Source organism: Halpernia sp. GG3 (assembly GCF_052976925.2).
This window is the reverse complement of the sequence record NZ_JBRIIR020000017.1, coordinates 461,372-519,042: the sequence shown is the minus strand read 5'-3', so window position 1 is coordinate 519,042 and position 57,671 is coordinate 461,372. Positions and strand designations below refer to the sequence as shown.

The following is a 57,671-nucleotide window of genomic DNA, read 5'->3' as shown; positions in this document are numbered from 1 at the left end:
AAATCCCAAAGGAGTCCCTATCAGTTTTAAAAATTTAATTTATTTTGTAGAATCTTACGAAAATACATTCGGAAAGATTTTTCCGTCAGACAAAGTCCTGCAGATGTTTGAACTAACTTTTGATGTTTCTGTAGTAAGTTATTTAGTACCATGGTTGAGTGGTGCAACGGTGGTAGGATTAAATAAAAAAGAAGCAAAGTTTTTACAAATTTTAGATTTATTAGAAGCGAATAAAATTACAGTTGCCCAAATGGTGCCCAGCATTCTTACGCTCACCGTTCCTTATTTAGATCCTAATATTGTTAATAAAAGTTTAAGAACCATGTTTTTTGCTGGTGAAGCATTGTTAGAAATACAAATGGCAACCTGGCGAAAATTCGTACCCAATTCGAAGATTTATAATGCTTACGGTCCTACTGAAAATACGATCGTGTGCATTGCCTATGAACTGGAAAATGAGCCGAAAGTGAGAAACGGCATCATCAGTATCGGTAAGCCCATGCTTCATAACGAGGTGCGATTTTTAGACAATACAATTAACGAAGGTGAAATGCTGCTTTCTGGCCAACTTTTAACTGCTCATTACTGGAAAAATACGGAAAAAGACAGTAAAACATTCATTAACGTAGATGGAAAGAGATTTTATAAAACTGGAGATTGGTGCGAGCGTGATGCAGAAGGAAATATTTTCTATAAAAGCAGAGTAGATTACCAGGTAAAAATAAACGGTTTCCGTGTAGAATTGGCTGAGGTGGAATATTTTGCCAATAAAATTCTTAAAAATGGTTTAAGTGTTGCAATTTCTTATCAGGATAAAAATACGAACGATCAACTTGTTCTTTTTACTAATGATATGAGCACTAATAACTTACATATCATTAATTATTTGAAAAATAATCTTCCAGAATATATGGTTCCTTCAAAAATTTTTAAAATAGAAAAATTCCCCGTGAATCTTTCTGGTAAGATAGACCGAAAAGAACTAAAAACTATTTGCAGTGAAAATTAGAAAAGCTTTTAAAAGTGACATTCCATTTATTGTGAATGCTATTTTAGAAATTGAAAAAACTGAGAATTTGAACACGTATAGTAATTTATTTAGTGTTGATAATGAAACTGCTTTCAATTATTTAGAACAGATTTTTCTAGATGATGAAAATCTACATACAGAACTCTCACTAAATACTTTTTCAGTTGCTGAAATCGACGGCATTCTTGCCGGTTGTTGCTCGCACATATTTACAAATCAAACATATTATCTAAATAAATCGGAAATTTTTCCTGTTCATTTAAATAATTTCGATCTCCAAAATTTTATAAAAACCGCTTTAAAACTACCAAATCAAAAATCCGCATCGGAAAAAAAAAATTTTGTAGAATATATTTTTGTCAGTGAAAAATACCGCAGAATGGGTATCGCGGAAAAAATGATAAATTATCAAATGGAAAACATTTCGGCAAAAATCATTTATATTAATGTAATGTTAAACAATGATGCCGCTGTCAAGTATTATAAAAAATTAGGTTTTAAGGAGGATTGTAAAGTGACTATTGACACATTAGAAAATAAAATTTTTCCTTGTATAGAAAAGATGATTCTTTGTAAAACTATTTAGCTTAATTTATCACTACCAACAGATTCTGCTATATCGTTAACCGTCTTTAAACTTCGAAAGCTTCTTGGATTAAGTTTTATGTCAAATTGATTTTCTATAAGTTGTAAAACCAAAACTGCGGATAAAGAACCGTAAGACTCAAGATTTTTAAAATCAGTTTCCGGGGATATGGACGAAATTTCCCCTAATTCTTCTTTTAATTTTTCACAAAATTGCTCTTTAGTCATCAGATATTATTTATTTAACAGGCAAAATTAATAATTTTTTTTTATTTTGCGGTATGATTATTTTGTACAAAGTCCTCAATAAATTCGTAGATCTATGGGAAAACTATAAGCATGAAACTTATATCAAGATCTGCAGATATAATGGATTAAAATTAGGTACGAACGCTATTATCCGTAGAAATGTGAATTTCGGCTCAGAGCCTTTTCTTATAGAAATTGGTGATGATAGTAGAATTGCTTCAGGTACTACTTTTGTAAATCATTCTGGAGCGGTGGTAAATTTACGAAAATTAGAAGGTTACAGTGAAGTTCGAAATTTTGGCAAAATTAAAATAGGTGAAAACTGCGCGGTAGGCGTTAACTGTGTTATTTTAAGTGATGTAAAAATAGGAAATAACTGCATTTTAGGAGCAAATTCTGTTTTATCTGAATCTATGCCGGACAATACAGTCTACGCAGGTAATCCCGCAAAATATGTGTGTGAAATAGAAGATTACGGGGATATAATGCTAAAAACTACCATTCATTATCCCATAGAATTAGAAAAAAACAGAAAAGAGCTGAATAATTGGTTAAAAATTAATTTACCTGAAAAATATAAAGTTTCAAAATAGTGGTCAAAAGGAAAATTCTTATCCGAATTGGTTCTTTGCGTCACGGTGGCGCAGAAAAAGTTCTAGTGACTTTTCTTAAAAATATACCTCGGGATAAATATGAAATTGATTTGCTTTTAAATCTTTATTCCGGGAAATATTTAGCCGAAGTTCCAGATTGGATTAATGTTTTATATTTAAATAAAGGCGAAATGATCACAACCAATCGCCCAAAAGATATTCCAAGGAAAGTAAGTCGTGTAGTCTTTCAATCTATTTTAAAAAAATATCCTAAAATTTTGTATCGCAGTATATTAAAAAATAAAAAATACGATATTGAATTTGCTGCAATTCACGGATTTCGGGATGAAATTTTAAATTCACCGCAGAAATCTTCAAAAAAAATAATCTGGATCCACAATGATCTCTCAGAAGTAAAAGGTTATTCAAACGAAGAAATAAGTAAGTTTTTCGGTTATGATAAAATAATGGTCATCTCAGAAAAGATTGAAAAGTTATTTAAAAGTTTAGCTAAAAATGATCAAGATTTAGCTAAAATTCAACGGATCTATAATCCATCAGATACAACTGAAATTTTAGAAAAATCTGAATTTCCTATTCTTAATTATAATTTTAAAAAAGGTTTAAAAACCTTCATCTGCGTCGGTACCGTTTTTCCACAGAAAGGTTTTGACCGGCTTTTAAATGTGCATAAGCAACTTTTAGAGGAAGGTTTACAGCACCAGATTTTAATTATTGGTGACGGTTTAGATTTTATTAAAATTAATCAATTGAAAAATGACTTAAATTTATCTGAAAGTGTGACTCTGTTTGGTTTTACAGATAATCCATATCCTTATTTCAAAGCAGCAGATTTTTATATTTTAAGTTCAAGATATGAAGGTTTTCCAACGGTTCTATTTGAAGCGATTACTTTAAAAAAGAAAATTATTGCAACCGATGTTTCTGGCGTTCGTGAAATGTTAAAAGACGGAAAATTGGGTTTAATTACAGAAAACTCTGAAGAGGGAATCTATTTTGGGATGAAGAAAGCATTAATAGAAGAATATAGCTTTGACAACTATTCTCAAAACTTGGAACACTACAAAATACCATTTAACTTAAAAGATTCTGTCAATTCTATTATTAAAATTTTAGACGAATTATAAATAATTATCTTTGTCCTAATGTCTGAAAAAACTGTTATTCAAAAAGATTTTTATCGTGAAAGCGGCTTTTATCTTTCCACTTTTGAGATCTGGAAAAAATGCTTAAATCCCAATTTGCATTTTATTTTTATTTTGAGGAAGGCTCAGAAATATTCAAAAAAATCTTTTCGCGGAATATTCTGGCGAATAATTTTAAGACATTTTCAAATCAAATATGGTTTCCAGATTTACCCTGAAACGCAAATTGGTGAAGGTTTATATCTTGGACATTGGGGTTTACTGGCAATTAATCCTAATGTAATTATTGGGAAAAACTGCAACATTGCGCAAGGCGTGAGTATTACTCAGGCGAACCGGGGAAAATTTAAAGGCAGTCCAAAAATTGGAGATGAAGTTTGGATCGGACCAAATGCTGTAATTGTCGGCGGAATTACAATCGGAAATAATGTGTTAATCGCGCCAAACACTTATTTGGCAGAGAACGTTCCAGATAATTCTCTGGTTATGGGCAATCCGTGTCGGATTTTTAATCTTCACAACGCGACGGAAGGCTATATCAATAATAAAGTTTGAGAACTTCTCTTTTGCTTAATTGTAAAAATCCGCGCCATTATTAGTCCGTCAGATTTTCGAAATAAAGTGCTGCACAATTTAACTTTGTTATCCGATAAATTTTCTACAGAATTTAAAATGTATTTAATTTTATCCCGTGAATCGCAGTTCGCATAATACATCACATCTCTGAAAAGTGTGCAATAATTTTCTTCCCATTTCTCTTCATTTTCAATTGATTTAAAATATTGAAATTCGCAAAAATCATTAATTATGGGATAAGCAGCAAAATACAAAAGACCCACGCCATTTAAGTCGTAGTATGGATTTATAGAATATTCAAAGGAAAATAATTCCTTCTCCGTGATAGTAAAAATATAATCTTTGAAAAAAAAAGTTTTTAAATCACCTTTTTTAATCAGACGATATTCATTGCCAAAAACTGGAAATTCTGACACTTGCGGAATATTACAAGATTCCATCGTGGGTTGGCTTTTCGCCAAACTTTTATTGTCGCTTGTAGATTTCCTTACCGAAAAACTGGTCATCATATCAATTTTAATATTATTTTTTTCTGATTTAAAATCGATATTACTGAAGAACATTCCCATTCCAAAACGTGATAATTTTGCATCAAATTGATAAGGATTATTTTCCTGAAAATCGCTCAAATTTCCGCTTCCATCAATTCTGATTCTTACGAAAGTAGCGTAAAGACGGTTTCCAAGATCATCTTTTAACTCGGATGAAGTAGTATTTAAACCTTCACAAAGTAGATCCCAATGCTCGCTTCCACACTCTTTAAACAGCCAATTTTCTGAAAGTGCCTCTAAACACATCTGAGGCATATTAATAAAATTTTGCTTACGGATAGTTTTTTCAGAATTTTTTAAAACTGCGTTTTCAGAATTCTGGTGATCCGTTTTTTCAACATAATTTAAAATATCGTTTAAACTTTTAAAGGAAAGCCATTCTACGTTTGGAATCATTTTCCCCAATTTATTTTCAATATCAACGCGCATCGAAACTAAATCTATGCTGTCAATATTTAAATTTTGAAAATCCTCCTGGTAATTTTCAGAAGTTAAGTTTGGCAAAAGTCTGTTGATAATCGTTCTCATTAAAAATAAATTTTTACAAAAATATTAATCTTTCTAATAAGTCTATTATTTTAAACAAAAAACTTAATTTTGTCAGACATTTTTGAAACGAATTTTTAATTTTAATTAGAAAAAAATGAAAGAATCTTACAATCGCATTTTTGAGAATAATAAAAAATGGCTGGAATCTAAATTAGCTGTCAATCAAGATTTTTTTAAAACTTTAGCAGCCTCACAAACTCCGGAATTTTTATATATCGGATGCTCTGACAGTCGCGTTTCCGCAGAAGAAATGATGGGCATGAAACCTGGCGAGTTGTTCGTACACAGGAATATTGCAAATGTTGTAAATACGCTCGATATGAGTTCTACAGCCGTAATTCAATATGCTGTGGAATTTTTAAAAGTAAAACATATTGTAGTTTGCGGCCATTACGGTTGCGGTGGTGTAAAAGCGGCGATGTCTGCGGAAGATATGGGTTTATTAAATCCTTGGTTACGGACAATTCGAGATGTATATAGACTTCACCAAGCAGAATTAGATTCAATTTTAGATGAAAATAAACGTTACGACAGATTAGTTGAACTCAATGTGCAGGAACAGTGCATTAATGTGATAAAAATGGCGGTCGTTCAGGAACAATATTTGTTGGATGAATATCCGATTGTTCATGGCTGGGTTTTTGATATGCAAACTGGGAAAATTATAGATCTAGAAATTGACTTTGAAAAAATTCTTAAAGACATTCAAAAAATCTATAATCTCACGAACTCAAATTGGGTGATGAGTCATAAAAAATAATTTTACTATTTTTGCAGCCGCATGATGAAACTGGCAAGCCTAATTTCTTTATTTGTTTTCTTAAATTTTATGGCGTTACCAAGTATCGCCACACTTTGCGGGTGGGATTTACCTACAACAAACGTAGTGCTTTCTGAGGAAGAATCTTCACATGCGCCTTTAGTGATCAATGAAAAATCACTTCCAAAAATTCTAAATATTCTTGATTTTCTAAAATTTTCTAATTTTGTAGAAGATCGTACCGCAATTTCACAGAAGGACAATTCTATACATTTGTCTATTTTCCTCTCTATTTTTTCTCCGCCGCCGGATAATTTAATTTAATTTCTAACCAAAATTACGTCTTTACCACGCTTCAAAATGACGCGCTGCAAGACCGTGATTTTAAATTAAATTATTATCCACAGTGTTCCGTCTATGTAATTAAAAAACGGACGGTTACATATTATATTTTTAGAAGAGATGAGAAAAGTAAAAACTTTATATTCAAGTTTTCAAGAGAACATACCGTCTGGTGTAGTTGTCTTTTTAGTAGCATTACCGCTTTGTTTAGGGATTTCCCTAGCTTCAGGCGCACCACCTTTATCGGGGATAATTGCCGGGATAATTGGTGGAATCGTGATCGGGTTTATTTCAAACTCACAGCTGTCAGTTTCTGGACCAGCGGCTGGTTTAGCGGCAATTGTTTTAGGCGCAATTACAGATTTAGGAAGTTTTCAACTTTTATTAACCGCCGGTTTTATCGCTGGCCTTATACAACTAATTTTAGGTTTTATACGCGCTGGAAGTCTTTCCAATTATTTTCCTAATAACGTCATAGAAGGAATGCTCGCGGGAATCGGTTTAATTATTATTTTAAAACAAATTCCGCATGCTTTGGGTTATGATAAAGATTTTGAGGGAAACCAAAGTCTTTTTGGTGAAACTTTTAATGTCATAGATTATACTTCATCACTATTAAATTCTATAAGTCTTGGTGCTGTAATCATTACCGCAATTTCTTTGGTAATTTTAGTTGGCTGGGACAAAATCCCTCAATTAAAAAAATTAAAATTACTGCCTTCTGCTTTAGTTGCAGTTTTTTTTGGCATTGCTATCAATCAGATTTTCATTTCAACAGGAAGTAATTTGGCTATTTCTGCAGAACATTTAGTAAATCTACCTGTCCCTAAAAGTGCAGAAGATTTTAAAAATTTAATTATTTTTCCAGATTTAGCGGGATTCACAAATCCTAAAGTTTACATAATTGGGGCAACAATTGCAGTTGTGGCGTCCATAGAAACTCTTTTGTGTATTGAAGCCTCTGATCAATTAGACAGTCAGCGCAGGATTACTGACACTAATTTAGAATTAAAAGCACAGGGAATTGGGAATCTTATCAGTTCATTAATTGGCGGTTTACCTATCACATCAGTAGTGGTGAGAACTTCTGCAAACGCAAATGCAGGCGCAACTTCTAAAACATCCGCCATTATTCATGGTTTGCTTTTATTGATCTGTGTTTTATCAATTCCTTTTATTATTAATTTAATTCCGCTAGCAACTTTGGCAGCAGTCCTTTTGGTGGTTGGCTATAAATTAGCAAGTCCGGAAAAATTGAAAAAGTTCTGGAACAAAGGTAAATACCAGTTTATTCCTTTTATCGCAACCATAGTTGCAGTTGTCGCTTTAGACTTATTAAAAGGTGTTGCAATAGGGTTGGCAATCTCTGTTTTTTACATCCTTCAAGGAAATATGAAACGGGCTTATTACTTCAGCAAAAAAGAACTTGAAGATGCCGATGAAATTACTATCAAACTTTCAGAGGAAGTTTCCTTTTTAAACAAAGCAGCCATTAAGAAAACTTTGAAAAACATTAAGCCAAATTCTAAAGTAAAATTTGATGCAAAAGGAACGTCTTATATCACAACAGATGTTCTCGAAATGATTCAGGATTTTGCTAACATCAGAGCCAAAGAAGAAGATATTGAGGTAGAATTGATCGGCTTCAGAACTTCTTACCGAGATTATGAAGAAGACCAACATTCGCATGTAAGCATTGATCATCGAAGATCGATGTAAACCATCTATTATCAAATTAAAAAAAATATAAGGAAGTCGCCTTTACAAAAGAACTTTGATGAAGATTAGCGATTTCTTATGACTAATCAAAAAAAATAAAAATATGAAAGCACATACGCTTGAAACACAATTAAATATTAGCCCACAAAATGCCCTTGAATTTTTAAAACAAGGCAACCAGAGGTTTGTAAATAATCTAAAATTAAATAGAAATTTATTAGAACAAGTAAATGATACGCGCGAAGGACAGTATCCTTTTGCCGTTATTCTAAGTTGCATTGATAGCAGAACCTCCGCCGAACTTATATTTGACCAAGGCTTAGGCGATATTTTTAGCGTGAGAATTGCTGGAAATTTCTCTAATGAAGATATTTTAGGTTCAATGGAATTTGCTTGTAAAGTAGCAGGAACAAAATTGGTTTTAGTTCTCGGTCACAGTAAATGCGGTGCCTTAAAAGGTGCGTTGGATGCCGAAAAAGTTCATCAGTTAGGTCTTGAAAATTTGTCAAAATTAGTTCAGCAATTTGAGAAATCTATCAACGAAATTATCAAAAAAGACGAAGAACGTTCGTCTGCCAACAAAGATTTACTTAATAGATTGACAGTCAAAAATATTGAGCACACCATTCGAGACATTAGAAATAACAGTCCCGCACTCAATGCTATGGAAAAAAACGGTGAAATAATTATCGCGGGCGCCAATTATAATGTGGAAACTGGTAAAGTGGATTTTATTTAAAAAAAATAGTAAAAGAAAAAAAATGAAATTAAAAATAATAATATTGCTTTTTACAATAATTTCGATAAATTTATTTTCACAAGTAACGGATTCACTTTCTTTTATCCAGTCGAAAAAAATGTCGGATGCAGATTTAGCAAAGAAAAAAGAAGGCACTTTTGTGACGGGAATTCCAGATTTTTCTTCAGATCCAGTGATAGGATTTGGTTTTGGCGCACGAACAAATATCTTTTGGAACGGAAAGCGAGACAATCCCTTTTTTGCATACACCCCTTATTTAATGAAACTAAAAGCGAATGCCGCTTATTACACTTCAAATGCGCGTGAGTTAGTATTATCGCTGGATGTTCCCTACTATAAAGGAACAAGATGGCGGTTTAAAGCAGATTTTAAAGCCCAACAAAATCCTGCAAATCTATACTTCGGCTCGTCTGAAAAAACGCTTGGAGCATTAAGATTACCTTCTACGCCAAATGGTGGACAAACTTACGCCACGTATGATGCTTTTGATAAAGACAGAAAAACTTTGCGTCCCGGAGGAGTTGATGAAGCAGAATTCGTCACCGACGCATTATCAAACCGATTTCGGGAAACTGAGTATATGCTTAATTTAAAAGCGGATTATGCGCTGGGAAAAACCGGAAAATGGCGGTTAATGGGTGGTTATGAAATCCAACATTTAAGTTATAAAACCTTCGAAGGAACGGAAGCGGATGCAATTGTTCCAAATACAGGCGAAGAAGTAAATGCACCAAATGGCACCTCGCTTTTACGAAGAGATTTTGAGCAGGGCTTACTTTTCGGTTTAGATGGCGGATGGATTTCAATTTTACAAACCGCGCTAATATATGATACCAGGGATTTTGAACCAGATCCCACCAAAGGTATTTATTTTGAAATTGCCAATGAGTTTTCCAGTCAAATAATTGGTTCCCAATTTACCTTCAATAAATTATTTTTACAGGGGAAATATTTTAAAAAAATACCAATTGGACCAAGAACAGTTTTTGGAGCGCGATTGGGAGTCGGAAATATTTTCGGTAAAAACGCACCCTTTTTTGAATTTCAAGATCAGTGGAGTCCGGATGGAAGTATTAATTCTTTGGGTGGTAAACAGTCGCTTCGTGGTTTTAGAGCAAATCGGTTTTTAGCAAGATCCGTTGCTTTTGCAAATTTTGAATTACGGGCGCGAGTTGCAGAATTTTCCTTGGATAAACAGAACTTTGCTTTTGCGATTGCACCATTTTTTGATGCGGGAACCGTTCGTGATAGATGGCAAGATCTGAATTTTACTAAAATTAAAACTTCATATGGGGCAGGTGCAAGAATTGCGTGGAATCAATCAACCATTATCTCTTTCGATTATGGTCTTTCGAAGGAAGATAAATTATTTTATATTGGAATAGGACAGGCGTTTTAAAAGAATTATTTTCCGTTAAAACCCGTCATCGCGTTTTGAATGCCCGCGAAGACGAATGACAAACTGGCTTTAGAAAACTTCTCGATTGTTTCGGGAAGTTTTTCTTTTTCTTCACCTTCCCATTTTCCTAAAACGTAATCGACTTGTTTGCCTTCAGAAAATTCAGCAGAAATCCCAAATCTTAAACGTGGGTAATTTTGAGTTTCAAGTTGTTCCTGAATGCTTTTTAAACCATTGTGTCCCGCGTCCGAACCTTTCATTTTTAATCTTAAAGTCCCGAAGGGAAGGGATAAATCATCGGTGATTATTAAAATATTTTCTAAAGGAATATTTTCTTTTTGCATCCAGAATTTCACTGCGTTTCCAGACAAGTTCATATAGGTGTCGGGTTTTAAAATCAATACTTTTCTACCTTTGTATTTTCCTTCAGCTAAAAGTCCGAAATTGGAAGATTTGAAAGGCGCTTCAATCGATTCTGCAATCTTTTCTGCGACTTTAAAACCAATATTATGGCGGGTTTCTGCGTATTCTTCGCCTTTATTACCAAGACCAACTAGTAGATATTTCATTTTTTTTCGTTTAAATTAAACCAACATCGGGTTAAGAATTCTTTCTAATAAAGCATTAACCTCATCAATATGTTGAATGTTTTCTTTACGCATCATTAGCTGGTTGCCTTCTGATGCATGTTTTTCCTTCAATTTTGCTTCCTTTGGATTTTTACTTAAATATGAAATGATATGTTTGAATCTATCACTTTGGTAAAATTTATCTTGCGGATTTGATGGAAAATAACCCAGAAAAACACCATTTTTTACGACTATTTTATCAAAGCCAATATCTTCTGCAATCCATTTTAATTCTACAGATTTTAAAAGATTTACGGCTTCCGATGGCAAACTTCCAAAACGGTCTTTCAAATTTTTCTCAAATAAATCCATTTCCTTTTTATTTGGAATTTCTGCTAATTGCTGGTATAATGTCAAACGTTCTTCTACAGAACTCACATAATAATCAGGCAACATCAGTTCCAAATCGGTATCAATATTCACATCTTTTGTCGATTTAAAGAGTTTTTTACGGTCATCTTCATTTTCAAAAAGATCTTCAAATTCTTCATCATCCTGCAATTCTTCTAAGGCTTCCTGCATGATTTTTTGATACGTCTCAAAACCCATTTCGTTAATAAAACCACTTTGCTCACCGCCCAATAAATCACCTGCACCGCGGATTTCAAGATCTTTCATCGCAATCTGAAAACCACTTCCCAGATCTGAAAACTGCTCGATTGCTTCCAACCTTTTTCTAGCATCCGAAGTGATCATATCAAAAGGTGGCGTAATTAAATAACAAAAGGCTTTACGGTTACTTCGCCCAACTCTACCTCGCATCTGGTGCAGATCTGCCATACCAAAACGTTGTGCATCATTAATAAAAATGGTATTTGCATTTGGTACATCAACTCCACTTTCAATAATCGTGGTAGAAACCAAAACATCATATTTACCTTCCATAAAATCCAGAACATTTCGTTCAAGCTGTTTCCCTTCCATTTGTCCGTGACCTGTAATGATCTTTGCGTCGGGAACTAAACGCTGAATTAATCCTGCAATATCTTTTAAATTTTCAATTCTGTTATTTATAAAATAAACCTGTCCATCCCGCTGAATTTCATAAGAAACCGCATCACGAATTATTTCCTCGGAAAAGCCAATCGTTTGCGTGTCAACTGGTTGCCTGTTTGGCGGAGGTGTTTTAATAACTGATAAATCTCGGGCTGCCATTAATGAAAATTGCAAAGTTCGCGGAATTGGCGTTGCTGTCAAGGTCAAAGTGTCAATACTATTTTTTAGATTTTTTAATTTGTCTTTTACCGCAACACCAAATTTATGCTCTTCATCAATAATTAATAATCCCAAATCTTTAAATTTCACGGCACTTCCCGCCAATTGATGCGTCCCTATAACAATATCAATTTTTCCATCTTTCAATCCTGCTAAAGTTTCATTTTTTTGCTTGGTAGATCGAAAACGGTTCATGTAAGAAATCGTCACAGGAAAATCCTTCAATCTTTCCGTAAAACTTCGGTAATGTTGAAATGCCAAAATCGTTGTCGGCACTAAAATCGCGACTTGTTTTCCATCTGTTGCAGCTTTAAATGCGGCACGAATGGCAATTTCTGTTTTTCCGAAACCCACGTCACCGCAAATTAAACGGTCCATAATGGTGTCTTTTTCCATGTCGGTTTTCACGTCGAAAGTCGCCTTTTCCTGATCCGGCGTATCTTCATAAATAAAACTCGCTTCCAGTTCATTTTGAAGATAAGTATCTGGTGCATAAGCAAATCCTTTGGCAGATTTCCGTTGCGCGTATAATTTTATTAAGTCAAAAGCAATCTGCTTTACTTTCGCTTTTGTTTTTTGTTTTAATGATTTCCACGCGGGCGAGCCAAGTTTACTTAGCACAATTTCCTTTCCGTCAGCGCCGTTAAATTTTGAAATTTTATGCAAAGAATGAATACTGACATATAGTAAATCATTGTTTTTATACGTTAATTTAAAACATTCCTGTACTTTTCCATTGTTATTCACTTTCACCAATCCCATGAATTTTCCCACACCATGATCAATATGCGTGATATAATCACCCACTTTTAAAGACATCAAATCTTTTAAAGTCAATTGCTCACTTTTAGCAAAATTATTTTTAGCCTGAAATCTTTGGTAGCGGTCGAAAATCTGATGGTCGGTATAAACCAAAAGCTTTTGCACATCATCTACAAAACCTTCGTGAAGTTCAGATTTAAAACTTTTAAAAGGCACATTTTTCTCCAGAGACTGAAAAATACTTTCTAAGCGGTCTTTTTGCTTTTCTCCTGAAAATGAGATCCAGATGTCATAGTTGTCCGCTAATTTTTCTTCTAAATTTTCTGTTAAAAGTTCGAAGTTTTTATTAAAAGCTGGTTGCGCCGTTTGTTGAAATTCTAGGTTGAAAAAATCTTTTGTAAATAAAGAATTGGTAATTGAAATAAAATCAATCTGCGATAATGGTTCTAAAGTTTTGTTAAATTCTTCAGGCGAAATAAATAATTCTGAAGGTTTTTGGTGTTTTATGTCCTTATTTAAAGTCTCAAACTTTTCATCTGCTTTTTTGTAAAAATCTTTAATTTTCAGCGCCCCAAATTCCAAATTTTTAGATAAAACAAAAGAATCTTTTGACAGCAATTCTAAAACTGAAATCTTCGCAGAACTTGTCGCCGTACTCATATTTGAAACCAACTGAAAGCCCTCTACTTTTTCTGTTGAAAGCTGGGTTTCAATATCAAATTTCTTAATGCTTTCTATTTCATTACCAAAAAAAGTAATGCGGAAAGGCTTTTCATTGGAAAAAGAAAAAACATCCACAATACCGCCACGCACGGAAAATTCTCCAGGTTCTGACACAAAATCCGCAGGCAAAAATTGATAATGATTTAAAAGTTCATCCACAAAATCAAAATCCAGTTTATCACCTACTTTTAAAGCATGAGAAATGGCGCTGAAATCTTCTCTCTTAATTACTTTTTCCGCAATTGCCAAGATGGGTGAAATAATTACTTTAGCCGATTTTTCTGTTAAAATTTTATTTAAAACTTCGGTTCTTAAAACCAGATTGGCATTTTGCGTTTTCTCAATTTGATAAGGTTCAAGATGTGTTTGCGGGAAGTAAAGCACATTTTCCTTACCCAAAAGTTCCTCTAATTCAGTTGTAATGTAAAGCGCTTCTTCTTTATCATCTACCAAAAAGAATATGTTTTTTTTCTGTGTTAAATATAATTCTGCCGTGAAAAGTGAATGCGCAGATCCTGCAAAACCTTTAATCGATAATTTTTTTTTATCTAAATTTTTAAAAATTTCTGCCGCAAAATTATTTTTCAATAAATGTGGAAGAAGGCTTTCCTGTATGGACTTTAACTGCATTTGTTATTTTGTAAATAAGCCATTTTCATTAAAACCGAAAACGGCAAAAGACGATTTCAGGATTTCCCTAAGACCGTTTCTAAAAGCGCAAATTTACGAAAATTTTAAATGTCACGAATTTCATTTTTATTCTTCTTTTCCACTTTTTCTGGCAATTTAATAGGATAATTATAAAATGTGTTAAAGTTTAAAAGCCAATGATTTGAATTGATTTTTAATTTAACTTTACTTTAGAATTAACCACTAAATTTTTATTAAAAATGAAAAAATTATTAACTGCTCTATCAGCCGTTCTATGTTTAGGCTTCGCAAGTGCACAGCAAACCGCGCCTTCAAGTTCTAAAATGCAAAAAATGAAGCCGAAGACGGAAACTAAAATGGCTAAACCTGCTAAAACAATGATGGCTGCCAAACCAGATCCTGCAGGTGTGAAAATGAAAAAAGATGGAACGCCGGATAAAAGATATAAAACGGCGCAACATTTAAAAAAAGATGGCACACCAGACAAAAGATATAAAAAATAATATCTTTGAACATTGAACCTTACACTAAAAACGTAAGGGTTTTTATTTTTTTGGGCAGCATTTTCCGTCCTCCGTTCCCACTTTTTTCTTCGGCGTTGCGCCTCAAAAAAAGAGTTTCACTCAGGCCGGGCTGCAATTTTTAGCTTTTAATAAAAGTTTTTGACGGAATAAAGTCCTGTGTTATTTTGAAGAATAATAATTGTTATCCAAAAGACTGTATTTTTGTAGAATGATCGGTCAGTTTATAAAGAAAAATCTAGCGAAAATTTGGGCAGGAAATCACGTCAAAAAATCTGTAAATTTTAAAAATAACGCAGTAAAAAATCAGCAAGATTTACTTATACAACTAGTAAAAACCGCAGAAAAAACTTTATTTGGCAGAGATCACCATTTTGAAGAGATCAAAACTATTCAGGATTTTCAAACGAAAGTTCCAATTGCAGATTATGAAGATCTAAAACCTTACATCGAACGTACAAAAAAAGGACAAGCCCATATTCTTTGGCCGGGAAATCCGGAATATTTTGCAAAAACTTCTGGCACCACTTCCGGCAGTAAATATATCCCCATTTCAAAAGAAGGAATGCCATATCAGACTAACGCCGCGAAAAGCATGCTCTTTCATTATATTAACAAAAAAAATAACGCCGATTTTGTCACTGGGAAAATGATCTTTCTTCAGGGAAGTCCGAAATTAGAAGAAGAATTTGGCATCAAAACAGGTCGACTTTCCGGCATCGTTGCACATCATATTCCAAATTATTTACAAAAAAACCGTTTGCCAAGTTTTAAAACGAATGAAATCGAAGACTGGGAAACCAAAGTAGATGAAATTGTACTGGAAACTGAGAATGAGGATATGACGCTGATTTCCGGGATTCCGCCATGGCTTATCATGTATTTTGAGAAATTAATTGAAAGAAATTGTTTAAAAATAAAAGATCTTTTTCCTAATCTTCAACTTATTATTACAGGCGGCGTCAATTACGAACCTTACCGAGAAAAAATGGAAAATCTTCTCGGTGGAAAAGTTGATATTTTACAAACTTTTCCTGCAAGTGAAGGATTTTTCGCCTTCCAGGATGATTTTAATAAAGAAGGGCTTTTATTGCAAACCAACCACGGTATTTTTTACGAATTTATTCCTTTAGAAGAATATGGTGAAAAAGAAGCGAAAAGATTAACTTTAAAAGATATAGAATTAAATAAAGATTATGCTTTAATTTTAAGTACAAATTCTGGCTTGTGGGCTTACTCTATCGGTGATGTTGTAAGATTTATTTCAAAAACACCTTATCGCATTTTAGTAAGCGGCAGAACCAAGCATTTTACCTCAGCTTTTGGCGAGCATGTGATTGCGTTTGAAGTAGAAGAAGCAATGAAAGCCACAGTTTTAAAATATCCCGCACAAATTACCGAGTTTCATCTTGCACCGCAAGTTACGCCTGAAACCGGCGAACTTCCCTTTCACGAATGGTTCATTGAGTTTGAGAAAGAACCTGAAAATTTAGTTTTATTTCAGAAAACTTTAGATAAAGAAATGCGCCTACGAAATTCTTATTATGAAGATTTGATTTCCGGCAATATTTTACAGCCTTTAAAAATTGTAGGGTTAAAGAAAAATGCCTTCCAGAATTATGCTAAATCTGAAGGCAAACTAGGCGGACAAAATAAAATTCCACGTTTGGCAAATGACAGAAAAATTGCTAAATTTTTAGAGAAATTTGGGAAGTAAAATACTATGAAAAAGGCACTCGTAATTTTATTTTTTTTGATATTAATTTTCGTTTTTTATAAAATCGTAACATTTCAATTATTTGATGATAGTTTAAAAGTTGTAAAAATTTTTAATATTCCCAATAAAAAATACAAGATTAAAATATATCACATTCCTTCAAACGCCACCACACAGGAAAACATTGAAATAAGAAAAGCAGAAAATGATGAAGAATTTACCTTAAAGAATTTTGAAATGTATAATGTTGTCGAAAATGCAAAAATAAAAGGCGATTCTTTATTTCTAAAAATAAAAGATTCTACAGGAGGAATGCCTTTAAAAAATGTAAAAATTTTGTTACCAAAATATTAATTTTTAAACTTTGCATCATAGTTGATACCATTAATAAAAAATCATTAAACTATTATGGAAATTTTAAATAATTTAGGAGATCTTCACGGGAAAACGGTTGTAATCACAGGTGGAACAAGTGGCGTTGGACGCGCAGCCGCAGAAGCTTTTGCGTTAGAAGGTTGTAATGTCGTAATTGCGGCACGTGGACAAGAAGGCTTGGACAACACTGTGAAATTATGTCATGATCTAGGAGTTGTTGCTTTGGGCGTTCCGACTGATGTTTCAAATTTTGAAGAAGTTGAAAATTTAGCAAATCAAGCCTTGCAATTTAATGGAAGAATTGATATTTGGGTAAATAATGCGGGCGTAATGGCGAGTGGAAAGTTCGAAGATATTCCGGTGGAAGCGATGGATCAATTGGTTAAAACCAACCTTTTGGGTTATTTACACGGCGCGCACGCAGTAATTCCGATTTTTAAAAAACAAAAAGATGGCGTTTTAATAAATAATGTTTCAATTGGCGGTTATATGCCTGCGCCCTATTCTACCGCGTACTCAAGTACAAAATTTGGAATTAGAGGAATGGTAGAAGGACTTCAAGGTGAATTATCTGATGAAGCAAACATTCATATTGTTGGTTTGTATCCAGGAATTCAGCGCTCAACAGGAAATTTACATTCCGCAAAATATTCTGGCCTCGATTTTAAAATTCCGCCATTTTCAGTTGATCCAAGAGATTTAGCGGAGCAAATGGTAAAAGCTGCAAAAAATCCTAAAAAAGAAATTATAACCGACGGTTATGCCGCAGTGATGAAAGTTTTATATGGAATTTTCCCAAATACAATTATTAATACCGCGTCATCCCTTCTTCGTTTGGCTATGAAAAAAAATGCTAAAACAAATACGGACGGAAATATTTTGCATTCCTCAAATGAACCGATGAGAATTTACGGAAAAATGGCAATTCCTACGCCTTCAAGAGGCGTGCAAAATGCAATGATTTGTGCAGCAGGGATTGGCTTGGGTTTAATTATATTTAATATGGTCAACTATGGAGGGAAGAAAAAAGGTAAAAAATAATTAACTTTGCTACTGAAAACTGAGTTAGTCATTTTTCTATTTTTCATTATCAAAACTAAATAACCGTCTATTCTTTTGGCAAGACAAGTTCCAAAATCCATTACCGAAAAAGAACAAAAAACCAGCGTTAAAGATTCTTTTAAAGCGCTGAAAACCATTCCGAGGTTTTTTAAAGAAATTTACAATAGCAGCCCGAAACTGTTTTTTATAAATTCCTTTTGTCGATTAATCAATGCTTTCACGCCTGTGGTAATTCTCTGGGTGGGAAAGATGATTATTGATGAGATCATTCTGCAAGTGTCTTTGCCAAATAAAGATTTTAGCCAACTTTGGAAATATGTTTTAATAGAGTTCGCTGCGGCGGTGCTTTCAGATTTATTGGGAAGAGTCATTAATCTAACTGATGGTTTGTTGGGCGATCTTTATTCCAACGCATCATCGGAAAAAATCATTCGCAAAACTTCGGAGTTGACAATTGCGCAGCTGGAAGATCCAGAATTCTACGATAAACTGGAGCGGGCGAGAACACAGACAAATAGTCGTGTAGATTTGATGAGCAACGCTTTGGGACAAGCAGAAAGTTTAATTTCAATGGTTTCTTTAATTGCGGGATTGGTTTATTTTGAACCTGTTCTAATATTAATTTTAATAATAAGCATTATTCCATCATTTATAAATGAAGCGAAATTTAGTTCCACCAGATATTCATTAGCAAGAAGTTGGACCGCAGAACGCAGAGAATTAGATTATCTACGTTTTATTGGCGCTAATAATCAAACGGCTAAGGAAATTAAATTATTTGGTCTGACGGATTTTATTGCAGACCGTTTTAAAAATCTGTCAAGCGACTATTATTTACTAAATAAAAAGCTCTCTCAAAGACAAAGTTTTTACGGGTCTTTATTTAATATTTTAGGCGTTGTAAGTTATTATGGCGCTTACGTTTACATCATTTTAAGAGTGCTCGCAGGCGGAATCACTATCGGAGAATTGACATTTCTTTCTGGCTCTTTTAACAGATTACGAACAAATTTACAAGGATTTTTTTCACGTTTCACCCGTATTTCTGAAAGTGCACTTTACCTTCAGGATTATTTTGATTTCATAGATTTAAAAATCGAAAAAACTGCAGACCTAAAGACTAAAATGCCAAAAATTATTACTCAAGGTTTTGTAGTTAATGATTTACATTTTGCTTATCCCGGTAGTAAAAACGAGGTTTTAAAAGGGGTGACATTTAAAATAAAAGCCGGGGAAAAAATGGCTTTCGTAGGACAAAATGGTGCGGGGAAAACAACTTTAATAAAATTATTTCTGCGCTTTTATGAACCAACCGAAGGCGAAATTCTTTTAGACGGAATAAATATTAATAAGTTTGATGTCGATGCTTACAGAAATCGTTTCGGCGTAATTTTTCAGGATTTTTTTAAATATGAATTTACTTTAAGAGAAAATATTGCTGTGGGAAATATAAACGAAGTTGAAAATGACGAAATTATTAATTACGCCGCAAGTAAAAGTCTCGCTGAACAGGTCGTTTCTGAAATGACAGACGGTTTAGAGCAAAGACTTGGCCGGCGATTTTATAAAGGCACAGAACTCAGCGGCGGACAGTGGCAAAAAGTGGCGCTCGCTCGTGCGTACATGAAAGATGCAGATGTTATGGTTTTAGACGAACCAACAAGTGCGCTCGATGCACAAGCAGAATTTGATGTTTTCGAACGGTTTATTGCTTTAACAAAAGGAAAGACAAGCATTATAATCAGTCACAGGTTTAGCACCGTTCGAATGGCAGACCGTATTGTAGTCCTTCAAAACGGACAAGTTTTAGAAGTTGGAACACACCAGGATTTAATGGCCACCGAAAAGTTGTATGCCGAATTATTTGCTTTGCAGGCGGCGGGATATCAATAAAATAAAAGCTTTAAAAAGTTCTATTTCTCAATAAATTTTTTTAGCAACTTCCTTATTCTTACTTTTGTGGGAGTTTTTATTTATGCACGATATTATTCAACTTTTACCAGATCATGTGGCGAACCAAATTGCCGCCGGAGAAGTCGTGCAAAGACCGGCTTCTGTGGTTAAAGAATTGATGGAAAACGCCATCGATGCGAAAGCGAGCAAAGTAGAACTTATTATCCGTGAGTCTGGGAAAAATTTAATTCAAGTGGTTGATAATGGTTTGGGAATGTCTGAAACTGATGCAAGAATGGCGTTTGAGCGGCATGCGACTTCTAAAATAAAAACGACAGAAGATATTTTCAGAATTATCACCAAAGGTTTTCGGGGCGAGGCATTGGCGTCAATTGCCGCAGTTGCTCAGGTAGAATTACGGACTAAAAAAGAGGAAACGAAAACCGGCACCAATATTTACATTGAAGGTGGCGGATTCCAATTTCAGGAACCTATCCAAACATCGGATGGCTCAAGTTTTTCCGTTAAAAATTTATTCTATAATGTTCCTGCAAGACGGAAATTTTTAAAATCAAACACCATAGAATTTCGCCATATCATTGATGAATTTCAGCGGGTTGCTTTGGCGCATGAAACCGTTGAATTTGAAATGTTTCACAACGACGAACCTATTTTTCGGTTGCGAAAAGGCACACAAATGCAAAGAATTGTGGATATTTTCGGCAGGAAAATTCACAGTTTATTAGTTCCCATAAAAGAAGATTTGGGTTGGATAAAATTGGAAGGATTCGTGGCAAAACCTGAAGGCGCAAAAAAAACACGTGGCGAACAATTCTTATTTGTAAATGGAAGGTTTTTTCGCAGTCCTTATTTAAACAAAGCCGTGCAAGACGCGTTTGAAGGTTTGCTTTTACCGGGATATATTCCATCATTTTTTCTTTATTTAGAAACTGAACCCGACAAAATTGACGTTAATATTCATCCGCAAAAAACGGAAGTGAAATTTGAAGACGAAAACTTAATTTTTGCTTTAATTCGTTCTACTATTAAACGTGCGCTGGGCATTTACAATGTTGCGCCAAGTTTAGATTTTGAACGCGATTCAAACGCTTTGCAATTATCGCCTTCGAGGAATAATATTCGTTTTAAAAATCCAGAAATTAGTGTTGATAGAGATTACAACCCTTTTTTAGCAGAAAATAAACCTTCCCCATTAGAAAAAATAGAACTCACAGAATTTTATAAAAATAACATTTCAACGGCGCCGTCTAAAATTAATTTATTTGAAGAAGAAGATTTTGAAGAAGATCTAATGCGTCTTCCCAATGGTTATTGGTTGCTGAACAAAAGTGGCAAAACATTAATGTTAGATTTAGGCAGAATCCACCGGTTAGTGGTTTTAAGTCAAAATAAATTTAAAAAATTAACTGGCGTCAGTCAGGCTTTACTTTTCTCAGTAGAATATTTTATGAATGAAATTGAGAAAGATAAATACCGCTCGATTAAAAAATATTTGCCAAGTTTAGGGTTTGACATGATTATTGCGCATGAGAATGTGTTACGCGTAAACAGTATTCCCGAAGGTTTAAAAGAAGGCCAAGTCATTCCTTTTTTAGAAAAAATATTCGAAATTTTAGATTATAAAACAGAAGTAGAATTCGTGCATTTTTACCAATACCAATGGAATAAAATGCAGGGAAAATCCCGCTTTGATTTTATTTACAAAACTGATGCAGAAATCCTGATAAAAGAATTTCAAGACTTAGGTTTCCCAGAATTTTTACCTTCTGGCAAACGCTGTTTCTATGAAATATCCCTAGAAGATTTAGAAAACAAATTTTAAAAACTATGTTCCCAAAACTTACTCCGATTACAAAAAATATTATCATTATAAACGTCATTATTTATTTGATTGCTAATTTTGTTTATCCAAATCTCTACCCGCTTTTCCAAGCGTATTTTCCCCTTTCGCCGAACTTTCATTCTTGGCAAATTATCACACATATGTTTATGCATGCACCTTTAGGCCAAGGTTATGGAATTATGCACATTGTTTTTAATATGATGACGCTTTGGAGTTTCGGACCAATTTTAGAAGAAATTATGGGCGAAAAAAAATATGTGATTTTATATTTCGTAAGTGGACTTGCGGGTTTCGTTTTATTTAATCTTTGGAATTATTACGAAATTCACCAACTGATGAGTTCATTAACAGGCGAAGGCGTAAATGTGGCAGAAATTTTTCAAAAAGCGAATCTTCATTATTCTGGAAACATGAGCATTGATGCTAAAACACCCCTTGCAGAAGCGCAATCCCAGCAATTATACGGTGAACTAGTTAGCCCAATGTTGGGTGCTTCAGCCGCTATTATGGGCGTTGTTGCGGGGTTCGCAACCTTATTTCCTGACGCGAAATTATATCTGATGTTTATCCCAATTGGTATAAAAGCAAAATATTTAGTAATTGGATTTGTTGTGGTTTCTTTTTTCCTGCAAATTACTGGCAGAACCTTGGGAATCGCTCATTTTGCACACATTGGTGGGGCAATTGCAGGTTATCTTATTGCAAGACATTTTGCCAAAAATAGGTATAGAATTAATTAATAGTTCTGAATGAAAATTATAAGATTTGCACTGCTCTTGATTCATCTGGGATTAATCGTGCTTTTATTAGGGAATTTTTTAAATATTTATATTCCGCCAAAAATTTTTCCATTTTTAAATTTTCTGTCATTAGCTTTTCCGGTTTTAATGATAATTAATTTACTTTTAATTCTACTCTGGATTTTAATGTGGAAAAAACGGGCTTTCCTTTTTATTATTTTAAGTCTCTTCCTAATCAAACCAACAAGCAGAATTGTTAATTATAATAAAGCGATAAAAGATATACCAAATTTAAAAGTTATCACTTTTAATGTGCACTCTGCAGCTTTTGGCAGACAAAATATTGAAAATTTTATTAATAAAGAGAAACCAGACATTGTGCTTTTGCAGGAAGCTGGAACAATAAAACCAGATTCTTATAATTTAGAAAATTTAAAGTACAACTCCATTTCTAATATCGTTTTTTTCTATTCAAAATACAAAATTATCAGCCAAAAGACCTGGATAAAAAATGAAAATGCTTTCGCGAAATCCTACGATATTGAAATAAACGGAAAAATTTATCGGTTTATAAATATTTATTTACAGCCTTTTTACTTAAATAAAGCGATGGTTAAACCCACAGAAAATCAGGCAGAGAACGAACATAAATTTAGAAATTTAATTAAAAGGATGGTGCCAACCTTTAAGGCGCATCAAGAACAAATTTCGCTTGCAAAGGAAGCAATTGAAACTTCGCCATATCCCGTAATTATGACTGGCGATTTTAATTCTGTCCCAAATTCTTACGAATATTATCATTTAGGGGAAAATTTAAAAGATGCTTTTGAAGTGGCTGGAAGCGGCAGCGCAACTAGTTTTCACGACTATAAATTTCCCATTAGAATAGATTATATTTTCACCTCGAAAGAAATTGAACCAATCAGTTATAAAGTTGATAGAAGTGCGAGGTTGTCCGATCATTTTCCAGTTATTGCCACTTTTAAATTAAAATAATTTAATCCAGATTTTTTTGTAATAATGGATCAATATATTCTCTGTCGTTACTAAGTCTTGGTACTTTGTTTTGTCCGCCCAACTTTCCGCGGTCTGCCATCCAATTATAAAAAAGTTTCGGTTTAGCAACATGAATTATTGGTTCTGAAAGCGCCATATTATTATAACGCTTAGCTTCATAATCAGAATTTGAGCGTTTAAGTTCCGCATCAAAAACTGAAATAAATTTTTTAAGATCCTTCGGCTCTTCTATAAATTCGATAATATATTCGTGTGCACCAGACTTGCTGTCCTTCATAAAAAAAGGCGCGCCTGTAAATTCCAAAATGCAAGATTGCGTAGCTTCACAAGATTTCGTCAAAGCAGATTCTACATTATCAATCATTAATTCTTCACCAAAGGCATTAATGTAATGTTTGGTTCTTCCTGAAATTTTTATTCTAAAAGGATTTAAACAAGTAAATTTTATAGTATCACCAATTAAGTAGCGCCAAAGTCCGCCATTAGTTGTAATTAAAAGCGCATAATTTTTATTGATTTCTACGTCTTCCAGATGAATGGTTTTTGGACTTTCTTTACCAAATTCTTCCATAGGAATAAATTCGTAAAAAATACCATAATCTAGCATTAGAAGCATTTCTTCGCTCCTGTAAACATCTTGAATAGCAAAAAAACCTTCGGAAGCATTAAAAATTTCGTAATATCGAATGTCTTTTCCAATCAACTTTTTGTACTCTTCCCGATAAGGCTTAAAACTAATGCCGCCGTGGAAAAAAACTTCTAAATGTGGCCACAATTGGGAAATGTTTTGATGTCCTGTTTCTTTTAAAATTTGTTGCAGTAAAACCATCATCCAGCTTGGAACACCTGTAAAACTACCAACTTGCTCTTTCGTTACTTCGTTTACAATTGCTTTCAACTTAGTTTCCCACTCAGACATTAATGAAATTTTCTTACTGGGAGTTGTCGTAATTTCAACCCAAAAGGGTAAATTTTCAATTATAATGGCAGATAAGTCTCCAAATTTTGTATTAAAATCTTGATACATTTCTGCGCTACCACCTAATCTCAAATTTTTATGTGTGAAAAGTTCATTTTCCGGATGATTGTTGGCGTAAATAGCGACCATATCTTTTCCGGCTTTTAAATGACAGTTTTCTAAACTTTCATTTGAGATCGGAATGAATTTACTTTTTGCATTGGTGGTCCCGGAAGATTTGGCAAATCTTTTTATTTGTCCAGGCCAGAAAATATCTTTTTGTCCTTGCCGCGCTTTTTCGATGTATGGCTCAAAATCTTCGTAAGTAACAATCGGGATCTGGTTTTTAAAATCATTATAGGTGGAAATGTCTTTAAAACCATATTTCTTGCCATATTCAGTTTCTTTGGCAAAAAATAGCTGAGAAAATAAAACCCCTTTTTGAGTTTCTAAAGGATGTTCTTTAAAATTATTAATTTGATCTATCCGCTGCCGAATATACCAATTAACTACAGAATTAAAAAGTGCTTTGGTTGCCATGTTTTACAAATATAATAAATTTTATTTTCTACTTTAAGATAAAATTAACGCCTGCAAAAGTTTCAAAATTAAAAGTTTCAAATCTTATATCTATCTTTGCGGCCTTATATAAAAATGAAAAAGCTAGTCATCATTCCCACTTTTAACGAAAAAGAAAATATCGCAGCTATAATTTCTGCTGTTCTTAATCTAAAAGACGATTTTGATATTTTAGTTGTGGACGATTCTTCACCAGACGGAACGTCAAATATTGTAAAAAATATACAGGAAAATGAGTCCCATTTATTTTTAACGGAACGGAAAATAAAAGATGGTTTAGGGAAAGCGTATGTCCACGGATTCCGTTGGGCACTGGAAAAAGGTTACGATTATATTTTTGAGATGGACGCAGATTTCTCTCATAACCCAGAAGATCTTCCTAAATTATACGAAGCTTGTAAAAATGCAGATATGGTAATTGGTTCAAGATATTCTAAAGGTGTAAATGTTGTAAATTGGCCGATGTCACGCGTTTTGCTGTCTTATTTTGCTTCTAAGTATGTCCGGTTTATTTTGCGCGTGCCTATTGCAGATACAACGGCCGGTTTTGTGTGTTTTTCACGCCGAGTTTTAGAAGGAATTGATTTAGAAAAAGTAAAACTTAAAGGTTATGGATTTCAAATTGAAATGAAATTCAGAGCATTTAAGAAAAATTTTAAAATAGTCGAAGTTCCTATTATTTTCACAGACAGAACGCGTGGTGAAAGCAAAATGAATGGTGGTATTATAAAAGAAGCCGTTTTTGGTGTTTTAAATTTAAAGTTAAAATCTTTGGTAAATAAATTATGAAAGTTTTATTTTTTTTAATATTAATTTTTCTAACTTCTTGCGCGCAAGCTCTAAATGAACCAGAAAAACTTATCTCAGAAAATGAAATGAGTTCATTAATTGCAGATTTTGCCTTAGCTGGTCAAATGAGTTTCGTATCACCAGATGCAAATGCAGAAACCCAAACCCGATATATTTTAAAACAACACAGGATAAAAGCGAAAGATTTTCGGGAAAGTTATACTTATTACACCGGAACCAATAAATTAGATAAAATTTTTACAAATGCGCAGGATATTATTTTTCAAAAAGATCCGAAAGCCAAAGATTTTATAAAAAACAGATTAAAAGGAAATCAGCCCGTACCACAAATGGGAAAATAAAGAGAATGCAGAAATTTTTTGAAATAGAAAAGACCTCCGAAGGAAAAGCCCGGGCAGGCATCATTACCACAGATCATGGAAAAATAGAAACTCCAATTTTTATGCCTGTTGGAACTGTTGCGTCAGTGAAAACAGTCCATCAGAGGGAATTAAAAGATGATATAAGAGCGCAGATAATTTTAGGAAACACTTACCATTTAAATCTTCGTCCAAAAATGGAAATTATGCAGGCTGCGGGCGGACTTCATAAATTCATGAACTGGAATTTACCAATTTTAACGGATTCTGGCGGTTATCAAGTCTTTTCTTTGTCAAAATCTAGAAAATTAAATGAAGAAGGTGTGAAATTTAAGTCTCACATTGACGGAAGCACAATGTTTATTTCACCGGAAATTTCGATGCAGATTCAGCGGGAAATTGGTGCAGATATTTTCATGGCTTTCGATGAATGCACGCCTTATCCTTGCGACTATAATTTGGCTAAAAAATCGATGCACATGACGCACCGTTGGTTAAAACGATGCATTGACTGGAACGAAAAAAATGCTGAAATTTATAACCATAAGCAATACTTTTTCCCAATAGTACAAGGTTCTACCTATTCAGATTTACGAAAAATTTCCGCAGAAAAAATATCTGAAAGTAATCAGGTTGGAAACGCAATTGGCGGACTCTCTGTCGGCGAACCTGAAGAGGAAATGTATCGTATTACGGATGAAGTAACAGATGTTTTGCCAAAAGATAAACCAAGATATTTAATGGGCGTAGGAACTCCCTGGAATATTTTAGAAACCATCGGTTTGGGAATAGACATGATGGACTGCGTGATGCCGACAAGAAATGCGAGAAATGCGATGCTTTTCACGTGGCAAGGCGTTATGAATATGAAAAATAAAAAATGGGAAAGTGATTTTTCACCTTTGGATGAATTTGGTACAAGTTATGTGGATAGTGACTATTCTAAAGCTTATGTAAGGCATCTATTTGTGGCTAAAGAATATCTTTCAAAACAAATTGCTTCTGTTCATAATCTGGCATTTTATTTAGATCTGGTTAAAGTGGCTCGCGAACACATCGTGAAAGGTGACTTTTATGAATGGAAAGACGCCGTAATTCCTAATTTAAAACAAAGACTTTAATCATCTTGTAACTTTTAAAAATGAAGATTTTAGACAAATATATCATTAAAAAATTCCTGGGAACTTTTGGGTTTATAATGATGTTGCTGACTGTGATCGTTTTGGTAATCGATGTACAGGAAAAAGTGCCGCGGATTGAATCCAGCGGCTTTACGGTTTCTTATTTTCTGATACATTATTATCCGTTTTACATTGTTTATCTGCTCGTTACCTTTATTGCAATTATCGTTTTTATCTCTGTTATTTTCTTCACGTCAAGACTTGCAAATAACACTGAGATTGTGGCTATAATTAGTAGTGGCGCAAGTTTTCATCGTTTTGCACGCCCCTATCTAGTTACTTCAGGCTTTATAGCGATCATTTTTTTAGGTGTAAGTCATTTTGTTTTGCCTTGGGCAAACATCAAAAAAAATACATTGGATGCGTACACTTATTCTGAGATAAATAGAGATAAATTTTTAGGGAATGCTGCAATTACAACACAACTTTCGCCTAATGATTATATTTTCATCAATAGTTACAACAAAAAAGAAAAACGCGGTTCTGGCTTTAGCTATCAGAAATACGATAAAAATAAAAAACTAATTTATCAATTATCTGCCAGCGATGTTTCTTGGCAACCTAAAAAAAAGAGTTTTGAACTGAACAGCTATTTAGAAAAAACCGTTTTAAAAAATGACACTGAAATTTTAAAAGATGGCAGTACAAGAAATATCAGCTTTGGTCATCCACCTGAAGAATTATTTCCCGATCAACTATTGGGTCAAAATAAAACAACGCCAGAACTTATAAAATTTATAAACCGAGAGAGGGAAAAGGGAAATGGTAACCTCAATACTTATTTGAATGAGCTCTATCAGCGAACTTCCATGCCGGTTTCAATTATTATTTTGACATTTTTAGCACTCTCACTTTCGTCGCAAAAGAAGCGTGGTGGTTTGGGTATAAATCTCGCTATAGGGATTGCGCTGGCATTTGTTTTTGTTTTTTCTTTTGAAGCTTTAAAAGTCGTTTCGGAGAATAAAACCCTAACGCCTTTAGTAGCAATGTGGCTGCCAAACATGGTTTTCGCACCTTTAGCAGCATTTTTATACATTAAAAGAGCCAATCAGTAAAGCAACTCTATTTCTTTGTGAAAAAACTTTTTTAAACCTTCGTGTTCAAGATCGATCCAAAGAAAACCATCTTTATCAGCGAATTTTATTATGCCATTTTGTCTAATGCCATTCAGACTAAAAACGGAAATTCTATCCTTTAAAAACAGGTGGTTATTAACCGTTTTCAACACATTTTGAGAGTTTAAAATATTAGATTGTAAGTGAGAGAATAACTCTTCGGCGATTTTTTTTAAATCAAACTTTTCTTTTGTTTGTGTAAGTAAGGACCCTGCTTTTGGTAAATTTGAGAAATTGGTCTGTAGAATATTAATGCCAATACCAACTATAAAAACTTCCTCATTTTCTATTTTTTTCTTTTCAATTAAAATTCCTGCAATCTTTTTCTTGTTTATTATAATGTCGTTTGGCCATTTTATGAATACTTCTGTACGCGTCAGATTGGCTATAAAATCCCGAACAATGGCAGCGGTATGGAAATTGAAGAGATTTTCGGAAATGTTTATGTCTTTGGTTTTTAACATAAAAGAAAAAGCAAGATTTTCTTCAGGAATCATTTCCCAGGAATTATTGTATTGCCCTTTTCCTTGTGTTTGATTAAAAGTATATAAACCCAAAAAATCACTTTCATCGAGTTTAAACTTTTGGATATCAATATTAGTGGATAAGCAGATTTTCAAATAAATTAGAGGGTTCATTTATGAAAACTTTAAGATTTTAAAGATTGTTTTGATAAGGCTAAAATAAAGAAAAAGCGGTAAATTTGCAGACTATATAAAATTTTAATGGATAATACTTTACAAAAACAAATACTCATAGACACCATAATTGGTGCAATACAAGATACTAAAGGTGACAAATTAATGATTTTCGATTTATCTGGAATTGAAAATTCTGTAGCGGAAACATTTATCATTTGCAGCGGAAACAGTAATACTCAGGTTAACGCAATTGCGGGAAATATTGAAAAAAAGGTCAGAAATGAACTTCAAGAACGCCCTTGGCATGTTGAAGGAACAGAAAATGCAATGTGGATTTTAGTAGATTACGTGTCAGTAGTCGTGCACGTTTTTCAACAAGAGACAAGAGATTACTATGATATTGAAGAACTTTGGGGTGATGCAAAGATCACTTTAATTGAAAATTAATAATAAATTTTAATACCGGATTAACCGGTTTTCTACACAAAAATATATGAACAACAATAAAGGTTTTAATTGGTTTTTTCCCATCGCCATAGTTGTGATGTTGCTGATTTTCGGGTCAAATTTCTTTGCCGGCGAAACTTCAAAACCAATGGATGAACAAGAATTTTACAGTCTTGTTGCGCAGGGTAAAGTTCAGGACGTAATGGTTTATCGTGATAATTTTAAAGCGGAAGTTTTTCTAACACAAGCTGGGAAAAATGAACTGGTGAAGAAAAGTACTTCGGCAGAAAATCCACTTTCTTTATTTAACCTTAAGCCTCAGGCAGATTATAGTTTGTCTTATGGTGATTTGCGCTATTTTCAAGAGAGATTCAATAAAATTAAAAGTGATAATCCTAAAATTACCACTAAAATGGACTTTGGCATTGCCGAGAATCCTTTGACCAGTTTATTGTTTACTGCTCTTTTCTGGATCGCAATAATGGCTCTATTCTATTTCGTAATATTCAGAAAAATGGGAAGCGGTGGTGGACCAGGCGGACAAATATTTAGTATTGGTAAATCAAAGGCTAAATTATTTGATGAAAAAGACAAAGTAAATATCACGTTTAATGATGTGGCTGGATTAGAAGGAGCCAAAGAAGAGGTACAAGAAGTTGTAGATTTCCTTAAAAATTCTGAAAAATATACAAAATTAGGAGGTAAAATACCAAAAGGGGTTTTACTTGTAGGCCCTCCAGGCACGGGAAAAACTTTATTAGCAAAAGCCGTTGCAGGCGAAGCTAAAGTACCCTTTTTCTCACTTTCAGGGTCAGATTTCGTAGAAATGTTTGTGGGTGTTGGCGCTTCTCGCGTGAGAGATTTATTCGCTCAGGCAAAAGCAAAATCTCCGGCAATTATTTTCATCGACGAGATTGACGCAATCGGGCGAGCGCGTGGAAAAGGACAGTTTACTGGCGGTAATGACGAACGTGAAAATACGTTAAATCAATTATTAACAGAAATGGACGGTTTCGGAACTGATACAAATGTTATTTTAATTGCAGCGACAAATCGGGCAGATATTTTAGATAAAGCATTAATGCGTGCCGGTCGTTTTGACCGTTCTATATACGTCGATTTACCCGAACTTCATGAAAGAAAAGAAATTTTTGAAGTGCATTTGAAGAACATTAAAATGGATGACACCATTGACCGTGAATTTTTAGCAAAACAAACACCAGGTTTTAGTGGCGCCGATATTGCAAATCTTTGTAATGAAGCTGCTTTAATCGCCGCTAGAAACAATCATGAAGCTGTTAACAAGCAAGATTTCTTAGATGCTGTTGATAGAATTATAGGAGGTTTAGAAAAGAAAAACAAAGCTATAAAACCCTCTGAAAAGAGAAGAGTCGCTTATCACGAAGCTGGTCACGCGACAGTTAGTTGGTTAGTAGAGCACGCAGCACCACTTTTAAAAGTAACGATCGTGCCTCGTGGAAGATCTTTAGGCGCCGCTTGGTATTTGCCAGAAGAAAGACAACTAACTACGACAGAGCAAATGTATGATGAACTTTGTGCTACTTTAGGCGGTAGAGCCTCAGAACAGGTTATTTTTGGGAATATTTCCACAGGTGCTTTATCGGATTTAGAAAGGGTGACAAAACAAGCGCAAGCGATGGTTACCATCTATGGATTGAACGAGAAAGTTGGAAACATTTCGTATTATGATAGTTCAGGGCAATCGGAATATAATTTTAATAAACCTTATTCTGAAAGTACTGCTAAGATGATTGACGAAGAAATTTCCAAAATCATAGAGTTTCAATATCAAAGAGCTGTACAGATCTTGTCAGAAAACAGAGATAAACTTGATGCTTTAGCCAATAAACTTTTGGAAAAAGAAGTGATTTTTCGTGAAGATTTAGAAGAAATCTTCGGACAACGGGCTTGGGATCCTGAATTAACAGAAACTCCCGTTTCAGCTGTGGACAATCCAGCAAGTGCAGGAAATGTTTTAAACCAAGATACGATCCCTGTAAATCCATAAATGAAATATTTAAAAATATTATCATAAAAAAAATATAGGAAATAGTAATTATTTCCTATTTTTGTAGGAAATAGGCGAAAAAAACGAGCATTGAGTATTTTTAAAAAGTTAGTAAATAAATTATTAAACCAACCGGAGCAGGAAGATTCTGCCAATTTGGTAAAACTGGGAGATCAACTGAAACATGCTGACCTAGACTACAAATTTGCGCAATTATTTACGCATTCTGGTGGATTTTTCAATTACTGTTCAGACGAGGCTGAAGCACTACAAACACTCAATCAAATTATTAAAATAGAAAGCATTAAAAATGTTTTTTGTTGGGACCACGACTTGAAAAATTTCTTAGATGTCATCAACACGCCTTACACAACAGATTTAAATTTAGTGAATGACGCTGCGTTCATTACCTGCGAATATTTAATTGCTTTTGATGGTAGAATAATGCTTTCTCACAACAGTATTTTACATTATCCCTCTTCCAGATTACCAGAAAAAATTATAATCATGGCAAACGTATCGCAGATAGTCAATAATCTTACGGATGCAATGATGAAAGTAAAACGCCGTGAAACATTAAAAAACCTAACTTCCATTAGCGGCAACAATTCTAAACTTGATACTGGAAATAAAGATAATACTAAACTCTTTCTACTTTTGCTTGAAGATTAATACTTAATTGAAGATTTTAAAATAAAGCCAGTATATCTTACTCTTTTCCCTTAAAAAATATATTTTGGATAAAAACTTAGTACAGAGATTGATTTCAGGCGCAGTTTATGGCATCGTTATTTTTCTTTGCACCACACCTTTTGGTGAACTTTGGCTGGGGAAAATTTTTCCATTTATAAAACAGTACTATCTTTTTTATGCGCTGATTACTTTCTTTCTGCTTGCCGGCCTTTGGGAATGTATGAAGATGATGAAATTTGGGAATTCATGGGAAAAATTTGCGTTAATTCCAATCGCACTGGTTGTTTACTACAGATATTCCGTTAAGTTTTTTCACCATGGATTTTTCTACCAATTTAATTTATCTGAAATTTTAGGTTTATTATTAATAGTAATTGCCTGCGTCACTTTATTTAAATTTACAAAAGAGCTTTATTTCGATAATGGGAAACTGATATTTTCAGTTATTTATTTGGCTTTACCTTTCAGTTATGCCTTGGCTTTACCCGCATTTTCAGAAATTAACCCAGAAAAGACATTCACGATGGAAATTTTTTTTCTATTTGTGCTAATTTGGAGTAGTGATTCTTTTGCCTATTTTACTGGCAGATTATTTGGAAAACATAAAATGGCCCCGAAAATTAGTCCTAAAAAAACTTGGGAAGGCTTCGCAGGCGGCGTAATTCTTACACTGATTTTGGGATTTTTTATTGAAAAATACTATTCTGATTTGCGCGGGAATTGGATTGTAGTTGGCTTTTTAGTTTCTATCTTTGCACCCTTGGGTGATTTGGTAGAAAGTCAGTTAAAAAGAAGTTTCGGAGTAAAAGATAGCGGAAATCTGATTCCTGGGCACGGCGGTGTTTTAGATAGACTGGATAGCTTTATTATTTGCGTCCCTGTTATTTATTTGTATTTTGTGATAGAAAAATTAGTTTAAAAAAACACCTCATTTAGAAGAATGAAACTACATAAAGAATCGAAAGGAACCATCACAGTTGCGATTATTGCAATTGCTGTTTTAGGCTCTCTTGCTATTTATTACTTACAAATTTGGTCACTTTTGGTGCTTATTCCCCTATTGATCGTATTTGGTTTGATTTTATGGTTTTTTCGCGTGCCGAGACGGGATATTTTAGACCATAAAGAAAACGTGATTGCGCCTGTTGATGGGAAAGTCGTGGTGATCAAAGAAGTTTTAGAAAGTGAATTTTTAAAGGAAAAATGTATTCAAGTTTCAATTTTTATGTCTCCTTTAAACGTTCATATTTGTAGATATCCAGTTTCTGGAAATGTGATTTACAAAAAATACCACCCTGGAAAATATTTAGTAGCGTGGCATGAAAAATCTTCAACCGAAAATGAGCGAACCAGCATTGCGGTGGAAAGTTTGCTCAATCATAAGGTACTTTTCCGTCAAATTGCCGGTTATGTTGCACGAAGAATTGTGATGAATTGTAATGAAGGTGATGCTGCGAAAGCCGGCCACGAGTTTGGCTTTATAAAATTCGGATCAAGAATGGATATTTTCCTACCTTTAAATACCGAAATTATTTGTAAAATTGGCGATAAGACCAAAGGTGGAATTGACGTTATTGCAAAGTTGATATAAAATAAATTACAAACTCTTCAATTTCCCTCTGAAATCATCAATGTCATTGTAACCTTTTTGCTTCATAATTTCAGAAAGTTCCGCTAAAATTTTATCAAAAACATTTACGCCATTTCTTGCTAAATGCGTTCCAACTTGGACAATTTCTGCACCACATAATAAATGCTCGAAAGCATCTTTCCCACTTTCTACTCCGCCGCAGCCAATTACAGAAATTGATTTATTTAATCTCGTATAAAATGCACGAACATTCGCCAAAGCAGTTGGTTTTACATAAGCACCGCCGATGCCACCAAAGCCATCTTTTGGTTTAATAACCACACTTTCATTTTCCGTATCAATATACAATCCGTTACCCACAGAATTAATACAATTCACATAAGCCAAAGGAAATTTATTTAAAATTTCAGACATTTGATCAAAATGAACCATGTCGAAGTACGGCGGTAATTTTACGCCCAAAGGTTTTTTAAAAAACTCAAATGCTTGTTTTAAAATAAGTTCAGTCGCTTCAAAATCATAACCAATTTGTGGTTTTCCGGGAAGATTTGGACAGGATAAATTCAGTTCCGTTAAACCTTTAAAATCACTTTCATTAATTTTGTGAAGCATTTCCAGATTCTCCTCTGGTTTCATTCCCGCAACGGAAAGAAAATTGACTTTTCCAGGGTTTTCTTCCTGAAATTTTAAAGAATAATTTAAATAAAAATCAAAACCCAAGTTTGGTAAACCCATAGAATTAATACTTCCGAGCGGCACTTCCACATATCTTGGCGACGGATTTCCTTCACGCAATTGCGGCGTGGCACTTTTGGTGACAAAACTTCCAGCTGAAGAATTCTTCATTTCATCCAATTTTTCAGCGTCGTCACACCAAACACCTGAAGCGTTCATTAAAGGATTTTCAAATTCAAAAGAACCTATTTTGGATTTTAAGTTTATCATTTTTATTTAAAATAATTTAATTTTTAAAAAAAGCGGGAACAAATCCCCGCTGATATTTTAATTCTTAATTTTTAAAGACAATTCATCCAATTGCGTTTCAGCAATCGCAGATGGTGCATCAATCATCACATCACGTCCAGAATTATTTTTCGGAAAAGCAATGTAATCTCTAATCACTTCATTACCGTCTAAAATAGCGACCAATCTGTCAAAACCAAAGGCTAATCCTGCATGTGGCGGTGCTCCGTATTTAAAAGCATTCATTAAAAAGCCAAATTGCGCTTCGGCGTCTTCTTTGGTAAAACCTAATAAATCAAACATTCTGGACTGCATTTCTTTATTAAAAATCCTTACAGAACCGCCGCCAATTTCATTACCGTTTAAAACCAAATCGTAAGCATTTGCTCTGGCTTTTCCTGGATCTGTTTCCAGCAAATATTCATCTTCCGTTTTCGGCGCGGTGAAAGGATGGTGCATCGCGTGGAATCTTCCTGTTTCTTCATCCCATTCTAAAAGTGGAAAATCTACGACCCAAAGTGGCGCAAATTCTTTTGGATTTCTCAAATTTAACTGGTTTCCCAATTCCATTCTTAAGGCGGAAAGTTGAGTTCTCACTTTGTTCGACTCACCGGACATTAGTAAAATTAAATCACCTTGTTTTGCGTTGAATTTTTCAACTATTTTCTTTAGATCTTCTTCGTTAAAAAATTTATTAACAGAAGAAGTGACACTGCCGTCATTTTGAAATTTAATCCAAATTAATCCAGAGGCGCCTATTTGTGGGCGTTTCACCCAATCTAATAAAGTGTCAATTTGTTTGCGCGTATACTCCGCGCAATTTTCAACATTAATTCCAACTATCAATTCGGCGTCATCAAATATTTTAAAATCCTTGCCTTTAACTAAATCATTAACTTCAACAAATTTCATATCAAATCTGATGTCAGGTTTGTCATTTCCATAAGTGATCATCGCATCTTCATATGACATGCGTGGAAACTTTTCAAATTTCTTTCCTGTAATGTCTTCTAATAATTTTGAAGTCATGCCTTCAAAAATCTCAATGACATCTTCTTGCTCTACGAAAGCCATTTCACAATCTATTTGGGTAAATTCTGGTTGTCTATCTGCACGCAGATCTTCATCACGGAAACATTTCACAATTTGGAAATAACGGTCCATGCCGCCAATCATTAACAATTGTTTAAAAGTTTGCGGCGATTGTGGTAACGCGTAAAACTGCCCTGGATTCATTCTACTTGGAACGACGAAATCTCTTGCACCTTCTGGTGTAGATTTAATTAAAACCGGCGTTTCAACCTCAATGAAATTTTGTTCTGACAAATAATTTCGAACTTTTTGAGCCATTTTGTGACGGAAAATCAGTTTTTCCCGAACTGGATTACGTCGAATATCCAAATAACGGTATTTCATACGCAGTTCTTCACCGCCATCAGTTTGATCTTCAATTGTAAAAGGCGGCACCAAGGATTCATTTAAAATGATTAATTTTTCAACTAAAATCTCAATTTCACCTGTAGAGATATTTGGGTTTTTACTTAAACGTTCAATGACTTCACCTTCCACTTGAATTACAAATTCACGCCCTAACTTTCTCGCTTCCTCCAATAATGTAGCCGAAGTTCTCTCAGAATCAAAAACCAATTGTGTGATTCCATAACGGTCGCGAAGATCGATCCACAAAACAAAACCTTTGTCTCGAACGGTTTGAACCCAGCCAGAAAGTGTTACTTTCTGACCAATTTGCTGACTTGATAATTCTCCGTTGGTATGCGATCTGAACATGTTTTAAAAAAATTTATTTAAATAAAATCCCGATAAAATTTTATTTAAAATTATACCCGCAAAGATAGACTTTTGAAGGGAAATTTAAAAATTAGAACTTTCAGAAAAATCCGCTGAAAAGTCGCAATAATATATTTTTTTAATTCTTTAAAAACTTAAAATAAATTTTGAAATTTTAACGAAATTTTATTTATTATTAACAAAAAAATGAATACCAAACTATAGGTTTAATAGACTTAATTAGAGGAAACACCGGAAACCAAAATGCTTCAGAAGTAGGAAAAAAATTCGGAATAGGCAAAAATCAAATTACTGCACTTCTTGCTGTTGCAGCACCTTTGGTAATATCATATTTACATAAGAAAACGCAGGATAATCCAGAAGAAGCAGATAAACTGAACGCAGCTTTAGATAAAGACCATGATGGAAGCATTTTGGATAATCCCGCACAGGCAGCAGCTTTTTAGGCGGCGGAAACAAACAATCCTCAGAAGACGGCAGAATGCTAAGTGGACTTTTGGGAAATATTTTCGGAGGAAAATAATTAATTTTGAAATTTTGAATAAAAAAAGTCCGAAGATAATCTCCGGACTTTTTATATTTATTCTGCTTTTGGTTTCGCAGCTTTGCTTGCTTTTTCTTCTACTTTCTTCGGCGCGGCTTTCACTTTTGGCTTTACTTCTTTTTTCACCGCTTCTTTTGGCGCTTTTTCAACTTTTTCTTTTGGCTCAGCGGGGGCTGTGTAAAGTGGACTTGAGTCTTTTTTCATCCTTGATTTTCCATAGCTCCCGGCTATTATTTTTCCCCGTTTAGATTTTTTATCGCCTTTTCCCATAATGTTAAGATTTAATTCAAACGAAGTTAGTAAAAATAATCAGACTAGTTCTTAAAAATCGGAACATTCGAGCAAGCCTCACCAAACATAAGGGATTTTACAAGTGGTTTTAATTGCTCCACCAATTCAATGTAAGCATTTTCCGGAATTTTTTCATCCGAGCAACCTTTTACCAAAACTCTTTTACCGATGAGTTCAGAGAAATCGTATGTTTGAATAGCATTATGCATCAACAAAACTTCCAGATCTTCAGCATTTCCAAAAACAATTTTTCGTGAAACATCCGTGATTTTAGCAGTGATCAAGAAATACGCCCATAAAGGAATTATAGCGTCTGCAGAACAATAAATAAAAACGTAAGCATCTTTATAGCTCGCTAATTCTAAATTTTCAATATCATTCCTAAAGTCTTTTTCCTTTAAAACCATCCCATTAAATAAATAGTTCTTAATATCTAATCCTATTCTTTTTCCTTTCGGAGTAAGTGTTGAAATATCAAAATTTACCAAGCCACTTGCCGCAATCTTATTTTTTATTTCCAATTCTTCTGACATTTTTATATCTTTATATTTACACAAAATTAATCATTAAAGTTTAAAGTCATTTCTCTTTGCGCTTTTTTATAACTAAAGTTAAATGAAATATTACCTAATTGCCGGTGAAGCTTCTGGAGATTTGCACGGCAGCAATTTAATGAAAGCCTTAAAAACAAAAGATGAGAACGCAGAATTCAGATTTTGGGGTGGAGATTTAATGCAAAACGTGAGCGGAACTTTGGTAAGACATTATAAAGATCTTGCATTCATGGGGTTTTTAGAAGTTGCGAAAAATATTTCTACGATTTTAAAAAATATAAAATTCTGCAAACAGGACATTTTACAATATGAACCAGATATTTTAATACTGATTGATTATCCAGGATTTAATCTAAGAATTGCAGAGTTTGCTAAAAAAGAAAATCTAAAAGTCATCTATTATATTTCGCCGCAACTTTGGGCGTGGAAAGAAGGAAGAGTAGAAAAAATTAAAAATTTTGTAGATGAAATGATTGTCATTTTACCTTTTGAAAAAGATTTTTACCAAAAACATTCAATTAACTCACACTTTGTAGGTCACCCTTTACTTGATGCGATTTCTGGTCTGAAACCAATTGATATTGAATCATTTAAAAAAGAAAATAATTTAAATAAGAAAGAAATTATTGCTTTACTTCCCGGATCGAGAGCGCAGGAAGTGACAAAAATGTTGGCTTTAATGACAAGCGTGAAATCACAATTTCCAGATTATCAATTTGTAATCGCGGGGGCACCGAGTTTAGGTAAAGAGTTCTACGAAAATTTTGTGGGGAAAGACCTTTCATTTGTATCTAATAAAACTTATGATTTATTGCGTTGTTCGGCGGCTGCACTCGTCACTTCAGGCACGGCAACTCTTGAAACTGCGCTTCTAAATGTGCCAGAAATTGTGTGTTATAAAACAAGTGCCGTTTCCTACGAAATTGGAAAGCGGGTGGTGAAAAACCTCAAATACATTTCTTTGGTAAATTTAATTATGGATCAAGAAATTGTAACGGAATTAATTCAAAATCAACTAACTACCAAAAATTTAGTGTACCATTTAAATGAAATTTTAAATGGCACGAAAAGAGAAAAAATGTTGATGGATTATGAATTATTGCGGAGAAAATTAGGGGGAAAGGGTGCCAGTGAGAATGCAGCGGACATTATATTAAACACCATTAAAATGTAAAATTTGAAAAAGCAGCCATTTCTTGTTCTGCTCATCGCACTTATCTTGGGAATTGTTTTCCAAGATAATTTCAATTTGACTTCAAAAATTGTCTATATTTTATTGATAATCTGTTTTTTAAGTTTAAGTTTTACTTTTCTAAAAGTATACTATATCCAAAGATTTAAGACTATTTTTCTAATAATTTCCTTGTTTTGTTTCGGTGTATTTATTTTAAAAATGCAGCAATATGAAAAGCCAACCATTTCTTTAAATAAAAAAGAAAATATTTATTTTAGTTTAGACAAAAAACAGAATAGTACGGATAAAAACCGAAGGTATGAAGTTACATTTTATAAGGGTAAATCCGAATTTAATGCGATTCTTACGATTCCAAAAAACCACGCAGAAATCGATTTTGACCACTTTTATCAGGCAGAAGTTTACATCCAAAAAACGGAAGCGCCGTATGCAGATTTTATTTTTAATTATCAAAAGTATTTAGCACGTCAAAATATTTTCTACGTTGCTTATTTACCAACAACTTTAAAACAAAGTGCGGTAAAAAAAATATCGCCTATCGAAAAAATAAAAAGTGCAAGACTAAAAATTTTGGATAGAATTACAAGTAGCACTTTAGATAAAAAAAGTGCGTCATTTTTAAAGGGAATTATTCTTGCTGACCGCACTGAGATGGATGCGGAAACCGTTTCCGATTTTCAAAACAGTGGTTTAATTCATCTTTTAGCAATCTCCGGAACACATATTGGAATTATTTTTGGTGTTATTTATTTAATTTTTCTAAAAATATTTCCAGTTAAATTTAGGAATTATGCTATTATTTTCAGTCTGACATTTATTTGGACGTTTGCAATTTTTATCGGTTTGGGAAATTCTGTAGTGCGTTCCTGCATTATGATCTCCACCTACATGATTTATTTGCTTTTGCATCGAAAGCCAGATTTACTTCACGCGCTTTCCTTAGCGGGATTAATTATTTTAATTTCAAATCCGCAACAAATTTTTGACGTAGGTTTCCAATTAAGTTTTTGCGCGGTTCTCGGGATCTATTGGCTTAATAAACCACTTTTAGAAAAGATTCCAAGATCTAAATATAAAGCTCTTAATTTCCTGTACGCCATTTTTGCAGTCACAATTGCTGCCCAGATTTCAACTTTACCTCTGGTCATCTATTATTTTCATCAATTTTCTTTCGTGTCAATTTTCGCCAATTTAATCGTTATTCCTTTAGCGGAAATTATTATTACTTTTTCTTTATTTCTAACTGTAATAATTGGTTTGAATTTTAATATTATTTGGCTAAATTCATTTTATGACAGTTTAATTTTAAATTTATTGAAATTAATACACTGGTTTGGAAGTTTAGAATCTGCAATGACTAGAAATATTGATGTGACCATTTTGGAAATCATTTTGCTTCTAATAGCGTGTTATTTCTTTGGAATATTATTGAGAAAAACCGGTTGGAAGAATGGGTTCAATTTAATTTTATCATTACTGCTTTTCATTTTTGCACGGACTTTAATTAATTTTAAAGAAAATCAAAAAAATGAAATTATTAGTCATTTTTATTTTAAAAATCAATTTTTATCTATTAAAAACGGTAAAAATATTCTATTTTTATTACCTGAAGAATCAGATGTACAAAAACTGGGAAAATACACCATCAATCCTTATTTGACAGCTCGGCGAAACAGAAAATTTCACATAAAATACTATCGTAAAGGTATTAATATGGTGGTTATCAATGCAAAGTATTATCCTTTAGATTGATCTTATTTAGAAAGAGTACAAACTAAAAATTTCTGATATTTCTCATTTTGAGTTAGCGATACAATTAATTAACTTTGTGGAAATTCAAATTTCACAACTATGGCTGGTTCATCCTCCTCATCCATCGGCAGAAAATATGCTATGGCAATTTCAGCAATGCTTCTGCTTTCATTTTTGGTAGTTCATGTTTCCCTTAACCTAATTTCCGTTTTTAGCAAAGATACTTTCAACGGTGCGTCTCAATTTATGGGTTACAATCCTTTTATTCAATTCTTTTTTCAACCAATTTTGATGATCGGTGTGGTTTTTCACTTTGTGATGGGATTTATTTTAGAAACAAGAAATAATGCAGCGAGGCCAATAAAATATGGAATGAACAACAGAGCAGCTAATTCTAGTTGGATGTCACGTAACATGATATATTCTGGTTCGGTAATTCTAGCATTCTTTTGTTTGCATTTTTATGATTTTTGGATTCACGAAATGAACTACAAATACATTGAAGTTATGCCAGAAGATCCTAGCAGATACTGGACTGAGTTGCACGAAAAATTTGCTGATTTATGGCGGGTGATTTTATATGTAATTGCATTTATTCTCTTAGGATTGCATTTAGCGCATGGATTTCAATCAAGTTTTCAATCGATTGGTGTACGTCATCCAAAATACACACCTTTTATAAAAGCTTTTGGAACTTGGTTTTCAATTTTAGTTCCGCTTGCATTTATTACAATCGCTATTTTTCATCATGTAACTCAATAATCATCAAGAAATTATGAGCATATTAGATTCAAAAATTCCATCAGGTTCCCTTAAAGACAAATGGAAAAATCATAAAGACCATATGAATTTGGTCGCACCAAATAACCGAGATAAAATTGATGTAATTGTTATCGGGACGGGTTTAGCTGGCGGTTCTGCTGCTGCGACACTTGCCGAGCAAGGATATAATGTAAAATCTTTTTGTTATCAAGATTCTCCTCGAAGAGCGCATTCTATCGCCGCACAAGGTGGTATTAACGCCGCTAAAAATTATCAAGGTGATGGGGATTCAATTTATAGATTATTTTACGACACTATTAAAGGTGGCGATTACAGATCCAGAGAAGCCAATGTTTATAGATTAGCAGAAGTTTCTGGAAATATTATAGATCAATGTGTTTCTCAAGGTGTTCCTTTTGGCAGAGATTACGGCGGTCAATTAGACAACCGTTCCTTCGGTGGCGTTCAGGTAAAAAGAACTTTTTATGCAAAAGGACAAACCGGACAGCAACTTTTGTTAGGAGCTTATTCGGCAATGAGCCGTCAAATTGGTAAAGGAAGAATAAAACTTTGCAACCGTCATGAAATGATGGACTTGGTTTTAGTTGATGGAAAGGCACGCGGAATTATAGCAAGAAATTTAGTGACGGGAGAAATCGAAAGACATTCTGCACACGCTGTTGTAATCGCTTCTGGTGGTTATGGAAATGTTTATTTCCTTTCTACTAATGCAATGGGATCTAACTGTTCTGCCTCTTGGAAAGTCCACAAAAAAGGAGCTTATTTCGCAAATCCTTGTTACGTGCAAATTCATCCGACATGTATTCCGGTGCATGGAACGCAGCAATCCAAATTGACTTTAATGTCAGAGTCTTTAAGAAATTCTGGACGGATTTGGGTTCCTAAAAATATTGAAGATGCAGTTGCGGTAAGAGAAGGGAAATTAAAGGCGAGAGATATTACAGAGGAAAATCGAGATTATTATTTAGAAAGAAGATATCCTGCTTTTGGAAATTTAGTTCCAAGAGATGTCGCATCTAGAGCTGGAAAAGAAAGATGTGATGCAGGTTACGGAATTGAAAATAATGACACCCAAGAAGGTGTTTATTTAGATTTTCATACTGAAATCCTAAAAAAAGGACATGAGGCCGTTATCGAAAAAAATATTCATAATGCAACAGAGCAGCAAATTTACGACCTTGGAAAGGCTTGGATAGAAGAAAAATACGGGAATTTATTTGAGATGTATGAAAAAATTACAGCAGATAATCCTTACGAAACTCCGATGAAAATTTATCCTGCAGTTCATTATACGATGGGCGGTGTTTGGGTAGATTATAATTTGCAGTCCACCATTCCAGGATGTTTTGTGATTGGAGAAGCTAACTTTTCTGACCATGGTGCAAACAGATTAGGGGCGTCAGCTTTAATGCAAGGTTTAGCGGATGGCTATTTTGTGCTTCCTTACACTGTTGCAAATTATTTGGCAGCCGATATTAGCACAGGACGAATCTCTACAGACTCACCAAGTTTTGAGCAGGCTGAAAAAGAAGTAAAAGATAAAATTAATTTCTTCATTAATAATGAAGGCACTCATTCTGTAGATTATTTCCATAAGAAACTTGGTCTTATTATGTGGAATAAAGTAGGGATGGCAAGAGATGCAGAAGGCTTACAGACTGCAATCAATGAAATAGAAGAAATAAAACAAGATTTCTGGAAAAACGTTCGTGTCCCAGGAACTGCGGATGGACTGAATCCTGAATTAGAAAAAGCAGGTCGAGTATCAGATTTCTTAGAGCTTGGTCAATTGATGGCGAAAGATGCCCTAGAAAGAAATGAAAGTTGCGGTGGCCATTTCAGAACAGAATATTCCACACCCGAAGGCGAAGCAAAACGAGATGACGAAAATTATAAGTACGCAGCTTGTTGGCAATATAACGGAAGAAATATTTCAGAAGAAATTCTTCACAAGGAAGAGTTAATCTATGAGAATATTGAAGTTAAAACAAGAAGCTATAAATAGGAAGAGATGAATTTAATCAAAAAAATTACACTATTTTCTTTTCTGATTTTTGGAATGCTATCCGTATTTTCTCAGCAGACTACGAGTCAAGCTATAGCAAAACCAGCTGCAGGAAAATCTTTAATTTATATCGTGAGATCCGGTGCTGGCTTCATGTATAACTTTAGATTTTATGATAAGGAAACTTATTTAGGCGCAATAGCGGGCGACCAATATTTAGTCTATGAGTGTGAACCGGGACAGCATACATTTTGGGCAGCTTCAGAAAACAGAGATTATATAGATGCTAATTTGGAAGCAAATTCTGTCTATGTCCTTAATGCTGAAGGTCAAACCGGAATGTTCATAGCTGGAGTAAATTTAAAACCTTTAAACCCAACAGTTTTTGCAGATAAAAAATTGTTTTACCGGGCAGTAAAAAGTGATTCTAAAGTTTTGTTCACTCATCCAAATGACAATAAAAGTGAAAATGTAAAAAAAGGTTTAGAAAAATACGATGAATTGAAGAAAAGTAATTCTAAAAAAATAAGAGTTTTAGAATCCAATATGAAGTTTGAAAATGCTGATAAACCAACAAGATAAACTCTAATAAATTATAAAATGAGTGCTAAACAAAATTTAAATCTGACTTTAAAAATTTGGAGACAGAAAAATAATAAAAGTAAAGGGCAGTTTGAAACCCACAAAATTTCAGACGTTTCTACAGATTCATCTTTCCTGGAAATGTTGGATATGCTTAATGAACAATTAATAAACGCCGGAAAAGAAACCGTGGCTTTTGATCACGATTGTCGTGAAGGGATTTGTGGCATGTGTTCTCTGTATATTAATGGAAGACCACACGGACCGGAAACGGGAACGACGACTTGCCAACTTCACATGCGTCACTTCAAAGATGGTGAAATCATTCACATCGAACCTTGGAGAAGTGCTGCATTTCCTGTAATTAAAGATTTAGTGGTAGACCGCTCTGCATTTGATAGAGTAATGGCTGCAGGAGGATTTATTTCAATAAATACTTCCGGAAACACAACTGATGCGAACAGTATTTTAATCCCGAAGGTAGATGCAGATCACGCCATGGACGCAGCCGCTTGCATTGGATGTGGCGCTTGTGTGGCAACTTGTAAAAACGGCTCAGCCATGCTATTTGTAGGTGCAAAAGTGACTCAATTAGCACTTTTGCCACAAGGTAAAATCGAAGCAAAACGCCGAGTTTTAAATATGGTGAACGCAATGGATGAAGAAGGTTTCGGAAACTGCTCAAATACAGGAGCTTGCGAAGTAGAATGTCCAAAAGGAATAAGTTTAAGCGTTATTGCTAAAATGAACCGTGAATATTTTACGGCAAGTTTAGATTAATCAAAAGCTTTTCAAAAATATTAAAGCCTTTCAATTTTGAATGGCTTTTTTTATTTAAAATTATAAGTCCACATGTAGATAATATGATTGATTGTAATTTCTCAAACGATAAATTTTACTTAAAATTAATTAAAAACCACCAAATTATAAAGTAAATACTTACTTTTGCAAAATTAAAATTCACTCAATAAAATGATACTTAAAGATTTAAAAAACAAAATCAATTTTTCTGCTGCATTTAAATTTGTCGCAGTCTTATTTCTGGCAGTTTTCTTAACTTCTTGCTCAAAAAAAGTAGAAGTTAAAGGCAAACTTACTAACGCAAATCCTTTGGAACGCGTAGAATTTATAGAATCTTCAGGCGTTGCTACTCTACCCTTAGTAAATTTAGGAGTAGATAAAAACGGAAACTTCGAAGGAAGTTTTGATGCACCGAAAAATGGCATGTATGTTATCACCTACGGCGGAAAACAAGGTATGATTTACCTTAAAGGTGGCCAGAAAGCAGAAATAACGGGAGATGCAATGCAGTTTCCTACAAGTTACGCTATAACCGGAGCAGCTAAAAATAATAATGACTTCATTAAAAACTCACAAATATTTTTAGACAGCTATGCTACAAAACTAAGCATGAAGGAAATCATTATGAAAGGTGAACCTGCATTTTTGACAGAAACTAAAAAAATAGGTGCTGATCTAACAAAAAATATTGACGAGAATGCCAAAAAATATAGTGCTGATAAGGATGCTATCGAATGGAAAAAAGATGAGTTAACGACCAGTTTACTTGGATTATTAAATCAATATCAAGTTAACCATGGCCAATCCATTCAAAATCCATCATTTAAAGTTTCTAAAAATTTTACCGATTATGAAAATAGTTTAAAAGAGAATAATGACCGTTTAGTGGAGAATCATCCCCAATACAGAAATTATTTATTGAGTACCATGACCGCTGAATTTCAAAAATACTCTGCTGTACACAATCCCACAAGTTCTATTACTACATCACAAATATTCAGTGAACTTTTAAAATCAAAAAAAGACCTTTCTCAAACTACCAAAGATTATCTTTTAGCCTACGTTATTTCACAGTCTGATCTTAATATGAGCGGAACAAAAGAATCTAATGAAAAGGTGAACAAAATTATAGATTCAGAGATTAAAAATGAAACTGTAAAAAAAGATTTAAAACAAATTGAGTTCGTGATCAGTGGTTTAAAGGAAGGTGATGTACTTCCAAAAAGTGACTTAATAAAAGCGGATGGCTCTAAATACAGCCTTTCTGGTTTAAAAGGAAAACCAACTTTGTTAATGTTTTATGCGTCATGGAATCCGCGCATGGCAGAATCTACTTTGCCTGTTTTAAAAGAAGTTGTTAATTTTTACAAATCCAAAGTAAATTTTTCCTATATCAATTTAGATGACAGCAAAGATCAATTTATAAAAAGCAGCAGCGCAATGCTAAAAGGTTTACCTGGAATTAATGCTTACGCAGAAGGCGGCGTCAATTCTGACTTTGCAAAGAGCTTTGGACTTTATGGTTTTAAACTTCCTGGTTTCTTAGTTTTAGATAAAGATGGTAAAATTGCCGGTCATTATTTTGTAAACTTAGGTGATCCAGAAATTGTTTCAATTTTAAATAAAGTTTCCGGTTTAAAAGCACCAGAAATGGCACCACAAAATCCAGCACAAATGATGCCTGGAATGCAGCCAAATGCCGCACCACAAAAAACGCCACAACCTCAGGCGCAACCAACAAAATAATTAAAAATATTTTCCGAAATTTATACCGGAAAGTCAAATTATAAAACAGGCGCTTTTGCCTGTTTTTTTTTAATAAAAATTTAAAATGAAGCAAAAAAGACCAAACCCTATTCTGGATAATATCAGCATTTACGGCGCCGGCGCAAAAGGTGTGGCGATTGGTAAAACACCGGAAGGTAAAACAGTTTTAGTGAAAGGTGCGGTTCCCGGTGATGTTGTAGATGTACAGGTAAGAAAATCTAAAAGCAATTATTTTGAAGGCGATGTTTTAAATTTAATTACACCCTCAGAATTTCGGGTAGAGCCAAAATGTATACATTTTGGTGTTTGTGGCGGTTGCAAATGGCAAAACCTTAGTTACGAAAAACAGCTAGACATTAAAAAAGACGAAGTTTTTAATAATATAAAACGAATTGGTGGATTTGAAGACTTTGAATGTTTGCCAATTTTAGGTGCAGATGAACAGTATTGGTATAGAAACAAAATGGAATTTTCTTTTTCTGATGCTAAATGGCTGACGTTAGATGAAATAAATTCTGGAGAAGAAATTGATAATAAAAATGCCTTGGGGTTTCATATTCCTGGAATGTGGAGCAAGATTTTAGACCTAAAAGAATGTTGGTTGCAAGAAGGACCTTCTAACCAAATAAGATTGGCGGTAAAGAAATTTGCAGATGAGCATGGTTTAGATTATTTTGATGTTAAAAATCAATCTGGCTTTTTACGAACCTTGATGTTACGGCAAAATTCTATGGGAGAGTGGATGGTTTTATTTCAACTTTACAGAGAAGAAAAAGAAAATAGAGAAAAGTTATTTAATTTTTTACTTGAAACTTTTGTTGAAATTAAAACGTTGGTTTACGCTATAAATTCGAAACAAAATGATTCTATTTACGATTTAGATATACAAATTTACCACGGAGATGGTTTTATAATGGAAGAAATGGACGGCTTGAGATTTAAGATCGGTCCGAAATCTTTTTTTCAGACCAACTATCAACAAGCCTTAAATCTTTATAGAAAAACGTTAGAATTTGCAGAAATTTCAGAAAACGATGTCGTCTATGATTTGTACACAGGAACCGGAACTATTGCACAATATGTCGCGCGAAAAGCAAAACACGTAATTGGAATAGAATCTGTGCCAGAAGCAATTGCCGCGGCAAAAGAACACGCAAAACTTAATGGTTTAGATAATTGTGAATTTTTCTGCGGTGATATGAAAGATATTTTTACACCAGAATTTTTAGCAAATCATCCAAAAGCTGATGTTTTAATCACTGATCCACCAAGAGACGGTATGCACGCAAAAGTGGTGGAACAAATTTTAAATTTAGCGCCACAAAAAATTGTTTACGTCAGTTGTAACTCGGCAACTCAAGCTAGAGATATGGCTCTTTTAAAAGAAAATTATATCTTAGTGAAAATTTTACCGGTAGATATGTTTCCGCAAACACATCATGTAGAAAATATTGCACTTTTAATAAAAAAATAATAATCCCTTTTTTAAAGTTTAAACTAATTTAGTAACATGAAAAATCAATTCGTTTTTATCATTTTATCTCTCTTCATTTTTTCCGGGCAAATTTCTGCACAGAAAACAGATTCCGTTAAAGCAGAAGTAAAAAAGAAAGTAGATTCTATTTCAAAAAAAGATAAGCCGGTTATAAAAATAAAACCTTACAAAGAAGTGATTACTGCGAAAGCGATAACGGATACGGGTGTTTTTGATGTGCACAAAATTGATGATAAATACTACCTGGAAATTCCTGACACTATGTTGCAAAAAGAATTTCTTCTGGTAAGCCGTTTAACAAAAGCTGCCGCAGGAATGCGCTCTGGAATGTCAGGTTATGCAGGCGACCAAATTTCTCAAAATGTAATTACGTTTGAAAAAGGACCGGAAGACAAAATCTTTATGCGTTCTATTTCTTATGTAGATTACGCAAAAGATTCCACTTCGCAAATGTATGCGTCAGTTTCCCGAAATAATGAACAGTCAATCGTGGAAGCATTGGATATAAGAGCATATAACAAAGAAAAAAAATCTTCCGTTATAGAAATTACTTCTGTAATAAACGCAGACAGTGACTTGTTTTCCTTTGATACACGCCTTAAAAAAGGTTTTAAAGTAGGCGCTATACAAAAAGATAAATCTTTTGTGAATTTTGTAAAATCTTTTCCTAAAAATATTGAGATCAATACCACTAAAACTTTCGCCAGAACTTTGGGTGATTTTAAAGTTTTACCGGGAATCGACAAACCTGAAATTAGCGGAAATTACACAGTTGAAATTAATACATCTTTAGTTTTACTGCCGGATAATAAAATGCAAGCGCGTTACTTTGACCCAAGAGTCGGCTTTTTCACCGTTGGTTACACAGATTTTGATCTTGATCCACAAGGTGTGAAAAAAGTAGAATTAATTAAAAGATGGCGTCTCGAACCGAAACCAGAAGATCTTGAAAAATACAAAAGAGGTGAATTAGTTGAACCTGCAAAACCAATTGTTTTTTATATTGATCCTGCAACGCCAAAGAAATGGGTGCCTTCTTTAATTCAAGGTGTTAATGATTGGCAAAAAGCCTTTGAACAAGCTGGTTTTAAGAATGCGATTATTGCTAAAGTGCCAAACGCAAAAGATGATCCTGAATGGAGTCTTGAAGACGCGAGATTTTCTGGTATTGTTTACAAACCATCCGATGTTCCCAATGCTTCCGGACCTTCAATTGCGGATCCAAGAACGGGCGAGATTTTAGAAAGTCATATAAATTGGTATCACAATGTGATGTCTTTGTTAAGAAACTGGTATTTTGTCCAGGCTTCTCCTAATGATCCGAGAGCGAGAAAAATCGAATTTGATGATGCTTTAATGGGACAGTTAATCCGTTTTGTATCATCGCATGAAGTTGGTCATACTTTAGGCTTACGTCATAATTTTGGCTCAAGCTCTACGGTTCCTGTTGAAAAGTTACGTGATAACAACTGGCTTACAAAAAATGGACACACGCCTTCCATTATGGATTATGCCCGTTTTAATTATGTGGCACAACCAGAAGATCACATTTCGCCGGTAAATTTAATGCCGCGAATTGGTGATTATGACAAGTGGGCGATCGAATGGGGCTACAAGAGATTTTATAATTTCAAAACCCCAGATTCTGAAAAAACTTATTTAAATAAATGGGTGATTACCAAGCTTAAAAATCAGAGACTTTGGTTTGGAACAGAATCTAATAATTTTGATCCACGTTCACAAAGTGAGCAAGTTGGAGATGATGCGATGATTGCTAACACTTATGGTATTAAAAATTTGCAAACGATCATGACGCATTTGGATAAATGGACGGCGCAACCCAATGAAGATTATGATAACTTAGGAATGATGTACAGCCAAGTTACAGGACAATTTAAAAGATACCTCGGTCACGTTTCAAAATACATCGGCGGCGAAATGGAAACTCCAAAAACACAGGAACAAAGTGGTGTGGTTTACGAAGTTGTTGCAAAAGAAGATCAGAAGAGAGCCTTAGAATTTTTAAATAATCAAATATTTAAAACACCCACTTGGCTATTGGATGATAATGTTTTCAAAAAAACAAATATGGACGCCATCACAGTAGTTGAGGATTTACAAAGTTCTGTTTTAAAGCGGATTTTAAATGATAAAGTTTTAGACAAAATGTATAAATCTGAAGTGACATACTCTGACGCATATCCTTTAGCAACATATTTAAGTGATTTGAAAGGCGATATGTTTCAAGATTCAAATCCTGATGTTTACAAAAGAAATTTACAAAGAAATTATGTTAATTCATTGATAAATCTGATTAATACTAAACCTGAGATTGCGGACAATTCCGATATCCCAGCTTTTGTGAGAGGAAATTTATATGACTTGAAAAAAGATCTTGAAAGTAAGACCAATGATTCTAATGCGGTAAATAGATACCATTATCAAGATTTGCTTTTTAGAATTAATGATATTTTAGAACCTCACGCTAAGTAAAAACATGAAGAAATTAATTTTTTTTTCAATTTTTTCGCTCTTGTTTACTTCGTGCAACTCTGATGACGATATTTGTACCAGCGGTGAAGCCACGCCACGGATAAAATTAAAATTTAAAAGTCAGGACAATCTTAAATTAAAAACTTTAGACAGTATTTTTGTTAGTGTAGATTTTGGTGCAGGTGCAAAATCTGTTTTAAAACAAAAGTTCCCTACGGACTCTATTGTGATTCCGCTTCGGGTAGATGATGCGCCTTATACCGATATTTACGTGAAATTAGCTTCAAAAGGTGATTCTTCTAAAATTAGAATTAATTATACAACTAAATCTCAGTATGTCTCGCCTGCGTGTGGCATTAAGAAAACCTATGACAACATCAGCTCGATTTTAGTGAAAAGTAAACCCGTTTTAAATTTAGAGCAAACTCAAACCCAAATTACAAATGAAGCAAAGACTTCTCTCTATCTTATTTTTTAGTTGTTGCCTAATGGTCGTTTTTGGTCAAAAAAAAGCAGACACAATTAAAGTTAAAGAAAAATATAAGCCCAACCTTATGGTTGGTTTTGATGTGGTAAACGCTGGAGTTTCCGCATTTGCTGACCGAAAATTATTTCAGGGATTCATTTCTACCGCGTATAGAAAAAAATTCCATCTCATTGCCGAAGCTGGGTATGAAAAAAACATTTATCTAAAGAACGGATATAATGCCAAAGTTAACGGTCCTTTTGTAAAAGTTGGAGCATTTTATATGTTGGCTGTTGATAATGAAAACCAGGAAAACGGCTTCTATGCCGGTGGAAAATTAGCTGGAAGTTATTACAACCAGGAATATTTTGCCGTGCCAGTTCGTGGTTTTCAAGGTGGAGATGTTTCTGTGGGATTTCCTGCTTCCACTCAGTCTTCTTATTGGTTAGAAGGCACAATTGGTGGTCGCGTTCAGCTTTTTGCCTCAAAATTTTACATTGATGTAAATATTCAACCGAAATATTTGGCATACAGCACTAAACAAGATGAAATTGTACCTTTAATTGTGCCCGGTTTTGGGAAGAGTGGTGCAAAATTTAATTTTGGTTTTGCCTGGAATTTAGCTTACAAATTTTAGAAATAATTAAATTTAAACCCTACCAATTATTTTTTGAAAATTAATAACATGAGAAAATCAAATTCTTGAAGTGTTTTCTCTATTATTTACATCCAAATACAATTTCTTTCTCGTATCTAATGGAGTATCATAAATAAAAATAATTTTTTCTGTTAAATCAATAATAATATTATTTGAAAAATATATACTTTTGATTTTTAAAAAATTAGAAACTTCATGAAGAAGATATTTACACTTATATTCTGCATTTTAATGGTTTCAATGGATTTTGCCCAATGGAATCCTGCAACAATGCGAGGAGAAAAATTGAGACCAAATAGCAACGTAAAAAACTTTTATTCCTTAGATCTAAAACAATTACGTGCGTCGCTAAGTTCTGCGGAAGAAACAGGTAAAAACGCAAAAGCCGTTATTATAAATCTACCAACTTTAGATGGGAAAACCGAAAGATTTGCAGTTTACAGCTTTCCTGTGATGGTGAAATCTTTAGCAGACCAATACAATCTAGGTTCATATGTCGGTGTTGGTGTTGATGATCCTTCAAAATATGTGAGATTCTCAGTAGCCTTAAATGATTTTCAATCTATGATAATCAAAGATGGTGCATATGAATTTATTGAACCTCAAAATACGGACAAGTCTGTCTATGGTGTTCATGCAAAAACAAAAAATACTGGAGAAAAACCTTTCTTATGTAGCACAAGTGAAAACATAGCCTCAAAGGAACAGATGAATAAACTTTTTAAAAATGGAAAAAGTTTATTTAATCAACCTACAAATTTTACTAAAAGTTCTGACCGAAAGTATAGAACACTACGCTTGGCAATTTCTACCACTGGTGAATACACATCCTATTTCGGTGGTGTAGCGGGCGCATTAACTGCAATAAACGCAACAATGACGCGCGTAAACGGTGTTTTCGAAAATGAGTTTTCTGTTCATTTAATTTTACAGAATTATCCATCATTGATCTATACTGATGCAAACACAGATCCTTATTCACCTGCCTCAACTGGAGCAAAAGGAAAGTGGAACGGTGAGTTGATGAATACTTTACATGCAAATCCTGGTGACAATGCATTTGATATCGGACATCTTTTTGGCGCAACTGGCGGCGGTGGAAATGCGGGTTGTATTGGCTGCGTTTGTAATAATACCTTATCAACAGGTGGAGGAGCAGATGACAGCTATAAAGGCTCTGCGTTTACTTCCCCTGCAGATGCTAAACCTTTTGGTGATACTTTTGATATTGACTATGTAGCACATGAAATGGGACATCAATTGGGAGGCAACCATACTTTTTCCTTCCAAATAGAAAACGCAGGCGTTAATATCGAACCAGGTTCCGGCTCTACTATTATGGGTTACGCAGGAATTACAAATTCTGCAGGCCAGCCAAATACAGATGTTCAGGCGCATTCTGATGCTTATTTTTCAGTAGCTAGTTTAATTCAAATTCAAAATAATTTAGTGACAAGAGCTTGTGCTACAATTACATCAATCCCTAATAATCCTCCAATAATTGCTGCGCTTTCAACTTATAATATACCAAAAGGAACTGCTTTTGTCCTGACAGCGAGCGCAACCGACCCTGAGAATGACCCCATCACTTACGACTGGGAGCAGGTAGACTCTGCCCAAGAACCAATAAATGAAAATAATTTAGGATTAACTCTAACTGGTGCAAGTTTTAGGTCAAAAAAACCCAGTTCAAATCCTGTAAGATACTTCCCGGCATTAAACTCCGTTTTAGCGGGTGTTTTAGATAACTCCTTACAAACCTGGGAATCCGTGTCAAAAGTAGCAAGAAAAACAAATTTCAGAATAACCGTCAGAGATAACAGCATTTCAAATCCTGGTTATCTACAAACACAGAACGCTTTGCAAACTATCATTGTAGGAAATGACGGGCCTTTTAGCATTTTATCTCAAAATATTTATAAAAATTTAGCTGGTCCTGTAACTTGGGATGTCGCTAATACTTCTGCTACTCCATATTTGGTTGCCAATGTAAAAATAGATTATACTGTAGACAATGGTAATAATTGGATCATTCTTTCTGCCAGCACACCAAATGATGGTTCAGAAAACTTCAGTTTCCCAAGCTTATTAATTGGCTCTAAAGTAAAACTTAGAATTGGAGCAATAGGAAATTTTTTCTATACCATTAAAGAACTTACTGTGAATGATCAGCCGGCAGCATGCGATGGCACACCACCGAAAAACATTACTTTTAACTCAATCAGCTTCAACAGCGTTAAGGTTTTATGGGATCCAACTACATCTGCAACTTATATCGCAAGATATCGTAAAATCGGCGCTGCGGAATGGATTGTCGTAAACACTTCTGTTAACTTTATAAACTTAACAAATTTGGTAGATAACGTCCAGTATGAATTTCAGGTCGCAACAGTATGTTCTGGCACTGCAGGAAATTACAGTGTTTCTCAAAACTTCACAACATTACTGTTTTCCTATTGTGCAAATGCCTCATCGAGCAGTAATTTTGAATATATTTCTAAAGTTGAGGTTTTACCACTTGGAGGCGTATCTTTAATTAATAATTCGGGTCCTTCAAATTACACCTCTTATGCCGCAGATGCTTCTAAAATAATTAACTTAAAGGCTAACACTTCAGGAAATATTTTGAATGTTACTAAAGCTTGGTCGGGCACACCTTACAATGAATCGGTTTATGCTTGGGTTGACTTTAATAGAAATGGTATTTTTGAAGACAGTGAGCAAATCATGTCATCCAATAATGATCAAACAACAGTAGCTACAACCGCATTTTCTGTACCCGCAAATGCTTATACAGGAAACCAACCTTTGGGCATGCGAGTTATTTTGTCCGACCAACCCACGCAAAGTTCAGCATGTGCAGGATTTCAGTATGGTGAAGTTGAAGATTATTCTGTGAAAATTACCGGTTCACTTTCTGTTAATGATGTGCCGCAAAATGAAGGTTTGCAGATTTATCCAAATCCTGCTTCTGATGTATTAAATATTACCAAAGTAAGCAACAATGCTATCTACTCTATTTATAACATGTCTGGACAAATCGCTGCGAAAGGAAACATACGGAATAATAAAGTTCAAGTTTCTGGCTTATTAAAAGGTATCTATATTATTTCAATTGATAATAATGGAGAAACAACAAAAGTGAAATTTATTAAAAAATAGAAGATTTATCGCAAAGAAAAAGGCTTGGAAATTAATTTTCAAGCCATTCTTATTTTGTTTAAAGTAAATTTTTACTCCAACAGATTTAAAATATCTTTCAAGATTTTTTCAGTTTGATTTTTTAAATCATCTAATGTAGAATTGTTAAAAATGATAAAATCTGCTTTTCGGATCTTATCTTTTTCAGGCATTTGCTTTTCTAAAATTGTTTCCACTTCCCGGTAAGTTTTTCCATCTCGGTCCATCACTCGTTTTATTCTAATATTATCTTCCGCAGTTACTAATAAACTATTATCACATTGTTTATTAATTTTCAATTCAAAAAGTAGCGCAGTTTCTTTAAAAATAATTTTACCCTTTTCCAAAGATATCCAATGTTCGAAATCCCGCTTCACTGCTGGATGAATAGTATTATTTAATTTTTCTAATAATTTAGAATCTGAAAAAACTTTCCCTGAAACATATTTAGTATCATAAATTCCATTTTCATTATATGCTTTTTCACCTAAAAAACTTTTAACCTCATTACGCAAATAGTCACTTTCATTAACCAGTTCTTTTGCCCGAACGTCAGAATAATAAACGGAAAAACCATTTTCTTCAATAATTCGCGCCACTGTAGTTTTCCCGGAACCGATTCCGCCCGTCACACCTATTAATTTTGGCCTCTCAGATTTTTCTTCCATTTTTTAATATCCAAAAACGTCATCAAAACTAAAAATCTCATCTAATTTCACGCCTTTTTCTGTCATTTTTAAACTTGCCAATTCATTGTGTGCATCATGTTCAAAAAACAACAAATAATCATTATCAATACATTGCTGCAAAAATTTTCCCTTTTCTTCCATTGTTAAAAGTGGCCGCGTGTCATAACCCATTACATAAACTTGTGGGATATGTCCTGCTGTCGGAATTAAATCTGCTGCAAAAACAATTGTTTTATTCTGATATTTTATCACCGGAAGCATTTGCTTTTCAGTGTGTCCGTCCACAAAAATAACATCCATTTTAAGATCAGTTCCAAACCTATAGTTTCCTGTTAGTGGCAGATCTAAAAAATTTAATTGTCCACTTTCCTGAATCGGTAAAATATTTTCCGGTAGAAAACTCGCTTTCTCCCGCGGATTTGGATTAGTCGCCCATTCCCAGTGATTTTCATTGCTCCAATAGTGCGCATTTTTAAAACTTGGTTGATAGCCATTTTTATCTTTATTCCACTCAACCGCGCCACCACAATGGTCAAAATGAAGATGTGTTAAAAAAACATCAGTAACATCATCTTTAACAAAGCCAAATTTAGCAAGATTTTTTTCTAAGGTATCATCTCCCCAAAGTGAATAGTGACCAAAAAATTTATCGTCCTGTTTATTGCCTAAACCGCAATCAATCAAAACCAATTTTTTACCGTCTTCTATTAAAAGTGACCGCGTTCCTAATTCTATCAAATTATTGTCATTTGCCGGGTTTGTTCTTTGCCATAAAGATTTTGGAACCACACCAAACATAGCACCGCCGTCTAATTTAAATTTTCCACATTGGAGAGGATAAAGTTTCATATATTTTATTTTAAATAAATAGTTCTAAAATCATTCGTAAAGTTAAAGCGTTTTAATTTTTTCATGATATTAATAATTCTAAAATTACGAAATTTTATTAAATCCATTTGTCTAAATGAAACTTTAAAGAAAACAAAATCGTATTTTTAATAATGCAAAAATTTATTCTAATAAGCCTTGGTCTTTTACTTTTTGTAAGTTGCGCTTCCACTAAAAACAAAGATATTATCTACGGTAAATCTGCAAAAAACAACGATTTAAAACTAAATATTTTTGTTCCAAACAATCCCAAAAATAAAAAACTTCCTGTCTTGATCTTTGTTCATGGCGGAAACTGGAACAGTGGCAGCAAGGAAACGTACGGTTTTTTTGGACGTAATTTTGCACGTAAAGATGTAATAACCGTAATTCCAGGCTACACATTGAGTCCCGAAGCAAACGTTGATGAAATGACTGCTGAGATAGCCACTTCTATAAAATGGGTTCAAAAAAATATAAAAAATTATAATGGGAATGAAAATAAAATTTTTGTTACGGGCCATTCTGCTGGTGGCCAATTAGTCGCTTCCGCGGTTTTAAATCCGAAATTTGGCGTTGATGAAAGATCTATTTCCGGAATTATTTTAAATGATGCTGCCGGAATTGATATGAAGGATTATTTAGAAAAAAATCCACCTACAAACGTTGATAATTACATCGCAACCTGGAGTAAGAATCCCGAAAATTGGTACCAGGCTTCACCTATTTATTTTTTAGATAAAAATTCGCCGCCATTTATGATTTACGTTGGCAAGAAAACTTATCAGTCTATAAAAACGGCTAACGAACATTTCCTCACAAAACTTCATGAATTTCAGCCAAATGTAAAACCAATTTTTATAAATAAGAGTCATATTCCGATGGTTTTGCAGTATTTCTTTCCGTGGAACAAACGTTCTACTGAG

General features: G+C 33.9%; 53 protein-coding genes (2 of these 53 running past the window's edge). 41 read left to right on the top strand and 12 right to left on the bottom strand.

Annotated elements, in window-relative coordinates; genetic code table 11:
• Window positions 1-1,009, top strand: partial view of an AMP-binding protein gene (locus tag ACVBED_RS11835; protein ID WP_447120475.1) — the 3' portion only. Its footprint begins 440 nt before the window's first position; 1,009 of the gene's 1,449 nt are visible here — the last part of the coding sequence; its start codon lies off the left edge, out of view; the stop codon is at window positions 1,007-1,009.
• A complete protein-coding gene (locus tag ACVBED_RS11830) occupies window positions 999-1,616 on the top strand; it encodes a GNAT family N-acetyltransferase (RefSeq protein WP_447120474.1) in 618 nt (205 codons plus the stop codon). Before ACVBED_RS11835 ends, ACVBED_RS11830 begins: the two co-directional genes overlap by 11 nt.
• Here the strand turns inward: ACVBED_RS11830 and ACVBED_RS11825 are convergent.
• A complete protein-coding gene (locus tag ACVBED_RS11825) occupies window positions 1,613-1,843 on the bottom strand; it encodes an acyl carrier protein (protein ID WP_447120473.1) in 231 nt (76 codons plus the stop codon). The genes ACVBED_RS11830 and ACVBED_RS11825 overlap by 4 nt on opposite strands.
• A 53-nt stretch (window positions 1,844-1,896) precedes the next feature.
• On the opposite strand from ACVBED_RS11825, the gene ACVBED_RS11820 reads away from it, so the two are divergent.
• Genes ACVBED_RS11820 through ACVBED_RS11810 form a run of 3 tightly spaced genes read left to right on the top strand, consistent with a single transcriptional unit; the run spans window position 1,897 to window position 4,178 of the window.
• A complete protein-coding gene (locus tag ACVBED_RS11820) occupies window positions 1,897-2,457 on the top strand; it encodes an acyltransferase (protein WP_447120472.1) in 561 nt (186 codons plus the stop codon).
• On the top strand, window positions 2,457-3,605 hold the full coding sequence (locus ACVBED_RS11815; protein ID WP_473095041.1) for a glycosyltransferase: 1,149 nt from the start codon (window positions 2,457-2,459) through the stop codon (window positions 3,603-3,605). Before ACVBED_RS11820 ends, ACVBED_RS11815 begins: the two co-directional genes overlap by 1 nt.
• An 18-nt stretch (window positions 3,606-3,623) precedes the next feature.
• Entirely contained in the window at window positions 3,624-4,178 is a 555-nt protein-coding gene (locus tag ACVBED_RS11810; RefSeq protein WP_447120471.1) for a serine acetyltransferase, read from the top strand.
• Here the strand turns inward: ACVBED_RS11810 and ACVBED_RS11805 are convergent.
• On the bottom strand, window positions 4,157-5,278 hold the full coding sequence (locus ACVBED_RS11805; protein ID WP_473095040.1) for a Pnap_2097 family protein: 1,122 nt from the start codon (window positions 5,276-5,278) through the stop codon (window positions 4,157-4,159). The two genes, ACVBED_RS11810 and ACVBED_RS11805, sit on opposite strands and share 22 nt — an antisense overlap.
• A 115-nt stretch (window positions 5,279-5,393) precedes the next feature.
• Here ACVBED_RS11805 and ACVBED_RS11800 point away from each other — a divergent pair, with 115 nt between their 5' ends.
• From ACVBED_RS11800 to omp85, 5 genes are all read left to right on the top strand, one after another.
• On the top strand, window positions 5,394-6,059 hold the full coding sequence (locus ACVBED_RS11800) for a carbonic anhydrase (protein ID WP_447120469.1): 666 nt from the start codon (window positions 5,394-5,396) through the stop codon (window positions 6,057-6,059).
• 69 nt (window positions 6,060-6,128) lie between these two features.
• Complete coding sequence (locus ACVBED_RS11795) at window positions 6,129-6,383, top strand: hypothetical protein (RefSeq protein WP_447120468.1); 255 nt, start codon at window positions 6,129-6,131, stop codon at window positions 6,381-6,383.
• Window positions 6,384-6,521: 138 nt separating this feature from the next.
• On the top strand, window positions 6,522-8,120 hold the full coding sequence (locus ACVBED_RS11790) for a SulP family inorganic anion transporter (RefSeq protein ID WP_447120467.1): 1,599 nt from the start codon (window positions 6,522-6,524) through the stop codon (window positions 8,118-8,120).
• A 103-nt stretch (window positions 8,121-8,223) separates the two neighbouring features.
• On the top strand, window positions 8,224-8,859 hold the full coding sequence (locus ACVBED_RS11785; protein ID WP_447120466.1) for a carbonic anhydrase family protein: 636 nt from the start codon (window positions 8,224-8,226) through the stop codon (window positions 8,857-8,859).
• Between the two features lie 22 nt (window positions 8,860-8,881).
• Entirely contained in the window at window positions 8,882-10,279 is a 1,398-nt protein-coding gene (gene omp85, locus ACVBED_RS11780) for an Omp85 family outer membrane protein (protein WP_447120465.1), read from the top strand.
• 5 nt (window positions 10,280-10,284) lie between these two features.
• Here omp85 and pth read toward each other — a convergent pair whose 3' ends face one another.
• Window positions 10,285-10,848 (bottom strand): aminoacyl-tRNA hydrolase, encoded by a 564-nt coding sequence (gene pth, locus ACVBED_RS11775; RefSeq protein WP_447120464.1) that lies wholly within the window; start codon window positions 10,846-10,848, stop codon window positions 10,285-10,287.
• 15 nt (window positions 10,849-10,863) lie between these two features.
• A complete protein-coding gene (mfd, locus tag ACVBED_RS11770; protein ID WP_447120463.1) occupies window positions 10,864-14,238 on the bottom strand; it encodes a transcription-repair coupling factor in 3,375 nt (1,124 codons plus the stop codon).
• A gap of 260 nt (window positions 14,239-14,498) precedes the next feature.
• Between mfd and ACVBED_RS11765 the strand changes: the two genes are divergently transcribed.
• The 8 genes from ACVBED_RS11765 to ACVBED_RS11730 all read left to right on the top strand — a co-directional run bounded on the left by ACVBED_RS11765 (window position 14,499) and on the right by ACVBED_RS11730 (window position 23,427).
• Complete coding sequence (locus tag ACVBED_RS11765) at window positions 14,499-14,762, top strand: hypothetical protein (RefSeq protein ID WP_447120462.1); 264 nt, start codon at window positions 14,499-14,501, stop codon at window positions 14,760-14,762.
• A gap of 229 nt (window positions 14,763-14,991) precedes the next feature.
• Window positions 14,992-16,497 (top strand): GH3 auxin-responsive promoter family protein, encoded by a 1,506-nt coding sequence (locus ACVBED_RS11760; RefSeq protein WP_473095072.1) that lies wholly within the window; start codon window positions 14,992-14,994, stop codon window positions 16,495-16,497.
• A gap of 6 nt (window positions 16,498-16,503) precedes the next feature.
• Complete coding sequence (locus ACVBED_RS11755; protein WP_447120461.1) at window positions 16,504-16,851, top strand: hypothetical protein; 348 nt, start codon at window positions 16,504-16,506, stop codon at window positions 16,849-16,851.
• A 54-nt stretch (window positions 16,852-16,905) separates the two neighbouring features.
• Window positions 16,906-17,913: an SDR family oxidoreductase gene (locus ACVBED_RS11750; RefSeq protein WP_447120460.1), complete on the top strand. Its 1,008-nt coding sequence runs from the start codon at window positions 16,906-16,908 to the stop codon at window positions 17,911-17,913.
• Between the two features lie 75 nt (window positions 17,914-17,988).
• Entirely contained in the window at window positions 17,989-19,827 is a 1,839-nt protein-coding gene (locus tag ACVBED_RS11745; protein ID WP_447120459.1) for an ABC transporter ATP-binding protein, read from the top strand.
• Window positions 19,828-19,909: 82 nt separating this feature from the next.
• Window positions 19,910-21,670 carry a DNA mismatch repair endonuclease MutL gene (gene mutL, locus ACVBED_RS11740; protein ID WP_473095039.1) on the top strand — a complete coding sequence of 587 codons (1,761 nt, stop codon included), beginning with the start codon at window positions 19,910-19,912 and terminating at the stop codon, window positions 21,668-21,670.
• Window positions 21,671-21,675: 5 nt separating this feature from the next.
• A complete protein-coding gene (locus ACVBED_RS11735; protein WP_473095038.1) occupies window positions 21,676-22,431 on the top strand; it encodes a rhomboid family intramembrane serine protease in 756 nt (251 codons plus the stop codon).
• Between the two features lie 9 nt (window positions 22,432-22,440).
• A complete protein-coding gene (locus ACVBED_RS11730) occupies window positions 22,441-23,427 on the top strand; it encodes an endonuclease/exonuclease/phosphatase family protein (RefSeq protein WP_473095037.1) in 987 nt (328 codons plus the stop codon).
• 1 nt (window position 23,428) lies between these two features.
• Here the strand turns inward: ACVBED_RS11730 and ACVBED_RS11725 are convergent, their stop codons facing one another.
• The gene (locus ACVBED_RS11725) at window positions 23,429-24,946 is read right to left on the bottom strand and encodes a GH3 auxin-responsive promoter family protein (protein WP_473095036.1); all 1,518 of its coding nucleotides are present in this window, start codon (window positions 24,944-24,946) and stop codon (window positions 23,429-23,431) included.
• A 114-nt stretch (window positions 24,947-25,060) separates the two neighbouring features.
• On the opposite strand from ACVBED_RS11725, the gene ACVBED_RS11720 reads away from it, so the two are divergent.
• The 4 genes from ACVBED_RS11720 to ACVBED_RS11705 are packed head-to-tail and all read left to right on the top strand — an operon-like array spanning window position 25,061 to window position 28,390.
• Window positions 25,061-25,774: a polyprenol monophosphomannose synthase gene (locus ACVBED_RS11720; protein WP_447120453.1), complete on the top strand. Its 714-nt coding sequence runs from the start codon at window positions 25,061-25,063 to the stop codon at window positions 25,772-25,774.
• A complete protein-coding gene (locus ACVBED_RS11715; protein ID WP_473095035.1) occupies window positions 25,771-26,136 on the top strand; it encodes a DUF4296 domain-containing protein in 366 nt (121 codons plus the stop codon). The genes ACVBED_RS11720 and ACVBED_RS11715 overlap by 4 nt, the downstream gene beginning before the upstream one ends.
• Before the next feature lie 5 nt (window positions 26,137-26,141).
• Entirely contained in the window at window positions 26,142-27,275 is a 1,134-nt protein-coding gene (tgt, locus tag ACVBED_RS11710; RefSeq protein ID WP_473095034.1) for a tRNA guanosine(34) transglycosylase Tgt, read from the top strand.
• Between the two features lie 20 nt (window positions 27,276-27,295).
• Complete coding sequence (locus ACVBED_RS11705) at window positions 27,296-28,390, top strand: LptF/LptG family permease (RefSeq protein WP_473095033.1); 1,095 nt, start codon at window positions 27,296-27,298, stop codon at window positions 28,388-28,390.
• On the opposite strand, the gene ACVBED_RS11700 is transcribed toward ACVBED_RS11705, so the two are convergent.
• Window positions 28,384-29,088 carry a biotin--[acetyl-CoA-carboxylase] ligase gene (locus ACVBED_RS11700; protein ID WP_447120451.1) on the bottom strand — a complete coding sequence of 235 codons (705 nt, stop codon included), beginning with the start codon at window positions 29,086-29,088 and terminating at the stop codon, window positions 28,384-28,386. The two genes, ACVBED_RS11705 and ACVBED_RS11700, sit on opposite strands and share 7 nt — an antisense overlap.
• 87 nt (window positions 29,089-29,175) lie before the next feature.
• Here ACVBED_RS11700 and rsfS point away from each other — a divergent pair, with 87 nt between their 5' ends.
• The 5 genes from rsfS (at window position 29,176) to ACVBED_RS11675 (ending at window position 33,851) form a co-directional block, all read left to right on the top strand.
• Entirely contained in the window at window positions 29,176-29,538 is a 363-nt protein-coding gene (gene rsfS / locus ACVBED_RS11695) for a ribosome silencing factor (RefSeq protein WP_447120450.1), read from the top strand.
• Between the two features lie 46 nt (window positions 29,539-29,584).
• Window positions 29,585-31,567 carry an ATP-dependent zinc metalloprotease FtsH gene (ftsH, locus tag ACVBED_RS11690; RefSeq protein WP_447120449.1) on the top strand — a complete coding sequence of 661 codons (1,983 nt, stop codon included), beginning with the start codon at window positions 29,585-29,587 and terminating at the stop codon, window positions 31,565-31,567.
• 90 nt (window positions 31,568-31,657) lie between these two features.
• Complete coding sequence (locus ACVBED_RS11685) at window positions 31,658-32,239, top strand: LUD domain-containing protein (protein WP_447120448.1); 582 nt, start codon at window positions 31,658-31,660, stop codon at window positions 32,237-32,239.
• A 64-nt stretch (window positions 32,240-32,303) separates the two neighbouring features.
• A complete protein-coding gene (locus tag ACVBED_RS11680) occupies window positions 32,304-33,179 on the top strand; it encodes a phosphatidate cytidylyltransferase (RefSeq protein WP_447120447.1) in 876 nt (291 codons plus the stop codon).
• Window positions 33,180-33,200: 21 nt separating this feature from the next.
• On the top strand, window positions 33,201-33,851 hold the full coding sequence (locus ACVBED_RS11675; protein ID WP_447120446.1) for a phosphatidylserine decarboxylase family protein: 651 nt from the start codon (window positions 33,201-33,203) through the stop codon (window positions 33,849-33,851).
• Between the two features lie 6 nt (window positions 33,852-33,857).
• Here ACVBED_RS11675 and ACVBED_RS11670 read toward each other — a convergent pair whose 3' ends face one another.
• Both ACVBED_RS11670 and aspS read right to left on the bottom strand, forming a co-directional pair.
• Window positions 33,858-34,796 carry a dihydroorotate oxidase gene (locus tag ACVBED_RS11670; RefSeq protein WP_447120445.1) on the bottom strand — a complete coding sequence of 313 codons (939 nt, stop codon included), beginning with the start codon at window positions 34,794-34,796 and terminating at the stop codon, window positions 33,858-33,860.
• Between the two features lie 57 nt (window positions 34,797-34,853).
• A complete protein-coding gene (aspS, locus tag ACVBED_RS11665) occupies window positions 34,854-36,602 on the bottom strand; it encodes an aspartate--tRNA ligase (RefSeq protein ID WP_447120444.1) in 1,749 nt (582 codons plus the stop codon).
• 221 nt (window positions 36,603-36,823) lie between these two features.
• Here aspS and ACVBED_RS11660 point away from each other — a divergent pair, with 221 nt between their 5' ends.
• A complete protein-coding gene (locus ACVBED_RS11660; protein ID WP_447120618.1) occupies window positions 36,824-37,069 on the top strand; it encodes a DUF937 domain-containing protein in 246 nt (81 codons plus the stop codon).
• A gap of 134 nt (window positions 37,070-37,203) precedes the next feature.
• Here the strand turns inward: ACVBED_RS11660 and ACVBED_RS11655 are convergent, their stop codons facing one another.
• Together ACVBED_RS11655 and ACVBED_RS11650 are read right to left on the bottom strand one after the other, a co-directional pair.
• Window positions 37,204-37,437, bottom strand: a complete 234-nt coding sequence (locus tag ACVBED_RS11655; protein WP_447120443.1) for a 30S ribosomal protein THX — start codon at window positions 37,435-37,437, stop codon at window positions 37,204-37,206.
• A 44-nt stretch (window positions 37,438-37,481) separates the two neighbouring features.
• Window positions 37,482-37,991, bottom strand: coding sequence for a DUF2480 family protein (locus ACVBED_RS11650; RefSeq protein ID WP_447120442.1), 510 nt, complete (start codon window positions 37,989-37,991; stop codon window positions 37,482-37,484).
• 82 nt (window positions 37,992-38,073) lie between these two features.
• On the opposite strand from ACVBED_RS11650, the gene lpxB reads away from it, so the two are divergent.
• The 12 genes from lpxB to ACVBED_RS11590 all read left to right on the top strand — a co-directional run bounded on the left by lpxB (window position 38,074) and on the right by ACVBED_RS11590 (window position 55,171).
• Window positions 38,074-39,186 carry a lipid-A-disaccharide synthase gene (lpxB, locus tag ACVBED_RS11645; protein ID WP_447120441.1) on the top strand — a complete coding sequence of 371 codons (1,113 nt, stop codon included), beginning with the start codon at window positions 38,074-38,076 and terminating at the stop codon, window positions 39,184-39,186.
• Between the two features lie 3 nt (window positions 39,187-39,189).
• Window positions 39,190-40,959, top strand: coding sequence for a ComEC/Rec2 family competence protein (locus ACVBED_RS11640; protein WP_473095032.1), 1,770 nt, complete (start codon window positions 39,190-39,192; stop codon window positions 40,957-40,959).
• 99 nt (window positions 40,960-41,058) lie between these two features.
• The gene (locus ACVBED_RS11635; RefSeq protein WP_447120439.1) at window positions 41,059-41,721 is read left to right on the top strand and encodes a succinate dehydrogenase cytochrome b subunit; all 663 of its coding nucleotides are present in this window, start codon (window positions 41,059-41,061) and stop codon (window positions 41,719-41,721) included.
• Between the two features lie 13 nt (window positions 41,722-41,734).
• The gene (locus tag ACVBED_RS11630) at window positions 41,735-43,747 is read left to right on the top strand and encodes a fumarate reductase/succinate dehydrogenase flavoprotein subunit (RefSeq protein ID WP_447120438.1); all 2,013 of its coding nucleotides are present in this window, start codon (window positions 41,735-41,737) and stop codon (window positions 43,745-43,747) included.
• Between the two features lie 6 nt (window positions 43,748-43,753).
• A complete protein-coding gene (locus ACVBED_RS11625; RefSeq protein WP_447120437.1) occupies window positions 43,754-44,329 on the top strand; it encodes a hypothetical protein in 576 nt (191 codons plus the stop codon).
• Window positions 44,330-44,347: 18 nt separating this feature from the next.
• Window positions 44,348-45,109 carry a succinate dehydrogenase/fumarate reductase iron-sulfur subunit gene (locus ACVBED_RS11620; RefSeq protein ID WP_447120436.1) on the top strand — a complete coding sequence of 254 codons (762 nt, stop codon included), beginning with the start codon at window positions 44,348-44,350 and terminating at the stop codon, window positions 45,107-45,109.
• A 192-nt stretch (window positions 45,110-45,301) separates the two neighbouring features.
• Entirely contained in the window at window positions 45,302-46,876 is a 1,575-nt protein-coding gene (locus tag ACVBED_RS11615; RefSeq protein WP_447120435.1) for a TlpA family protein disulfide reductase, read from the top strand.
• Between the two features lie 85 nt (window positions 46,877-46,961).
• Complete coding sequence (gene rlmD / locus ACVBED_RS11610; RefSeq protein WP_447120434.1) at window positions 46,962-48,371, top strand: 23S rRNA (uracil(1939)-C(5))-methyltransferase RlmD; 1,410 nt, start codon at window positions 46,962-46,964, stop codon at window positions 48,369-48,371.
• A gap of 36 nt (window positions 48,372-48,407) precedes the next feature.
• On the top strand, window positions 48,408-50,885 hold the full coding sequence (locus ACVBED_RS11605) for a zinc-dependent metalloprotease (protein WP_447120433.1): 2,478 nt from the start codon (window positions 48,408-48,410) through the stop codon (window positions 50,883-50,885).
• A 4-nt stretch (window positions 50,886-50,889) separates the two neighbouring features.
• A complete protein-coding gene (locus ACVBED_RS11600) occupies window positions 50,890-51,363 on the top strand; it encodes a DUF6452 family protein (RefSeq protein WP_447120432.1) in 474 nt (157 codons plus the stop codon).
• Complete coding sequence (locus ACVBED_RS11595; RefSeq protein WP_473095031.1) at window positions 51,329-51,988, top strand: DUF6048 family protein; 660 nt, start codon at window positions 51,329-51,331, stop codon at window positions 51,986-51,988. Before ACVBED_RS11600 ends, ACVBED_RS11595 begins: the two co-directional genes overlap by 35 nt.
• A 216-nt stretch (window positions 51,989-52,204) precedes the next feature.
• Complete coding sequence (locus ACVBED_RS11590; protein WP_447120430.1) at window positions 52,205-55,171, top strand: reprolysin-like metallopeptidase; 2,967 nt, start codon at window positions 52,205-52,207, stop codon at window positions 55,169-55,171.
• Between the two features lie 71 nt (window positions 55,172-55,242).
• Here the strand turns inward: ACVBED_RS11590 and coaE are convergent, their stop codons facing one another.
• Together coaE and ACVBED_RS11580 are read right to left on the bottom strand one after the other, a co-directional pair.
• A complete protein-coding gene (gene coaE, locus ACVBED_RS11585; protein ID WP_447120429.1) occupies window positions 55,243-55,857 on the bottom strand; it encodes a dephospho-CoA kinase in 615 nt (204 codons plus the stop codon).
• 3 nt (window positions 55,858-55,860) lie between these two features.
• The gene (locus ACVBED_RS11580) at window positions 55,861-56,727 is read right to left on the bottom strand and encodes an MBL fold metallo-hydrolase (protein WP_447120428.1); all 867 of its coding nucleotides are present in this window, start codon (window positions 56,725-56,727) and stop codon (window positions 55,861-55,863) included.
• Between the two features lie 152 nt (window positions 56,728-56,879).
• On the opposite strand from ACVBED_RS11580, the gene ACVBED_RS11575 reads away from it, so the two are divergent.
• A protein-coding gene (locus tag ACVBED_RS11575) for an alpha/beta hydrolase (RefSeq protein WP_473095030.1) crosses the window boundary here: on the top strand, window positions 56,880-57,671 show its 5' portion. Its footprint extends 27 nt past the window's final position; the window shows 792 of its 819 coding nt (coding positions 1-792); the start codon lies at window positions 56,880-56,882; the stop codon falls past the right edge of the window.

Bases quoted from the DNA above. Each gene is read 5' to 3' on its own strand.
- ACVBED_RS11825 (WP_447120473.1), bottom strand. From the start codon at position 1,843: ATGACTAAAGAGCAATTTTGTGAAAAATTAAAAGAAGAATTAGGGGAA.
- ACVBED_RS11820 (WP_447120472.1), top strand. From the start codon at position 1,897: ATGATTATTTTGTACAAAGTCCTCAATAAATTCGTAGATCTATGGGAA.
- ACVBED_RS11810 (WP_447120471.1), top strand. From the start codon at position 3,624: ATGTCTGAAAAAACTGTTATTCAAAAAGATTTTTATCGTGAAAGCGGC.
- ACVBED_RS11805 (WP_473095040.1), bottom strand. From the start codon at position 5,278: ATGAGAACGATTATCAACAGACTTTTGCCAAACTTAACTTCTGAAAAT.
- ACVBED_RS11800 (WP_447120469.1), top strand. From the start codon at position 5,394: ATGAAAGAATCTTACAATCGCATTTTTGAGAATAATAAAAAATGGCTG.
- ACVBED_RS11795 (WP_447120468.1), top strand. From the start codon at position 6,129: ATGGCGTTACCAAGTATCGCCACACTTTGCGGGTGGGATTTACCTACA.
- ACVBED_RS11790 (WP_447120467.1), top strand. From the start codon at position 6,522: ATGAGAAAAGTAAAAACTTTATATTCAAGTTTTCAAGAGAACATACCG.
- ACVBED_RS11785 (WP_447120466.1), top strand. From the start codon at position 8,224: ATGAAAGCACATACGCTTGAAACACAATTAAATATTAGCCCACAAAAT.
- omp85 (WP_447120465.1), top strand. From the start codon at position 8,882: ATGAAATTAAAAATAATAATATTGCTTTTTACAATAATTTCGATAAAT.
- pth (WP_447120464.1), bottom strand. From the start codon at position 10,848: ATGAAATATCTACTAGTTGGTCTTGGTAATAAAGGCGAAGAATACGCA.
- mfd (WP_447120463.1), bottom strand. From the start codon at position 14,238: ATGCAGTTAAAGTCCATACAGGAAAGCCTTCTTCCACATTTATTGAAA.
- ACVBED_RS11765 (WP_447120462.1), top strand. From the start codon at position 14,499: ATGAAAAAATTATTAACTGCTCTATCAGCCGTTCTATGTTTAGGCTTC.
- ACVBED_RS11760 (WP_473095072.1), top strand. From the start codon at position 14,992: ATGATCGGTCAGTTTATAAAGAAAAATCTAGCGAAAATTTGGGCAGGA.
- ACVBED_RS11755 (WP_447120461.1), top strand. From the start codon at position 16,504: ATGAAAAAGGCACTCGTAATTTTATTTTTTTTGATATTAATTTTCGTT.
- ACVBED_RS11750 (WP_447120460.1), top strand. From the start codon at position 16,906: ATGGAAATTTTAAATAATTTAGGAGATCTTCACGGGAAAACGGTTGTA.
- mutL (WP_473095039.1), top strand. From the start codon at position 19,910: ATGCACGATATTATTCAACTTTTACCAGATCATGTGGCGAACCAAATT.
- ACVBED_RS11735 (WP_473095038.1), top strand. From the start codon at position 21,676: ATGTTCCCAAAACTTACTCCGATTACAAAAAATATTATCATTATAAAC.
- ACVBED_RS11730 (WP_473095037.1), top strand. From the start codon at position 22,441: ATGAAAATTATAAGATTTGCACTGCTCTTGATTCATCTGGGATTAATC.
- ACVBED_RS11725 (WP_473095036.1), bottom strand. From the start codon at position 24,946: ATGGCAACCAAAGCACTTTTTAATTCTGTAGTTAATTGGTATATTCGG.
- ACVBED_RS11720 (WP_447120453.1), top strand. From the start codon at position 25,061: ATGAAAAAGCTAGTCATCATTCCCACTTTTAACGAAAAAGAAAATATC.
- ACVBED_RS11715 (WP_473095035.1), top strand. From the start codon at position 25,771: ATGAAAGTTTTATTTTTTTTAATATTAATTTTTCTAACTTCTTGCGCG.
- tgt (WP_473095034.1), top strand. From the start codon at position 26,142: ATGCAGAAATTTTTTGAAATAGAAAAGACCTCCGAAGGAAAAGCCCGG.
- ACVBED_RS11705 (WP_473095033.1), top strand. From the start codon at position 27,296: ATGAAGATTTTAGACAAATATATCATTAAAAAATTCCTGGGAACTTTT.
- ACVBED_RS11700 (WP_447120451.1), bottom strand. From the start codon at position 29,088: ATGAACCCTCTAATTTATTTGAAAATCTGCTTATCCACTAATATTGAT.
- rsfS (WP_447120450.1), top strand. From the start codon at position 29,176: ATGGATAATACTTTACAAAAACAAATACTCATAGACACCATAATTGGT.
- ftsH (WP_447120449.1), top strand. From the start codon at position 29,585: ATGAACAACAATAAAGGTTTTAATTGGTTTTTTCCCATCGCCATAGTT.
- ACVBED_RS11675 (WP_447120446.1), top strand. From the start codon at position 33,201: ATGAAACTACATAAAGAATCGAAAGGAACCATCACAGTTGCGATTATT.
- ACVBED_RS11670 (WP_447120445.1), bottom strand. From the start codon at position 34,796: ATGATAAACTTAAAATCCAAAATAGGTTCTTTTGAATTTGAAAATCCT.
- aspS (WP_447120444.1), bottom strand. From the start codon at position 36,602: ATGTTCAGATCGCATACCAACGGAGAATTATCAAGTCAGCAAATTGGT.
- ACVBED_RS11655 (WP_447120443.1), bottom strand. From the start codon at position 37,437: ATGGGAAAAGGCGATAAAAAATCTAAACGGGGAAAAATAATAGCCGGG.
- ACVBED_RS11650 (WP_447120442.1), bottom strand. From the start codon at position 37,991: ATGTCAGAAGAATTGGAAATAAAAAATAAGATTGCGGCAAGTGGCTTG.
- lpxB (WP_447120441.1), top strand. From the start codon at position 38,074: ATGAAATATTACCTAATTGCCGGTGAAGCTTCTGGAGATTTGCACGGC.
- ACVBED_RS11635 (WP_447120439.1), top strand. From the start codon at position 41,059: ATGGCTGGTTCATCCTCCTCATCCATCGGCAGAAAATATGCTATGGCA.
- ACVBED_RS11630 (WP_447120438.1), top strand. From the start codon at position 41,735: ATGAGCATATTAGATTCAAAAATTCCATCAGGTTCCCTTAAAGACAAA.
- ACVBED_RS11625 (WP_447120437.1), top strand. From the start codon at position 43,754: ATGAATTTAATCAAAAAAATTACACTATTTTCTTTTCTGATTTTTGGA.
- ACVBED_RS11620 (WP_447120436.1), top strand. From the start codon at position 44,348: ATGAGTGCTAAACAAAATTTAAATCTGACTTTAAAAATTTGGAGACAG.
- ACVBED_RS11615 (WP_447120435.1), top strand. From the start codon at position 45,302: ATGATACTTAAAGATTTAAAAAACAAAATCAATTTTTCTGCTGCATTT.
- rlmD (WP_447120434.1), top strand. From the start codon at position 46,962: ATGAAGCAAAAAAGACCAAACCCTATTCTGGATAATATCAGCATTTAC.
- ACVBED_RS11605 (WP_447120433.1), top strand. From the start codon at position 48,408: ATGAAAAATCAATTCGTTTTTATCATTTTATCTCTCTTCATTTTTTCC.
- ACVBED_RS11600 (WP_447120432.1), top strand. From the start codon at position 50,890: ATGAAGAAATTAATTTTTTTTTCAATTTTTTCGCTCTTGTTTACTTCG.
- ACVBED_RS11595 (WP_473095031.1), top strand. From the start codon at position 51,329: ATGAAGCAAAGACTTCTCTCTATCTTATTTTTTAGTTGTTGCCTAATG.
- ACVBED_RS11590 (WP_447120430.1), top strand. From the start codon at position 52,205: ATGAAGAAGATATTTACACTTATATTCTGCATTTTAATGGTTTCAATG.
- coaE (WP_447120429.1), bottom strand. From the start codon at position 55,857: ATGGAAGAAAAATCTGAGAGGCCAAAATTAATAGGTGTGACGGGCGGA.
- ACVBED_RS11580 (WP_447120428.1), bottom strand. From the start codon at position 56,727: ATGAAACTTTATCCTCTCCAATGTGGAAAATTTAAATTAGACGGCGGT.